Source organism: Streptomyces sp. NPDC047002, from assembly GCF_040704505.1.
Classification (GTDB): domain Bacteria; phylum Actinomycetota; class Actinomycetes; order Streptomycetales; family Streptomycetaceae; genus Streptomyces.
The window spans coordinates 1-56,161 of record NZ_JBEYWC010000039.1 but is presented as its reverse complement, the minus strand read 5'-3'; the positions used below and the strand labels follow the sequence as shown (position 1 = coordinate 56,161).

Sequence of the window (56,161 nt, the reverse complement as noted above, 5' to 3'; positions counted from 1 at the left end):
GCGCTGCACGGGGTGGGCACGGAGACGGTGCTCGCCGCGTTCGAGAGGGCGGGCTTCCCCGCGCCCGTCGTGGTGGCGGAACAGGCGGAGCCCGACCCTGCGTTCCCGACCGTCGCCTTCCCCAACCCGGAGGAGCCGGGCGCGATGGACCTGGCCTTCGCCACGGCCCGCGAGCACCGGCCCGACGTGGTCATCGCCAACGACCCCGACGCCGACCGCTGCGCGGTGGCCGTGCCCGACCCGGCGGCGGACGGCGGCTGGCGGATGCTGCGCGGCGACGAGGTGGGCGCGCTGCTCGCCGCGCACCTGGTGCGCGGCGGCGCGAAGGGCACGTTCGCCGAGTCGATCGTCTCGTCGTCGCTGCTCGGCCGGATCGCGGCGGCCGCGGGGCTGCCGTACGAGGAGACGCTGACCGGCTTCAAGTGGATCGCCCGCGTCCCCGGGCTGCGGTACGGGTACGAGGAGGCGCTCGGCTACTGCGTCGACCCGGACGGCGTGCGCGACAAGGACGGCATCACGGCGGCGCTGCTCGTGGCCGAGCTGGTCTCCGTGCTGGCGGCCGACGGCAGGACGCTCACCGGCCTGCTGGACGAACTGGCGCTCGCGCACGGCCTGCACGCCACGGACCAGCTGTCGGCCCGGGTCGCCGACCTGTCTCTGATCGCCGACGCGATGCGCCGCCTGCGCGAGCGGCCGCCGGCCCGCCTCGCGGGCCTGGCCGTCACGCGCGCCGAGGACCTGGCGGAGGGCCCGAACGGCCTGCCGCCCACCGACGGCCTGCGCTACACCCTGGCCGGCGCGCACGACGCCCGCGTCATCGTCCGCCCCAGCGGCACGGAACCCAAGATCAAGTGCTATCTGGAGGCCGTGATCCCGGTCCCCTCCCCCGCCGCCCTGCCCGCGGCCAGGGCAGCAGCCGCGGAGCTGCTCGCCGCCCTGAAGCACGACCTCGCCGAGGCAGCGGGCCTCTGAGGGCCCGGAGCCCCGGCGAGGCCCGCGGCGGAGCCCTCATGTGCGGGGATCGATCGGGACCGCCCCGAGCGTCCTGAAAGGGTTCCCTGAACGCTCCGTCCGTCCAGGGCGTCATGGGCGAGGGACTCGGACCAGAGCTCTCGCTCCAGGACCGGGAAGGCCGACAGGTCGGTGCGCCTTCGAGGCACGGCCCCGGGACATGCGCCTAGGGCGTGCCGGTCTCAGGCCAGTACGAGGAGGACGATCAGCAGGACCGCGCCGACGAGGGAGGGCGCGATGATCTCGTAGGACCAGCGGACCGCCGGGGCGCCCTTGGCGGCTTCCGCGCCGTTCTCCTCGGCGCGGTCCGCGAGTTCACGCATCTCGACCAGTGCCTGGTCGGCCTGGGCGAGCTTCGGCTCGGTGTCGGAGGAGGCGAAGGACAGCGCGGACTGGCGCGAGCCCGAGGACGCGGTCGCCGAGCGTTCGAGGCGGCTCAGCCTGCGGTCGGCGCGCTTGCGCTGGCGCAGGCTGACCGGGATCGCCCACATCTGGTACTTGGCGCCGTCCCGCGTGAACAGTTCCGTGCTGAAGCGCGCCTTCATGTGCTTCATCGCGCCCCACGGCACGGAGATCGTGCGGAACGGGTTCCTGATCCGCACGCCGTGGGGGCCCGCGAAGACCGCGGGCCGCACCGTGAAGGCCACCAGCAGGGGGACCACGAACAGCAGCGCGGCGAGCGACAGCCAGGGCACCCGTCCGCCGCCCGTGGCCACGGCGTCGATGCCGAGCCAGAGCACCAGGGCGAGCACCAGGGCACCGCCGGCGATGCCGCCGCCCGAGCGGTACACGCGGTCGGCGTACGCGGGCGCGTCCGCCGCCTGCGCCGGTGCGGCTGAGTCGGCCCGGCCGGCCTCGGGCTGGTGCTGTTCGGAACGTGCCATACCCCTGATTCTGCCGCACGCGGGAGCGAAGGGGCGAAGGGAGTTCGGGGTCGGTTCTGCATCGGTTCCTGCGTGGCCCCGGCCGACCGGGCCCGGCACGCGCGGGCCCGTACGCCCCCAGCCGCACCGCACGCACGGGCCCGTACGCCCCAGCCGCACCGCACGCGCGGCCCCGCGCAGCCGCCCGCGCGCACGCCCGCACGCCCTGTACATACCGCTACGCGCGTAGATATGCTGCGCTTGTGACCATGTCCACCAGCACCCCACCCCCGCTCGCCGACGTCGCCGCGTCGGACGCCACGCTGCGGCGCTTCCTGCACGGGCTGCCCGGCGTCGACCCGGTCGGCCTCGAAGCGCGCGCCGCCGCGCTCGGCACGCGGTCCGTCAAGACCACCGCCAAGGCGTACGCGATCGACCTCGCGATCTCGATGATCGACCTGACCACCCTGGAGGGCGCGGACACGCCGGGCAAGGTGCGCTCGCTCGCCGCGAAGGCGCTGCGGCCCGACCCTTCGGACCGGAGCACGCCCGCGACGGCCGCCGTCTGCGTCTATCCGGACCTGGCGGCGACCGCGCGCGCCGCGCTCGGCGACTCCCCCGTCAAGGTGGCGTCCGTCGCGACGGCGTTCCCCGCGGGCCGCGCCGTGCTCGACGTGAAGCTCGCCGACGTGCGCTCGGCGCTGGACGCGGGCGCGGACGAGGTCGACATGGTCATCGACCGCGGCGCGTTCCTCGCCGGGCGCTACCTCGCGGTGTTCGAGGAGATCCGCGCCGTCAGGGAGGCGTGCGGCGACCGGGCGCGGCTGAAGGTCATCTTCGAGACCGGCGAGCTGTCCACGTACGACAACATCCGCCGGGCCTCCTGGCTCGGCATGCTCGCGGGCGCCGACTTCATCAAGACGTCCACCGGCAAGGTCGGCACGAACGCGACGCCGGCCAACACCCTGCTGATGCTGGAGGCCGTGCGCGACTTCCGCGCGCAGACCGGCACGCAGGTCGGCGTGAAGCCGGCCGGCGGCATCCGCACCACCAAGGACGCCATCAAGTACCTCGTGCTGGTCGGCGAGACCGCGGGGCCCGACTGGCTGGACGGCCACTGGTTCCGCTTCGGTGCCTCGTCCCTCCTGGGCGACCTGCTGATGCAGCGTCAGAAGCTGCGCACCGGGCGCTACTCCGGTCCCGACTACGTGACGGTGGACTGATCACCATGGCATCGCAGAAACCCACCGCCCCCGCGGCATCGGGCGGCTCGCCTTTCGCGTACGCACCGGCGCCCGAGTCGCGCGCCGTGGTCGACATCGCGCCGTCGTACGGCCTGTTCATCGACGGCGCGTTCGACGCGGCCGCCGACGGCCGGGTCTTCAAGACGCTCGCGCCCGCCACCGAGGAGGTGCTCTCGGAGGTCGCGCACGCGGGCCCTGACGACGTGGAGCGCGCCGTGCGCGCCGCGCGCCGCGCCTTCGAGAAGTGGTCCGCGCTGCCCGGCGCCGCGCGCGCGAAGTACCTCTTCAGGATCGCCCGCATCCTCCAGGAGCGCTCGCGCGAACTGGCCGTGCTGGAGACCCTCGACAACGGCAAGCCCATCAAGGAGACCCGGGACTTCGACGTCCCGCAGGCCGCCGCGCACTTCTTCTACCACGCGGGCTGGGCCGACAAGCTGGCGCACGCGGGGTTCGGCCGCGAGCCGCGCCCGCTGGGCGTGGCCGCGCAGGTCATCCCGTGGAACTTCCCGCTGCTGATGCTGGCGTGGAAGATCGCCCCGGCGCTCGCCACCGGCAACACGGTGGTGCTCAAGCCCGCGGAGACGACGCCGCTCTCCGCGCTGTTCTTCGCGGACGTGTGCCGGCAGGCGGGGCTGCCGAGGGGCGTGGTCAACATCGTGACGGGCGACGGCGCGACGGGCGCGGCGCTGGTCGCCCACCCGGACGTGGACAAGGTCGCGTTCACCGGCTCCACGGAGGTCGGCAAGGCGATCGCCCGTGAGATCGCGGGCACCGGCAAGAGGGCCACGCTCGAACTCGGCGGCAAGGGCGCCAACATCGTCTTCGACGACGCGCCCGTCGACCAGGCGGTCGAGGGCATCGTCACCGGCATCTTCTTCAACCAGGGCCAGGTGTGCTGCGCGGGCTCGCGGCTGCTGGTGCAGGAGTCCGTCGCCGACGAGCTGGTGGAGTCGCTGAAGCGGCGCCTCGGCACGCTGCGCCTCGGCGACCCGCTGGACAAGAACACCGACATCGGCGCGATCAACTCGGCCCAGCAGCTGGCGAAGATCCGCGAGCTGACGGGGATCGGTGAGGCCGAGGGCGCGGAGCGCTGGTCGCCCGCGTGCGAACTGCCCACCTCCGGCTACTGGTTCCCGCCGACACTGTTCACCGGCGTGGCGCAGGCGCACACGGTGGCGCAGGACGAGATCTTCGGCCCCGTGCTCTCCGTGCTGACGTTCCGTACCCCCGACGAGGCCGTCGCGAAGGCCAACAACACGCCGTACGGCCTGTCGGCGGGCGTGTGGACGGAGAAGGGCTCGCGGATGCTCGCCGTCGCCGACCGGCTGCGGGCGGGCGTCGTCTGGGCCAACACGTTCAACAAGTTCGACCCGGCGTCGCCGTTCGGCGGCTACAAGGAGTCGGGTTACGGCCGCGAGGGCGGCCGCCACGGCCTGGAGGCGTACCTCGATGTCTGACAGCGGCGGCCAGGGCCGTCTCACGGTCCTGAAGACCTACAAGCTGTACGTGGGCGGCAAGTTCCCGCGGAGTGAGAGCGGCCGGGTGTACGAAGTGACGGATGCGAAGGGCCGGTGGCTCGCCAACGCCCCGCTCTCGTCCCGCAAGGACGCGCGCGACGCGGTCGTCGCCGCGCGCAAGGCGGTCGGCGGGTGGTCGGGCGCCACGGCGTACAACCGCGGGCAGGTGCTCTACCGGGTCGCCGAGCTGCTGGAGGGCCGCGCCGAGCAGTTCGCCCGTGAGGTCGCGGAGGCGGAGGGCCTTTCGCGGGCGAAGGCGGCGGCCGCCGTGGAGGCGGCGATCGACCGCTGGGTCTGGTACGCGGGGTGGACCGACAAGATCGCGCAGGTGCGGGGCGGCGCGAACCCGGTGGCAGGGCCGTACTTCAACCATTCGGTGCCCGAGCCCACGGGGGTGGTCGCGGTGCTCGCGCCGCGCGCCTCTTCGCTGCTCGGCCTGGTGTCGGTGGTGGCGCCGGTGGTCGCGACGGGCAACACGGCGGTGGTGGTGGCGAGCGAGGACCGGCCGCTGCCCGCGCTCTCGCTCGCCGAGGTCCTCGCGACCTCGGACGTGCCGGGCGGCGTGGTCAACGTGCTGTCGGGGCGTACGGCGGAGATCGCGGCGCCGCTCGCCGCCCACCAGGACGTCAACGGCATCGACCTGACGGGCGCCGACGCGGCGCTCGCGAAGGACCTGGAGGTCGCCGCGGCCGACAACCTCAAGCGGGTGCTGCGCCCTGCACGCGCCGCCGAGGACTGGGCCGCGGACCCGGGTACGCGCAGGATGGCGGCGTTCCTCGAGACCAAGACGGTCTGGCACCCGACGGGCGCGCTGGGCGTCGCGGGCTCGTCGTACTGAGTCCGCCGCGGCCGGCCCGGCCCCCTCGGCGCCAGGTCAGCCGCCCAGCAGGCTCGTGGCCTGCCCGGTCACCGGGAGGGTGGCGAGCGCGCCGCCGTGGGTGACCGGGTCGGTGAGCGCGGTGGTGGAGAGCGGCTTGAAGTCGGCGACCTGCGTGCCGACGCCGTTGTCCAGCGGGTCGACGCCGGTATTGGCGAGCGGGTCGATCTGGAGGTTGGTGACGGGCTTCGTGACGCCCTCGGTGACCGCGGTGCCGAGGCCGCCCGTCAGGGCCTGCGCCGTGGCCTGCGCACCCTGCTGGACGCCCGCGTCCTGGGCGTCCGCCGCCTGGGCCGCCGCGCCGCCGAGCCCGAGCGCGGCGCCCGCTGCGGTGACGGTCAGGCCCGCGCGCAGCAGCGCGCGGCGGGAGGAGGAGGGGGCTGCATGACGTGCCATGGGGTTCCGTTCCGCTGCGAGGTCTCTGGTGCGGTGTCTCTGTGCGTGGTGCTTCCGGTGCGTACAGTAATTGCCCGGGCCGGTGGGCCACCACCTCTTCCGCGGGTACGGGCCCGTACCGTCCCCGGGGGTCCCCTGCGCGGGTGCATGCCTCACACTGGTGTTCTGTGACGCATCCCCACCGCCGCCCGACGCCCGTACTCCTGCTCGCGGGCCCCTCGGGGTCGGGCAAGTCGTCCCTGGCCGCCCGCGCGGGCCTGCCGGTGCTGCGGCTCGACGACTTCTACAAGGAGGGCGACGACCCGACGCTGCCGCTGGTGCCTGGCAGCGCCGACATCGACTGGGACGCGCCGGGCTCATGGGACGCGGACGCGGCGGTGGCCGCCGTGTGCGAGCTGTACGCGACGGGCCGCACGGCCGTGCCGGTGTACGACATCGCGACAAGCTCCCGCACGGGCACCGAGGAACTCGCCGTCGGCGAGGCGCCGTTGTTCATCGCCGAGGGCATCTTCGCGGCGCAGATCATCGCGCGCTGCCGCGAACGGGGCGTGCTGGCCGACGCGTTGTGCCTGCGCGGCCGTCCCTCGACGACGTTCAGGCGGCGCCTGCTGCGGGATCTGCGGGAGGGCCGCAAGTCGGTGCCGTTCCTGCTGCGCAGGGGGTGGCGGCTGATGCGCGCCGAGCGGGGCATCGTGGCGGGGCAGGTGGCGCTCGGGGCCCACGCCTGCGCGAGGCCGCAGGCGCTGGCCAGGGTGGCCGCTGCGCTCGCCGCCGCATCGGCGCCCGAGGCGGCGCCGCCCGCCCCGCGCCGGTCCCCGGCCGCCGAGGCCGCGGACCGCACGGCGCGCTAGGGTCCGCCCGCTGTCACGCGGTCAGGTCAGCGTCTTGCCGAAGCCCGCGGCGAGCGGCATCCGCAGGCCCAGCGGCGGCGGCGCGGCGAGTGCGTCCTCCACCGGGCGCGAGTAGGGCCGGGAGAGCAGCGCGCCCAGCGCGAAGTCCTTGGCGAGGGCGGTGACTTCGCGGGAGTGGTGGCGCAGTGCGTGCCCGTCGGAGTGGACCTCGAAGCGGCAGGTGCCGCGGTTGGCCTTCTTGGCGCGCTCGGCCAGCCGGAACGACAACTCGGGGTCGGTGCGCCGGTCGTTGGTGCCGTGCACGATCAGCACCTGACGCCCGACCAGCTGCCGCACCGGCTCCTCGGGCGCCGCGATGTCGTCCTCGGGCAGCCAGGGGGCCACGGCAAGCGCGGAGTTGACGGCCTCGTGGCCCGCCGCGTGCAGCGCGGCCCGGCCGCCCATGCCGAAGCCCACGAGGCACACCGGCACGTCCCCGTACCGCCCCACCGCCTCGGATGCGGCCCAGGCGGCGTCGGCGGCGAGCGCGGCGTCGCGGCCGTTCCAGCCGCCGTAGCGGTAGCGCACCACGTGGACCAGCACGCCCTCGCGCGCTCCCGCCCTGGCGAGGGATCTGGCGAAGGGCGCGACGACGGCCCTGGAGAACGGCGAGGGACGGCGCGCCGAGGTCTGCGCGCCGTCCGGGAGTACCAGGACGACGCCGCCCGTCGGGACGCCCGCGGGGGGCGGGGCGACGGGCCGCCCCAGCCTGGGCAGTGGACCGGTCCCTTCGCCTTCTGGTTGCTGCAGGCGCTCCGTTGCGCCCTGGCCTGCCTGATGTCCCATGGCAGAACACTGTCAGAAGCGTGCGTCGACTCCACCCTTCCGCGCGGTCACTGTTACGTATCGACAGCCCCGCGCGGGCGCCCGCTCTACGCGCGTAGGCGTTAGATTGGACGGATGACGAGCCCTTCCGGTCAGACGCCTCCGCTGCCCAGCGCGGACCAGATCCGCCGCGCCCCCAAAGTGCTGCTGCACGACCACCTGGACGGCGGGCTGCGGCCCGGCACGGTGGTGGACCTCGCGCGGGACGCGGGCTACACCGGCCTGCCCGAGCAGGAGGCCGACCGGCTCGGCAGCTGGTTCCGCGAGGCGGCCGACTCCGGGTCGCTGGAGCGCTATCTGGAGACGTTCGCCCACACCTGCGCCGTCATGCAGTCGCGCGACGCGCTGTTCCGGGTGGCCGCCGAGTGCGCGGAGGACCTGGCGGAGGACGGCGTCGTCTACGCCGAGGTGCGGTACGCGCCGGAGCAGCACCTGGAGGGCGGCCTGACCCTCGGCGAGGTCGTCGAGGCGGTCGACGAGGGCTTCAGGGAGGGCGAGCGGCGCGCCAGGCGAAACGGCCACCGCATCAGGGTCGGCGCCCTGCTCACCGCGATGCGGCACGCGGCGCGCGCCCTGGAGATCGCCGAACTGGCCAACTCCTACCGGGACTCCGGCGTGGTCGGCTTCGACATCGCGGGCGCGGAGGCCGGCTACCCGCCCACCCGGCACCTGGACGCCTTCGAGTACCTGAAGCGCGAGAACAACCACTTCACGATCCACGCGGGCGAGGCGTTCGGACTGCCGTCGATCTGGCAGGCGCTCCAGTGGTGCGGCGCCGACCGCCTCGGCCACGGCGTGCGCATCATCGACGACATCGAGGTCGCCGGCGACGGCACGGTGAAGCTGGGCCGGCTCGCCGCGTACGTGCGCGACAAGCGCGTCCCGCTCGAACTGTGCCCGAGCTCCAATCTCCAGACGGGCGCCGCCGCCTCGTACGCCGAGCACCCGATCGGGCTGCTGCGCAGGCTGCACTTCCGCGCCACCGTCAACACGGACAACCGACTCATGTCGGGCACGAGCATGAGCCGTGAATTCGGCGCGCTGGTGGAGACCTTTGGCTACGGCCTCGACGACATGCAGTGGTTCACGGTCAATGCGATGAAATCAGCATTCATTCCTTTCGATGAACGACTGGCCATGATCAATGACGTCATCAAGCCCGGATACGCCGAACTGAAATCCGAATGGCTGTTCCGACAGACCGCCGTGACCAGCTAGTTCTTCACCGAGTACGTCCATCACACCTTTCCGTCCACCCGCTGGAACACGCATAAGGAAAGTCGCGGGATATTTGCGGGCGGCGAGCCGCGCTGGCTAGGTTGCAGAGCCGCTCGTTTTCCCACACCCCCCAAGGACGAAATCTCAGATGAACAGGTCAGCAGCCAAGACCCTCGGTGCCGCCGTGCTCGGTGCCGCCTTCGCCGCCGGCGCGGCGGGCACCGCATCCGCCGCCATCGGCCCCCTGCCCGACACCGGCAAGGCGCTCGACACCGTCAACAAGCTGCCGGTGGACCAGGTCGTCAAGGAGCTGCCGAACGCGGGCAACGACACGCTGACCGCGACCCGCTCCGCCTCGACCGCGGTCAACGAGGCCGCTCCCCCGGTCCTCCAGGCCGTCAAGGCGGCCAACCCGGTGGGCTCGCTGCTCGGCGGCCTGCCGGTCAACGGCCTCCAGAACGGCCTCCCGGTCAACGGCCTCGGCGGCTGACCGAGCCGGCACCAGGCGGCCCGACCGACCTCGGCGCCCGTGCCGACCGGCCCCCGGACGGCACGACGGGGCGCACCCCGGTACCCCCGGGGTGCGCCCCGCGCCGCGTTCCACGGACCCGTGTGGAGGCCCGCCCTCCGGGCCCCCGCGGGCTACCAGGCGGCCCGCGCGGACTTCTCGCCGGGCAGCAGCACCCACAGCGCCAGGTAGACCAGGAACTGCGGGCCAGGCAGCAGGCACGAGACCAGGAAGATCACGCGCATCGTCGTCGCGGAGGTGCCGAAGCGCCGTGCCAGCGCTGCGCACACTCCACCGATCATGCGTCCGTCGCGCGGGCGGACGAGTGCACCGGCCATGGTGGGGCTCCTTCACGAGAGCGTCGGGGGAACCGCCGTGCCGGTCGGTTCCCGATGTCTCCATGGTCGCCGGGTACCCCCTTTCCGCGCGTCGCCCTACGGAGCGAGCCCGACCCTGGGAATCGTCGGGGTGGGCCCCTCGGGGGCGTCCCCCTCAGGGACCGCGTCCGGGTCGTACACGTCGGCCCTCGGGTCGAGTACGCCGTACGCGTATCCGTTGACCTGGCCGGTGCGCCGGGCGTCCGAGCCGGGCCGGGGCGCCCGCGGCCCGGACTCCGCGGCCCGCGCCGCGGCAGAGGCCCGCAGGGCCCGCCGGAGCCTGGCCCGTCCGAGCGGTACGACGAGGGCGTGCGCGAGCGCCACGCCGAGCGTGTTGAGGATCAGCGAGTCGATGTCGAGCACCCGGCCCGGCACACCGGTCTGCAGGAGCTCGATGGCGAGCGAGACCAGCACGCCTGCGCCCGCGGTCCGAAGGAGCGAGGCCCACGGGGAGACCCAGAGCCTGCCGCTGACCACGGGCAGCAGCACCCCGACGGGCGCGAGCAGCGCGAGGCCCTCGACGAGGCTGCGCACGCCGTGCGCCGCACCGGCCGCGAAGTCGGTCCTGATCCCGGCGAGCGGCCGCAGGTTGGCCGCGGTCACCCAGGGCGCGTCGACGGGTCTCAGCGTCAGCCACCCCACGATCAGCAGATGCATGAGGAGGAGGAGGGCTCCCGCCGTTCGCAGGCGGATGGCGGCGCTGCCGCCCGTACCGTGACGCACGCATGTCTAGACGCCCGCGCGTGCGCGCCTGGTTCCCCGTGAGAGCAGCGTCACTCCCCCGCCGTACAACCCGTCCGGAATCACTCCGGAACCCGCCGGAGAGCGGGGCCTCAGGAGGCCGACGGGCTCGCGGCGGGCAGCGGGGCGTCGGGGTCGGCCTTCACCCCCGGGTCGCAGCCGTACGCGCGCGGCGGGTCCTGCGCCCCTGGCCCGGCGAGCAGGACGCGTCCCGTACCGTCCGCCGCTCTCCCGCCGACCGCGGCGTTCTCCACGAGGGTGCACACGACCTGGGCGAGCGCCGTGGGCGGCAGGCCGTCGGGCCCGGCGGAGAGCCGCAGCGTGCCCGCGGGGTCGCCCGCCCGGCCCGCCGCGACCCGCAGCGGCGCGTCCACGGACGTGCTGAACCCCGCCCTGCGCTCGTCCGCCGACGGCCTGGCCGCCAAGGCGCGGAGCAGGGCCTGCGCGAGCGGCACCCGCTCCCGCGCCGCGCCCGTGGAGCGGGCGGGCAGCGGCACCGAGCGCTCCACGGGGACGAGCCCCGACGCGCACACCAGATACACCCGCACCGGTACGCTGCCCGGCTCCGACCGGGTGACCACGCTCCTGCCGCCCGCCTCGCAGGGCAGCCTGGACGGCGCGGCGCCCGCGTCGACCGGCACGGACGTGGTGCGCACACCGCACGCCGCGAGCAGCGCCGCGCACAGGGCGGCGCAGGCGAGCGCCGCCGTGCGGCGCCCGCGGGGGCCTCGGGCGCCGCTCACCGCTCCCGGTCCCCGTCCGTACCGCCGTCGTCCTCGCCGTGCTCCTGCCGTCCCGCCCCGTCGCGGGCGTCTTCTCCCGGCTCCTCGGGCTCCTCCGGCTCGCGCGGGCCGCCGCGCGGCAGCCTGAGCACGAACATGGCGCCGTCGCCCCCACCCACGTTGGACGCGCTGATGGTGCCGCCGTGGATGTGCGCGTTCTCCATGGCGATGGAGAGGCCGAGGCCGCTGCCGTCCGAGCGCGGCCGGGAGGCGGACGCCTTGTAGAACCTGTCGAAGACGTGCGGCAGCACCTCGTCGGGGATGCCGGGGCCGTGGTCACGCACGGCGATGACCAGGTCCTCGCCGCCCTCCGCCGCCTGCTCGGTGCGCACCGAGACGCGCACGCCCGCGCCGCCGTGCTTGAGCGCGTTGCCGATGAGGTTCGCCAGGATCACGTCGAGCCTGCGCGGGTCGAGGCGGGCCACGATGCCGCGCTCCGCGTCGAGTTCGACGGCGTCGAGCCAGGCGCGCGCGTCGAGGCAGGCGGTGACCTGGTCGGCGACGTCCACCTCGTCCAGCACGAGCCGTGCGGTGCCCGCGTCGAAGCGGGTCACCTCCATCAGGTTCTCCACCAGGTCGCCGAGCCTGCGGGTCTCGCTGACCACCAGCGTCACGGCGGGCGCGATCATCGGGTCGAGGTTGTCCGCCTCCTCTTCGAGCACCTCGGTCACGGCGGTCAACGCGGTGAGCGGCGTGCGCAGTTCGTGGGACATGTCGGCGACGAAGCGGCGGCTCGACTCCTCCCGCGCGCTCATGTCCTCGACCTTCTTCTGGAGCGAGGCGGCCGCGTTGTTGAACGTCCTGGACAGGTCGGCGAGTTCGTCGGTCCCGGTGACGCGCAGCCGCGTCTCGAACCTGCCCTCGCCGAGTCTGCGCGCCGCCTCGCCGAGCCGCTGCACGGGCTTGAGGACCGTACGGGCCGCGACCTGCGCGATCAGCGCGGCGCCCACCAGCGCGATCACCGCGGCGATCCCCAGCGACCAGGCGAGCGAGTCGAGGTCGGCGCGTTCCTGCGCGAGCGACTTGAACAGGTAGCCGGTCAGGTCGCCGCCGTCGATGTGCGCGCCGCCGACCAGGTAGGGCGTCCCGTCGCGGTCGACGCGCTGCCAGAACAGGTGGTACGGGTACTTGTTGGCGGCCGAGACCCGCTGCTTCTCCCCCACCGCCGAACGCAGCGAGGCCGGCACGTCGGAGAGGGTGAACGCGCCCGGGTCCGAGGCGCCGTCGACCGGGCGGCCGTCCTTGCCCGTGGCCGTGAGCAGCACGTCGTACGCGGTGCCGTCGGCCGCCATCTGCCGTGCGGTGTCGCGCAGTTCGCTCGCGCTCGGCCGGACGGGCAGGTCGGCGGCGCGGCTCTGCATCTGCTGGCGGAAGTCGCCCAGCGTGGCGTCCTGCGTGCGGGTCAGCACCGCCTCGCGGTTGATCCAGTACGCGATGCCGGACGCGGAGACCGCCGCGGTCAGCGCGACCGCGCCGAAGACCAGCGCAAGGCGCAGCCGCAGGCTGCCCCAGCGCAGTCCGAGATGGCCGAAGGGGCGCCGCCCCGCCGGTGCTCCCGCGGCCTGCCGCTCCGTGTTCCCGCGCGCCGTGCGCTGTGCGCCCTCGCGGGCGTCGTCGTCCCTCACCTGCCGTGCCCGGGCCTCACGCGGGGGCGTCCAGCCGGTATCCGACACCGCGCACGGTGCGGATCAGGGTCGGCGACCCCGGTACGTCCTCGACCTTGGCGCGCAGCCGCTGCACGCAGGCGTCCACGAGCCGCGAGTCGCCGAGGTAGTCGTGCTCCCACACCAGCCGGAGCAACTGCTGCCTCGACAGGGCCTGTCCCGGCCGCCTGCTCAGTTCGAGCAGCAGCCGCAGCTCGGTCGGGGTGAGCTGGAGGTCCTCGCCGTTCTTGGTGACGGTCATCGCCGAGCGGTCGATGACGAGGCTGCCGAACGTCGCGGAGTCGGTGGCCTCGCGCTCGCCGCGGCGCAGCACGGCGCGGATGCGGGCGTCGAGCACCCGGCCCTGCACCGGCTTGACGACGTAGTCGTCGGCGCCCGACTCCAGGCCGACCACCACGTCGATGTCGTCGCTGCGCGCGGTGAGCAGGATGATCGGCAGCTGGTCCGTGCGCCGGATGCGCCTGCACACCTCGAAACCGTCGATGCCGGGCAGCATCACGTCCAGCACGATCAGGTCGGGCCGCTGCTCCTTGAGCAGTTTCAGGCCGTCCTCTCCCGTCGCCGCGGTGGCCACCCGGTGGCCCTGGCGTGACAGCGAGAGTTCGAGAGCCGTGCGGATGGCGTCGTCGTCCTCGATCAGCAACAGGAAAGGCACGAGGGCCATTCTGAACCATGCGGGCGTCCCAGTTCGACCGTCCCGCGTGCCGAGCTCCGGGGACCCGCGGCTTACGGCCGGTTCGGCACGTTTCCGCCGCTGTGCGCCGCACGCCACGAGGGCGCGTCGTCCCCTGTGACAGCTCTGTGACACTCGCAGGACAGCGCGATGAAGTGGGTTCGGCAAGCTCGTCGGCGCAAGGGAAAACGAGGCTCCGGCCGAGGGAGGCGCGCGATGGACACACTGCACGAGACGGCTGCGGGCGCGGTCGTCACGCGTCTGCACGACCTGGGGGCCGCGGAGAAGCCGGGCGGTGTGGGCGGACGGGGGTGCGTTCGCGCCGCCGGGCGTCCGCACAAGCAGGCGTACCGGACGGCGGTGGGCCACGACGCCGACTCCGTCTCCGTGTTCACGGGGGGCACGGGGACGGTTCCCGCGCAGTACGGGCGGCCGGCGGAGGCCGGGGGGCGTCCGCGGGAGTCCGCCGTACGGGCGGAGGCGGGCCGTGCCCAGGCCGTCTCCGTGCCGGCGGGCGCCACGGACCGGGGGGACCTGAGGCGCAAGGACACGACGGGCGCAGGCGGCACGGACGAGGCGGCGTTCACCGCGTACGTCAAGGAGCGGCGCGCCTCCCTGTACGCGGCGGCCTACCACCTGACCGGCGACCGGCACGAGGCGGAGGACCTGCTCCAGAGCGCGCTGTTCTCCACGTACCGCGCCTGGGACCGGATCAGCGACAAGGCCGCGCTCGGCGGCTATCTGCGCAGGACGATGACCAATCTGCACATCAGCGCGTGGCGCAGGCGCAAGCTCAGCGAGTACCCGACGGAGGAGCTGCCGGAGACGGCGGCGGGCACGGACGCGATGAGCGGCACCGAACTGCGCGCGGTGCTCTGGCAGGCGCTGGCGCGGCTGCCTGAGACCCAGCGCACCATGCTGGTGCTGCGGTACTACGAGGGCCGCACCGACCCGGAGATCGCCGACATCCTCGGCATCAGCGTCGGCACGGTGAAGTCGAGCATCTGGCGCTCCCTGCGCCGCCTGCGCGACGACGAGGCCCTCAGCCGCGGCCGCGACCACGAGGAGTCCTTCGGCGAGCTGGTCGCCTGACCGGGGCGCCCGGAGGAACGGGGGGGCCGGGGGAAGCAGGGGGGACGGGGGCTGCGGGGGCCCGCAGGGAAGGAAACACGGAGCCGGACAGGCCGGGGGGACCTGTCCGGCTCCGCCGTGCGCGCAGCCGGTTCAGGGCCCGGACCCGGCCTCGGTCCGGGTCCGGGCCCGGGGGCTCAGGGGGCGGTGAGGAGGTTCCTGCGGGAGAGGAGGAAGCGCTTGAAGGCGGCCACGGGCGGTGTGTCGTGGTGGCCTTCGAGCCAGGCGACGCCGATCTCGCGGGCCGCGCGCGGTGCGGTGACCGTCAGCTCCACGACGCCCGGCCTGGCGAAGGCGGGCGGGGGCAGCAGGGCGACGCCGAGGCCCGCGGCGACCAGGCCGCGCAGCGTCTCGGCCTCCTCCCCCTCGAAGGCGACGCGCGGCCTGAAGCCGGCCTGTGCGCACAGGTCGTCGGTGATGCGGCGCAGCCCGAAGCCGGGCTCCAGGGTCACGAACTCCTCGTCGGCGGCCTCCGCGAGCCGCACGCGCCTGCGGCGGGCGAGCCGGTGGTCCTCGGGCACGACGAGGCGCAGCCGCTGCTCGTCGAGCCTGCGGGCGACAAGGCCGGGCTCGTCGGGCACGGGCGAGGTGAGGCAGAGGTCGAGTTCGCCCGCGCGCAGCCGCTCCAGCATCGCCTCGCCGTAGGTCTGCACGAGCTGGAACCTGATGCGCGGGTGGTCGGCGCGGAACGCGCGCAGCAGGCCGGGCACGGTCTCCGAGCCCATGGTGTGCAGGAAGCCGAAGGCCACCTTGCCGGACGCGGGGTCGGCGTCGGCCCTCACGGCATCGGCCGCGCGCTCGACGTCGGCGAGCGCGGCCTCCACCGCGGTGAGGAACGAGCGGCCCGCGCGGGTCAGCGCGACGGTGCGGCCCCTGCGGTCGAAGAGGGGCACGCCCAGGTCGCGTTCGAGCCGTACGACGGCACGGGACAGGGTGGACTGCGGGACGCCGGCGTCGAGGGCCGCCCGCGTGACGTGCTCGTGCCGGGCGACCAGGGCGAAGTGGGCGAGCCGCGGGGCGAGGACACGCGCCAGGTCGGGGGCGTACGGCGCGGGGGCGGTGCGCGGGCCGGTGCGGTTCTCGTCACTTCCGGGTGCGGTCCGGTCCTCGGACCTCGGTTCATGCTCCACAGGAACGATTGTCGCCGACTGATGCATTGGACGCATCAGGCGGGTGTTCGTACGGTCGTGGCATGGCCACCGTCAGTACGGCGGCGCCCTCGGCGCCCGCACTCCTGTCCCCCGGCCGCCCCGGTTACCGGCGGCTGAGCCTGGCGCTGTTCGTCGCGGGGATCGCGACGTTCGCGCTGCTGTACTCGACGCAGGCCCTGCTGCCCGCGATCTCCGACGGGCTGCGCGTCTCCCCCGCCGACGCGAGCTGGACGGTCGCCGCGGCGACCGGCGGGCTCGCCGTGGCGGTGGTGCCGCTGAGCGCGCTCTCCGAGCGGTTCGGGCGGCGCTCGATGATGACCGCTTCGCTCGTGGTGGCGGTCGCCGTGGGGCTCGCGGTGCCCTTCGCGCCGAACCTCGCGCTCCTCGTCGTGCTGCGCGCCGTGCAGGGCGCGGCGCTCGCGGGGCTGCCCGCGTCCGCGATGGCGTTCCTCGCCGAGGAGGTGGAGGGGCGTGCGCTGGTGTCGGCGATCGGCCTGTTCGTCGCGGGCAACAGCATCGGCGGCATGAGCGGCCGGATCTTCACCGGCTGGATCTCCCAGGCCTGGGGGTGGCGTGCGGCGCTGCTCGCCGTCGGGGTCGCCGCCGTGGCCTGCGCGCTGGTCTTCCGGGCGATGGTGCCGACTCCCCACCGCTTCACCCCGCGTCCGCTGTCGCCGCGCGGCTTCGCCCGCACCGTGGGCGGGCACCTCGCCGACCCGCTGCTGCTGCGCCTCTACGGGATCGGCGCGCTGTTCATGGTGGTGTTCGGCGGCGTCTACACGGTGATCGGCTACCGGCTGACGGGTGCGCCGTTCGGCCTGCCGCAGGGCATCGCGGGGTCGGTGTTCGTGGTGTACCTGGTCGGCACGTTCGCCTCGGCGTCCTCAGGCCGGGTGGTGGCGGCGCTCGGCCGGCGCGGCGCGCTGTACGCGGCGCTGTCCACCACGGCGGCGGGGCTGCTGGTGACGCTGGTGGACTCGCTCGCCGCGGTCGTCGTCGGGCTCGTGCTCATCACGGCCGGGTTCTTCACGGGGCACGCGGTGGCGTCCTCCTCGGTGAGCCGTACGGCGACGCACGGGCGGGCGCAGGCGTCGGCGCTGTACCAGGCGGCGTACTACCTGGGCAGCAGCGCGGGCGGCGCGATCGGTGCCGCCGCCTTCCACTCGGCCGGGTGGGCGGCAACGGTCGCCATGGGCCTGGCCGCGATGGCGGGCGTCGCGGGCCTCACGCTGTACGGCACCGCCGCGGCCCGGCGCGCCGCCCGCCGCGCGGGGGCGGCGGAGGCCGCCGGGGCGCCGGGCCGCTGAGGCCGCTCCCCCGCTCGCGGGGGCCCGCACTTCCGGCGTGCCCGCCCGTGGGGCCCGCGCTCCCGGCACGGTGCGCGATTGTCAGTGGGCTGCGGTAGCTTCCGAAGGCAGAGGCACCGACCGGGTGCCGCGGGGGCCAGCGGGGTGACCCATGCCGGAGACGGTGACGACGCAGGACCTGGACGAGCGGCTGGAGCGGCACCGCAGGGAGCTGACCGGCTACTGCTACCGCATGCTCGGCTCGCCGTTCGAGGCCGAGGACGCGGTGCAGAACACGATGGTGCGGGCCTGGCGCGGCGTCGGGCGCTTCGAGGGCAGGTCGTCGCTGCGCTCGTGGCTGTACCGCATCGCGACCAACGTGTGCCTCGACATGCTCGGCGCGAGCGGCCGCAGGGCCCGCCCCGCGGACCTCTCGGACCCGACGCCTGTCGCGCTCGCGCGGCTCTCGGCGCGGCCCGGCGAGACCTGGCTCGAACCCGTGCCGGACGGGCGGGTGCTGCGCCCGGTGGCCGACCCCGCGGAGGCGGCGGTGGAGCGCGAGTCCGTGCGGCTCGCTTTCGTGGCCGCGCTCCAGCACCTGCCGCCGAAGCAGCGTGCCGTGCTGATCCTGCGCGAGGTGCTCGCCTGGCGGGCGAGCGAGGTGGCCGAGCTGCTGGAGACCACGGTCGCCTCGGTCAACAGCGCGCTCCAGCGGGCCCGTGCGACGCTCGCCGAGGCCGCGCCCGCCGAGACGGACACGGCCGACGAGCTGGACCCGTGCCAGCGTGCGCTGCTCGACCGCTATGTGCGGGCCTTCGAGGCGTACGACATGGAGGCGCTGACGGCGCTGCTGCGCGAGGACGCCACGCTCTCCATGCCCCCGTACGACCTCTGGCTGCGCGGCCACGCGGACATCGTGGGCTGGCTCCAGGGCGTGGGCTCGGTCTGCCGCGCCTCCCGCCTGCTCCCCCTCACGGCGAACGGCACCCCCGCCTTCGCCCACTACCACGCGGCCGATGACGGCGCGGGTCACACCGCGTGGGCCCTGATGGTCCTGGAGATCGAGTCGGGCCGCATCACCGCCATCAACTCCTTCCTCGACACACTCCGCCTCTTCCCCCTCTTCGACCTCCCCCTGCGCCTGCCCGCCACCTGACCGCACGGCCCGTCAGGGGACGGGAAAGGCGGAGGTGTCGATGTCGCAGCCGAACGGCTCGGGCAGCGTCAGCTTCTCCCCGAACTCACCGGTGAGGAGAGCGCGGTACGTGCCGTCCGCGGGCTCCCCGTAGAGCGTGAAGGTCGGCCGCGCCGAGTGCCAGGAGTCGAGCAGCAGGTAGAGCGGCACCCCTGCGGCCGCGTAGCCGCGCACCTTCGCGACGCGGTCGTGGTTGGCGTTGGCCTCGGAGGTGATCTCCACGACGAGTTCGGCGCGGTCGGCGGGGATGGAGTGGCCGGGGGCGGCGAGCTCGGCCTGGCGCGTGACGAGCAGGTCGGGGATGTAGAGCCCCTTCTTCTTCGGGATGCTGAGCCCCTGCGTCTGATAGACATCCCAGTCCGCGGGGATGACGGAGTAAAGACTGCGCTGAACGATCCCCGCGATCAGGTTGTGGTCGTTGGACGGCGGTCGTGCCACGGTGACGATCCCCTCGATGATCTCCACCTTGCAGCCCTCAGGTGCGTCCGTGCTCTCCCAGAGCCGGACGGTGTTGCCCCAGCCCTGCCCGGTCAGGGCGTAGGGCTCGGCAGCGAGTGCGCTCATGGCGGTCTCAGCCTCTCTTCAGTCCGTCATCACCCATCCCAGCATGCCGAAGAGTACCGGCACAGGTCTACCGACACCGTTCACCCATACGTGTCACAGGAATATGCCAGGGGCCGAGCTTCGCAGTTCCGCGCCGGTCAGGCGATGCGCTCCAGGACGACCGGGCCCCGCTCGTACGGGGTGCCGGGGGCGGCCACGTCGTACGCGGTTTCCAGGGCCTCGACGGCATAGGCGAAGCGGTCGGGGGTGTCGGTGTGGAGGGTGAGGAGGGGGTGGCCCGCGGTGACGTGGTCGCCTGGCTTGGCGTGGAGTTCGACGCCCGCGCCCGCCTGGACGGGGTCCTCCTTGCGCGCGCGGCCCGCACCGAGGCGCCAGGCGGCGACACCGACGTCGTACGCGTCGAGGCGGGTGAGGACGCCGGTGGCGGGCGCGGTGACGACGTGCCGCTCGCGGGCGACGGGCAGCGGCGCCTCCGGGTCGCCGCCCTGCGCGGCGATCATGCGGCGCCACACGTCCATCGCGGCGCCGCTCGCCAGCGCCTTCTCCGGGTCGGCGGCCGGCAGGCCCGCCGCGTCGAGCATCTCGCGGGCGAGTGCGAGCGTCAGCTCCACCACGTCGGCGGGGCCGCCGCCCGCGAGGACCTCGTAGGACTCGCGCACTTCGAGCGCGTTGCCCGCGGTCAGGCCGAGCGGGGTGGCCATGTCGGTGAGCAGGGCGACGGTCTTCACCCCGTGGTCGGTGCCGAGGCCGACCATGGTCGACGCCAGCTCGCGGGCGTCCTCGACGGTCTTCATGAAGGCGCCCGAGCCCGCCTTCACGTCGAGGACGAGGGAGCCCGTGCCCTCGGCGATCTTCTTGGACATGATCGAGGACGCGATCAGCGGGATCGCCTCGACGGTGCCGGTGACGTCGCGCAGCGCGTAGAGCTTCTTGTCGGCGGGGGCGAGCCCGTCGCCCGCGGCGCAGATGACCGCGCCCGTGGTGTCGAGGACGCGCAGCATCTCCTCGGTGCTGAGGGAGGCGCGCCAGCCGGGCACGGACTCCAGCTTGTCGAGGGTGCCGCCGGTGTGGCCGAGGCCCCGGCCGCTGAGCTGCGGGACGGCCGCGCCGCAGGCGGCGACGAGCGGCGCGAGCGGCAGGGTGATCTTGTCGCCGACGCCGCCCGTGGAGTGCTTGTCCGCGGTGGGGCGGCTGAGCCCGGAGAAGTCCATGCGCTCGCCCGAGGCGATCATCGCGGCCGTCCAGCGCGCGATCTCGGCCCGGTTCATGCCGTTGAGCAGGATCGCCATCGCCAGCGCGGACATCTGCTCGTCCGCGACCGCGCCGCGCGTGTACGCGTCGATCACCCAGTCGATCTGTTCCGGGGTCAGCTCGCCCTTGTCGCGCTTGGTGCGGATCACGGAGATGACGTCCATGTCACTCATTTCTGGTTCTGGTTCTTCGGGTTCTTCGCAACGTCGCGTGGGCCGCCGTCCGGCGCGGCGAGGTGCCCGGGGCCGAACGCCTGCGGCAGCATCGCGTCGAGGGTGCGCAGCCCGTCCGGGGTGTCGAGGACGAGTGCGGGCCCGCCGAACTCGTACAGCAGCTGGCGGCACCTGCCGCACGGCACCAGCACGCCGCCGGTGCCGTCGACGCAGGTGAAGTGGGTGAGGCGGCCGCCGCCCGAGAGCTGGAGCGCGGAGACGAGGCCGCACTCGGCGCACAGCCCGACGCCGTACGAGGCGTTCTCGACGTTGCAGCCGGTGACCGTGCGGCCGTCGTCCACCAGCGCCGCCGCGCCGACCGGGTAGCGCGAGTAGGGGGCATACGCGTGCGACATCGCCGCGCGCGCGGCCGCCCGCAGCGCCGCCCAGTCGGGCGCGGCGGGCGGCGTCACGACCCCTGGCCCTTGCGGTACCTGAGGCCGTCCGCCTTCGGCATCCGCAGGCGCTGCGCCGACAGGGAGAGCACCAGCAGGGTCACCACGTACGGCGTCGCGCCGACGAAGTCGTCCGGCACCGAGTCCGTCAGGAGGTACCACACCAGGATCAGCGCGGCCGTCGCCCCGCTCGCGATCGCCTGGACCTTCGCCTTCTTGTACGCCTTCCATGCGCCCAGCAGTACCAGCAGCACCACCAGCAGCAGAAGCAGCGCGTGTACGGTGTCGCCGCCGTTGCGCAGCTGGAGCGCGTCGGAGAAGCCGAACAGGCCGGCGCCCATCGCGAGTCCGCCGGGCCGCCAGTTGCCGAAGATCATCGCCGCGAGGCCGATGTAGCCGCGCCCGCCGGTCTGGCCCTCCAGGTAGAAGTGCGAGGAGACCATGGCGAGGAACGCGCCGCCGAACCCGGCGAGCCCGCCGGAGATCGCCACGCCGATGTACTTGTACGAGTAGACGTTGACGCCGAGCGACTCGGCGGCGACCGGGTTCTCGCCCACGGACCGCAGCCGCAGGCCGAAGGAGGTGCGCCAGAGCACCAGCCAGGTCGCGACGAACAGCGCGGCGGCGAGGACCGTCAGCACCGACAGGTTGGTGAAGATCCCCCCGACGATGCCGGCGAGGTCGGAGACGAGGAACCAGTGGTGGTTCGCCACCGAGTCGAGGCCGCTGGAGACGCCGGGCACGGTGAACTGCGGCAGCGCGTCCACCGGCGGCGACTGCTTGGGGTTGCCGCCCTTGTCGAGCGCGCTGCCGTGGTTGAAGAACAGCTTCGCGAGGTACTGCGTGACGCCCTGCGCGAGCAGGGTGATGGCGACACCGGAGACGATGTGGTCGACGCCGAAGGTGACGGTGACGACGGCGTGCAGCAGCCCGCCGAGCACGCCGAACGCGACGCCCGCGAGCAGCCCGAGCCAGGGGCTCGACTGCCAGCCGATCCAGCCGGCGCCGAAGGTGCCGAGGATCATCATGCCTTCGAGGCCGATGTTGACGATGCCCGCGCGCTCGGACCACAGGCCCGCGAGTCCCGCCATGCCGATGGGCACGGCGAGGCCGAGTGCCGCGGCGATCTGGCCCTCGGAGTCCAGCTGCTCGGCGCCGGTGAGGATGCGCACGGCCGAGACGAGGACGAGCGCGCACACGACGATCAGCAGGGTCTTTCCCGGGGAGAGCCTGCCGCGGCCCGCCTGCCGGCCGCCCGGCGCCTCGGGCGCGGCGGGCGGCGGGGTGGTGGCGGTGGTCGTGGCGGTCATCGCGCCACCTCCAGCTTCTCGTCGGTGGCTGCGGCCGCCTGGGCGGCGAGTTCGGCTCCGACGCGCTGCTGCTGGCGGCGCAGGCCGAAGCGGCGTACGAGTTCGTAGGCGATGACGACGCACAGGACGATCACGCCCTGGATGACGCCGAGGATCTCCTTGTCGTAGCCGATGAGTTCGAGGTGTCCCGTGGTGCGCTCCAGGTAGCCCCACAGCAGGGAGGCGACGGCGATGCCGACGGGGTTGTTGCGGCCGAGCAGGGCGATGGCGATGCCGGTGAAGCCGACGCCGAGCGGGAAGTCGTTGCTGAAGGCGTGGCTGTCGTTGAGCAGGGTCGGCATGCCGACGAGGCCCGCGACGGCGCCAGAGATCACCATGCTGGTGACGACCATCTTCTTGACGCCGACGCCGCCGGCCTCGGCGGCGCTCTCGGACTGGCCGACCGTGCGCAGGTCGAAGCCGAAGCGGGTGCGGCCGAGCACGAACCAGTAGGCGACGCCGACCAGCGCCGCGACCACGATGAAGCCCCACAGGTCGCCGGCGGGGCCCGCGTGGAAGGTGAAGAACCACGCGGCCTTCGGCAGGTTCTTGGTGGACACGAGCGTGCCCGCGTCGTCCAGCTGCCCGAGCTTGCCGGGTTGCAGGAGGTACGCGATGACGGCGGTCGCGATCGAGTTGAGCATGATCGTGGAGATGACCTCGCTGACCCCGCGCGAGGTCTTGAGGATGCCGGCGATGCCCGACCACATGGCGCCGACGACCATCGCGACCAGGATGACCACGATGATCTGGAGGGGTCCCGGCAGGTGCAGGGCGCCGCCGACGACCGCGGCGAAGAAGGCCGCGATGCGGTACTGGCCGTCGACGCCGATGTTGAAGAGGTTCATCCGGAAGCCGATGGCGACGGCCACGCCCGCGAGGTAGTAGGTGGTCGCCTTGTTCAGGATGTAGATCTGGCTGTCGCTCGCCGAGCCGTACGACAGCATGTCGTTGAAGGCTTCGAACGGGCTCTTGCCGGTGGCGAGGATGACCAGCGCGGTCACCACGAGCGCCGCGACGACGGCGAGCACGGGGGCCGCGAGCGCGAGGAGCAGCCGCTCCTTGTCGATACGGGCGGTCAGCTTGTTCATGCGTCCTCGCCGCCTTCCGGCGCAGCCTCGGCCGCCGTGCCGTGCGTATCGGTGCCGTGCGTATCGGTGCCGGGGGCGGGGGTGCCGGGGGCCGCCCGGTGCGCGGGGTCCTCGTGGTCCTCGTGGTCGAGGTGGCCGCGTGCGGCGCCGGTCATCGCGGAGCCCAGCTCCTCCGGGGTGATGGTGGCCGGGTCGGCGTCGGCGACCAGCCGGCCGCGGTACATCACCCGGAGTGTGTCGGAAAGGCCGATCAGCTCGTCGAGGTCGGCGGAGATCAGCAGCACGGCGAGTCCCTCGCGGCGCGCCTGTCTGATCTGGTCCCAGATCTGGGCCTGCGCGCCGACGTCGACGCCCCGGGTGGGGTGCGCGGCGATCAGCAGCTTGGGGTGGTGGCTCATCTCGCGGCCGACGATCAGCTTCTGCTGGTTGCCGCCGGACAGGGACGCCGCGGTGACGTCGATGCCGGGCGTGCGCACGTCGTACTCCTGGACGATCCGCTCGGTGTCGAGCCTGGCGGCGCGGCCGTCGAGCAGGCCGCGGCGGGAGTTGGGGGTCTCGGTGACATGGCCGAGGATGCGGTTCTCCCACAGCGGCGCTTCGAGCAGCAGCCCGTGCCGGTGGCGGTCCTCGGGGATGTAGCCGATGCCGCTCTCGCGGCGCCTGCGGGTCGGGGCCGCGGAGATGTCCTCGTCGGCGAGGACGACCGTGCCGGAGTCGGGGGTGCGCATCCCCATGACGGCCTCGACCAGTTCGGCCTGGCCGTTGCCCTCGACGCCCGCTATGCCGAGCACCTCGCCCTGGTGGATCGTGAAGTCGATGCCGCCGAGCACCTCGCGCACCACGCCGTCGGAGTCGGTCGCGGTCAGCCGCAGCCCGCTGACGCGCAGGGCGGGCACGTCGGTGACGGTGGACTCGCGGGTCTCGGGCGAGGGCAGTTCGCTGCCGACCATCAGCTCGGCGAGCTGCCGCGAGGTGGTCGTACGGGGGTCGGCCGTGCCGACGGTGGTGCCGCGGCGGATCACGGTGATCTCGTCGGCGACGGAGAGCACCTCGCCGAGCTTGTGCGAGATGAAGATGACGGTGAGGCCCTCGGAGGTGAGCCCGCGCAGGTTGTCGAAGAGCGCGTCGACCTCCTGCGGCACGAGGACGGCGGTGGGCTCGTCCAGGATGAGCGTGCGGGCGCCGCGGTAGAGGACCTTGAGGATCTCGACGCGCTGCCGGTCGGCGACGCCGAGCTCCTCGACGAGGGCGTCGGGGCGCACGCCGAGGCCGTACGCGTCGGAGATCTCCCTGATCCGGGCGCGGGCGCGGCCGCCGATGCCGTACAGCTTCTCGCTGCCGAGGGCGACGTTCTCCAGCACGGTGAGGTTGTCGGCGAGCATGAAGTGCTGGTGGACCATGCCGATGCCGCGGGCGATGGCGTCGGCGGGGCTCGCGAAGGAGACGTCGGTGCCGTCGAGGGTGATGGTGCCCTCGTCCGGCTTCTGCATGCCGTAGAGGATCTTCATCAGGGTGGACTTGCCCGCGCCGTTCTCGCCGCAGAGGGCGTGGACGGTGCCTCTGCGGACGGTGATGTCGATGTCGCTGTTGGCGACGACGCCGGGGAACCGCTTGGTGATGCCGCGCAGGCGGACCGCGGGGGTCGCGGCCTCGTCCCGGGTGCCGGGCGGGCCTTGGGGAGGGGGAGGGCTTGACGCGTTGATGGCGCACTCTCCTCGGAGGTAAGGAGGGGTGGGGCGTGGGTGCGTTTCTGTGACGCCCTCAGCCTACGGCCGGGGGTGTCCGCAGGGCGCCAACTCCCCACTACGCGCGTAGAGTTGACACTTCGTCATGACTGCGGCTCACGGCCCGGCGGCGGTCCGGCGGGCATGGCGCGGGCCCGGTGAGGGGGTACGTGACGCCCTCTCCGGGCCCGCGGTGGCGCGGGCCGCCGCGGGGGCGGGGCCGCGCGCCGGGCTCAACGGGTCACGGGGTGGTCTTGACCTTGACCTTGCCGTCGACGATCTTCTGCTTGGCGGCGTCGATCTTCGCCTGGATGTCCTTGATGTAGCCGCCGCTGGTGGTCAGCGAGACGCCGTTCTCGGCGAGCGAGTACGTGTTGGTGCCGGTCAGCGGCTTCTTGTCGTGGACCGACTTGACCAGGTCGTAGACGCCGACGTCGACGTTCTTCACGACGGAGGTCATGATCGACGTCTTGTACTGCGCGAGCGAGGGCTGCTGGTACTGGTCGGAGTCGACGCCGATCGCCCAGGCGCCCTTCTTGCCGTGCACGGCCTCGATCGAGCCGGAGCCGGAGGAGCCGGCCGCGGCGAAGATGACGTCCGCGCCCTTGTCGAGCATGCCCTGCGCCGCCGCCTGGCCCTTGTCGGGGCTGGCGAACCCTGAGGTGTCGGAGCCGTGCGACAGGTACTGCACGTCCACCTTGATCTTCGGGTCGGTGTCGCGCACGCCCTGCTCGTAGCCGGCCTGGAACTTCTTGATCAGCGGGACGTCCACACCGCCGATGAAGCCGACCTGGTCCGTCTTGGTCTTGAGGGCCGCCGCGACGCCGCCGAGGTAGGAGCTCTGCTCCTCGGTGAAGACGATGCTGTCGACGTTCTTCGCGTCGACGGAGGAGTCGACGATGCCGAAGGTGGTGCCCGGGTACTTCTGGGCCGCCTGCTTCATCGAGTTGGCGTAGGCGTAGCCGATGCCGACGACCGGGTTGTAGCCGGCCTCGGCGAGCTGCGAGAGGCGGTCGAGGCGGTCGGCCTCGGTGTCCGTCGTCTTCGCGGTCAGCTCCTTGACGGAACCGCCGAGCTCCTTCTTCGCCTTGTCGATGCCGCGCGCCGCCGAGTCGTTGAAGGAGTGGTCGCCGCGCCCGCCCACGTCGTACGCCACGCCGACCTTGACGCCGCCGGCCGCGCCCGCGCCGGACGACGAGGAGTCCTCCTGGGCCTTCTGTTCCGAGGTGCTGCCGCAGGCGGCGAGAGACAGCGCGAGCGCGGCGGATGCTATCCCCGACGCGGCGACTTTGGTTACCCGGCGCAAGAGGGTGGTCCCTTCAAACTGACCGAAGCGCCTCTTCCGGCGCTGGTTTCGCGGCGATCGTAACGCGCGTAGATGTCAGATAAAGCCCCCTGTGGAAGCCGTTATCGGATCGTCGCGAACGCCGGGTGTCGCACCCGGTCACAGCCGGTTGCCGTCGATCAACGCGGCGGCGGTGAAAAGCTCCACGCCGACGGCGATGGCCCGCTCGTCCACGTCGAAGTCGCCGCGGTGCAGGTCGTAGCGCGCACCGTCGCCCGGCGGGCGGACCCCGAGGCGGGCCATGGCGCCGGGTACCTGCTCCAGGTACCAGGAGAAGTCCTCGCCGCCGAGGCTCTGCTCGGTTCCCTCCACGGCGTCGGCGCCCCGGCGCGCGCTGTGCGCGGCGCGCAGCAGCTCCACCGCCGCGGCGTCGTTGACCACGGGCGGGACGCCGCGCACATAGGTGACCTCGGTCTTCGCGTGGTGCAGCGCGGCGACCTCGTCGACCGCCGCGTGCACCAGGTCGGGCGCGTCGTGCCAGGCGGCGAGGTCGAGGCAGCGGACCGTGCCGGAGAGCTCGGCGTGCTGCGGAATGACGTTGGCCGTGTGGCCGGAGGCGATGCGGCCCCAGGTCACGGCGAGCCCGGCGCGCGCGTCGACGCGGCGGGCGAGCAGCGCGGGCACCTCGGCCGCGACCTTGGCGACCGCGGTGACCAGGTCGGTGGTCAGGTGCGGGCGCGCGGTGTGGCCGCCCGGGCCGTCGAGCGCGATCTCCAGCCGGTCGCAGGCGGAGGTGATCGGGCCGACGCGCAGCCCGATGCGGCCCGCGTCGACCTTCGGGTCGCAGTGGACGGCGAGGATCCGGCCGACGCCGTCGAGCACGCCCGACTCGATCGCCTCGGGGGCGCCGCCCGGCAGCACCTCCTCGGCGGGCTGGAAGATCAGCCGCACCGCGCCGGGCAGCAGGCCCCTGCGGTCCAGGTCGGCGAGGACGAGGCCGGCGCCGAGCACGGCGGTGGTGTGCACGTCGTGCCCGCAGGCGTGCGCCCGGTCGGGCACGGTCGAGCGGTACGGGACCCCGGTCTTGGTGTCGGGGATCGGGAGCGCGTCGATGTCGGCGCGCAGGGCGAGCATGGGGCGCGCGGGGTCGGGGGTGCCGATGTCGCAGAGGAGGCCCGTCCCCATGGAGAGGACGCGGGGGCGCAGACCGGCGGCTTCAAGACGCCGTCTGATCGCGGCCGTCGCCCGCACCTCCTGGTGCCCGAGCTCGGGGTGCATGTGCATGTCCCGGCGGAAGGCGATCAGCTCAGCGCGCAGCGCCTCGGGCAGCCCGCCAGGAAGTGCGACTTCGCCGGGGAGTTCGGCGTCGGGCTCGTGCGGCATCGTCTGGCTCACCTGTTGAAGGGTAGGGCCCCCACACGATCAACCATGCCCGCTTGGGCAAAATTTCAGCCACAGGAGCGAACCGGGGGCGCGCCGGGGCGCATGACCGGGGCCCGGGGTGGGTATGCCGTCGGATTTGCCGCCGGGCGCGTGCGCGCGGGGCCGCGCGCCGCCCGAGGTGCCCGTACGGGCGGCTTCCGCGCCGGAGCCGTACGGGCGCGGCGCCCGGGCCCGTACGGTGCGGGCGGCGGCGCCCCCGCCGGAGCCGTACGCCCCCCTGGCCGCTCACGCCCCCGGCCGCTCACGCCGCCCGGAGGCCGGCGGGCCGGCCGGTCACGCCGACGCGGCCGAGCCAGGTCAGCAGGCCCTCCGTGTCCTCGCCCGCCCAGCCGACGTAGCCGTCGGGCCTGACGAGGAAGAGGCCCGCGCCGTAGGGCGCGTACGGCACCGGGTGGTCGACGACGCGCACCGCGGCGGGCAGCTCCGCGGGCAGCGGCGCGTCCGTGGCCATGCGCAGCAGGGTGAAGTGGGGGCCGCGCAGGGCGTCGAAGAGGGTGGTGCCGTCGGCGAGCAGCCCGTCGGGCGCGCGGTCGCCGGCGGCCAGCGCGCCCGCCGCGCCCGAGGCGAGGGGGCCGCCCCGGTAGTGCAGGCCGAGCTGGCGGGTGGCGGCGCCGCGCCGCTGCTCGCCGCGGTGGATGCGGGTGGACAGGCCGAGCATCTCGGCGGCGAGCGGCCTGCGCTCCTGCTCGTACGTGTCGAGCAGCGCGTCGGGCGCGCCGTGGCGGAGGACCTGGCCGAGCTTCCAGCCGAGGTTGTAGGCGTCCTGGATGCTGGTGTTGAGGCCCTGGCCGCCCGCGGGCGAGTGCACATGGGCGGCGTCGCCCGCGAGGAGGACGCGGCCCGCGCGGAAGCGGTCGGCGAGCGCGGCGCGCACCCGGAAGTCGGAGGCCCAGAGCACGTCGGTGACGTCGTCCGCGTCCAGGTGGGTGCGCTCGGCGATGAGGGCGCGCACGCCCTCGGGCGAGGTGTCGGGCGCGGCGCCCGGCTCGTACGCGGCGGCGAGCTGGAAGTCGTCGGTGTGCGGGAGCGGGCAGAGCGCGGCGTACCTGCCGTCCTCCTCGCGGAAGACGTGCCAGTTGCGGCGGTCGAGGGAGCGCACGCGCACGTCCGCGACGATCATCGGCGCGGGGTCCACGCTCTCGCCGCGCAGTGCGACGCCGAGCAGGGCGCGCACGGTGCTGCGGCCGCCGTCCGCGGCGACCGCGTACGCGGCGGTGATCCGCTCGCCGGTGGCGAGGGTGCAGGTGACGCGGTCCGCGTCCTGGTCGAGGCCGGTGAGCGCGGCACCGAAGGCGACGCGGCCGCCGAGCGCGGTGAACCGGTCGTGCAGGATCCGCGTGGTGCGGTACTGCGGGACGATCCACGGGATCGCGTACGGGGCGTCCTCGGTGGGCTCGACCTCGTCGAACATGCGGTACTCGCCCTGCCGCTCGCCGCCCGCCCAGACCATGTTGACCGGCGCGGGGCCGCCGGCGGCGAACATCCGGGAGACGACGCCGAGGTCGTCGAGGACTTCGAGGGTGCGCGGCTGCATGCCCTTGCCGCGGGAGCCGGGGAAGAGGCCGTCCGTGCGCTCCACGATCCGCACGGAGACGCCGCGGCGCAGCAGGTCGCAGCCGAGGGTGAGGCCGGTCGGGCCCGCGCCGACCACCAGGACGTCCACCGCGGGACTCTCCTTGACGGGGTTCTCCTTCACTCGGTTCTCCTTCGCCACGAGACTCTCCTTAACGTCGTTAAGTTTCCCGTCCGCGAGGATGCGCTTAACGGCGTTAAGGTGTCAAGCGCTCCGGATAGATTGGGGGCGTGGCTGCTTCCCGACTCGACCGCGCGCTGGTCGCCCGCACCGCCCTCGGGCTCCTCAACGACGTGGGCCTCGAAGGGCTGACCCTGCGGGCCATCGCGGCGGAGCTCGGCGTCAAGGCGCCCGCGCTGTACTGGCACTTCAAGGACAAGCAGGCGCTGCTCGACGAGATGGCGACCGAGATGATGCGCCGCATGTTCGACACGCCCGACGGGGGGTTCCCGCCGGCCGGGGCCGACTGGCGGGAGCGCGTCACGCTGATGATGCACGGCCTGCGCGCGCACCTGCTGCGCTACCGCGACGGCGCGAAGGTCTACAGCGGCAGCCGCTTCACCGACACCGCGTACGCGGGCGGCATGGACGCCGCGCTCTCGATGCTCGTCGCCGCGGGCTTCACGCCGCCGCGCGCCGCCCGCGCCTGGGCGACCGCGTACCACTACACGATCGGTTTCGTGATCGAGGAGCAGTCGACGGCGGCCGCGCCCGACCGCGAGGCGATCGACCTGGCGGCACGCGCCGACCGCCTCGCCGACTACCCGCTGGCCGCGCAGGCGGGCTACGAGCTCTTCGGCCCCCAGGACGAGGGCTTCGAGACCGGCCTCGCCGCGGTGGTCGCCGGCATCGCGGCGACCCTGCTGCCCCGGGAGGCATAGCGGCGGGGCGCGCGCCGGGACCGCCCCGGAGGAGGCCCCGGCGGGCTGTGCCGCGCCGTCAGGCGTCGTGCCGTCAGGCCCTGGGCCGTCAGATCCTGGCGAGTCCCACCCAGACGGGGACGTCGCCGTCGCCGGGGCCCGCGCCGGGGGCGCCCACCTCGACGGGCGGGGTGTCGGGGCGCCAGCGCTGCGGCACGACGATGCCGGGCTCGACGAGCGCCATCCCCTCGAAGAACCGGGCGACCTCCGCGCGGTTGCGGGGGTTCATCTGGCCCCCGCTGTCCCTGAAGTCCCTGGCGACCGCGCCGACCTGCTCGGTCGGGAAGATGTCGTCGGCCACGTGCGCGATCATCAGGTAGCTGCCCGGCGCGAGCGCGCCCACGAGCGTGCGGACGATCCCGTACGCGTCCGCGTCGTCGGGCAGCCAGTGCAGCAGCAGGCTGAGGATCAGCGCGGTGGGCCGCGCGAGGTCGAGCGTCTCCCGCAGCAGCGGATCGCCGAGGATGCCCTCCGGGTCCGTCGCGTCGGCCTGTATGTACGCCGTGCGCCCCTCGGGCGTCCCGGTGTGCAGCGCGCGCGAGTGGGCGAGCACGATCGCGTCGTTGTCCGTGTAGACGACGCGGCTCTCCGGGGCGATGCCCTGGGCGATCTCGTGGAGGTTGGGCGAGGTCGGGATGCCCGTACCGATGTCGAGGAACTGCCGCACCCCCGCCTCGGCCGCGAGGTGGCGGACGCTGCGGTGCATGAACGCGCGCCCCTCCCTGGCGGTGACGGCCGCCGTCGGGACGTTCGCGAGCGTGCGCTCCCCCGCCTCCCGGTCCGCCGGGTAATGGGTCTTGCCCCCGAGCAGGAAGTCGTAGACCCGCGCGGGATGCGGCTGATGGGCCTTCAGGTCGACCCGCTCCCGCGCCCCGTCCGCCCGCATCCAGTCCGCCGTGCCCGACATGCCCTCTCCTCGCCCGGAGCGTCAAGTAGCCCCCACAGGCTACTGGTTGCCGAGGAGCCGCCGGCAGCCGGCCGGACGCACGGGTGCCTGCCGCTGCCGCGCCGTCAGGGGGCCAGGCGGTCCAGGAGGAGGAGGGCGCCGATGGCGATCATCGCGGCACCCGAGGTGCGGGTGACCGCGCGGGCGGCGGCGGGGCGTGTGCGCAGTACGGTGCGGGCCAGGGCGCCCACGGCCAGGTAGACCAGGGTGCAGGACACCATGTGGACCACGCCGAGCAGGGCGGTCTGGGCGGCGACGGGCCAGCCGTGCGCGGGGTCGACGAACTGCGGGAACAGCGCGAAGTAGAACAGCAGCGCCTTGGGGTTGAGGCCGCTGACGCCGACGCCCCTCAGCAGGGTGCGGCCCGGCGGCGCGGCGGGCGCCTCGGCGCCTGCGGCCGGGACGGCGGGGCGGCGCAGGACGCCCCCGCCGAGCCACATCAGATAGGCGGCGCCCGCCGCGGTCAGCGCGGTGAGCACGCCGGGCGAGCGCGCCACGATCAGCACGAGGCCGCCCACGGCGAGCAGCGTGTAGCCCGCGTATCCGGCGATCAGCCCGGCGACCGCGGGCACGATCGACCGGTCGCGCAGCCCGGCCGCGATGGCGTAGGCCCAGTCCGCGCCGGGGGTGAGGACGAGCAGCAGGTCCAGCGCGAGGAAGGCCGCGAGTGTGGTGGTGTGCATGGGGCGTCGTTCCCTCGTGTGCGGGGGGCGTGGCTCACTACGGGAGGGAACGTTAGGCGGGAAAGGCCCGAAGGTGTTTCTGTCTTTGCTCCATGATCGCGGGTTTTGGGGGAGAATCTTCTTCATGGACGCCCTGGACCGGAAGATTCTGACCGAGCTGCAACTGGACGGCCGGCTGACGGTGACGGAGCTGGCCGGCCGGGTGGGGCTGAGCGTCTCGCCGTGCCACCGGCGCCTGCGCGACCTGGAGCGCGCGAGGGTGATCAGCGGCTACCGGGCGGTGGTGGACCCGGGCGCCGTGGGCCTCGACTTCGAGGCGCTGGTCTTCGTGACGATGCGCTCGGCGGACCGCGCCACGGTCGCCGCCTTCGAGGAGGCCGTGGCGGCCGTGCCCCATGTGCTCCAGGCCCAGCGGCTGTTCGGCGAGCCCGACTATCTGCTGCGCGTCGCCACCGCCGACCTGCCTGCCTTCCAGCGCCTCTACGACGAGCGGCTCGCCGAGCTGCCGGGCGTGCAGCGGCTGGTCTCGACACTGGTCATGAAGAACGTCGTGCACGACCGGCCGCTGCCTCAGTAGCCGCGGTCGGCCGGCCGCCGGGGGCCGGCCGCCCGCCGGGGTCAGCCCCCCGTACGCCCCGCCCCGCCGCGCCGCTCCCCCGCCCCGGGGGTCATCCCGCGTGCGCGCCGCGCGGCGGGCCCGCGGGTCTGGCGGCCGCGCGGGCGAGCCGGGTGCGCAGCCAGGGGGTCAGGGGGCGTTCCGCGAGCCGGTGGAGCAGCCAGGCGAGCAGCAGCATGGCGAGCACGGTCAGCGGGAGCGTGGCCGCCGCGGGCAGGCCGAGGGTGCGGTGCAGGCCCCCTATGACCACCCAGCCGAGGTGCTCGTGGACCAGGTAGAAGGGGTAGGTGAGGGCGCCGGCCGTGGTGAGCCACCCCCAGTGCGCCCAGCGCAGCCGGTCGAGGGCGACGGCCGCGACCGCGGCGAAGCCGAGCGCGACGATCGCGATGATGACGGTGGTGTGCCGGTAGCCGAAGTGGCTGGCGGGGTGCCAGAGGCCGGCGACGGCGTAGTGCTGGCCGAGCAGGAAGCCGGCGCCCGCGAGGCCCCAGCCGAGCGGGTCGCGGTGGTTCCTGTGCACCAGGTACAGGCCCATGCCGCCCACGAAGAACGGCGCGTACTCCGGCATCAGGACCTGTTCGAGCAGGGCGGAGTCGGCGGCGTCCGCGAGGACGGCGCCCAGGGTCCACAGCGCGCCGAACAGCACGACGCGGCGCCGGGTCACGCCGGGCAGCACCACGCACACCGCGAACAGGGCGTAGAACCGTATCTCCGCCCACAGCGTCCAGTCGACGCCGATGACCCGCTGCCCGCCCGCGGGCATCTGGAGCAGGGTCAGGTTGAGCAGCGCGTCGCTCGCCGAGACCGTCTTGTACACGACGCCGGGCAGCGCGAAGACGACGGTGATCAGGACGACGGCACACCAGTAGGCGGGCATCAGCCGGGCGGCCCTGGAGGCGAAGAACACCGCGAGCGAGCGGCCCCAGCCGCTCATGCAGATCACGAACCCGCTGATCACGAAGAAGATCTGCACCCCGAGCGGCCCGTAGGCGAACCACTGGTGCAGCGAGGGGAACTGGGTCGCGGGCGAGCTGCCCCACGCGGTGCTCACATCGCCGTCGCGGCCCCCGTAGTGGTAGAGCGCCACCATCAGCGCGGCGACCAGCCGCAGCCCGTCGAGGGCGCGCAGCCTGCCCCCGCGCGCCGGGCGCGGCGCGCCGCCCGCGGGTGCCGCGGCGGGCGCGGCCCCGTCGCGCGCCGCCACCGCCGCCGGGGCCGCCGCGCCCGGCCTGGTTCTCGGCTCCACGCCCACCGCGGTGCCGCCCACCGGCCCCGCGCCGTTGTCCGTCCGCACTTCCGGAGCAGTCGCCACCGGATTCCCCCCTCGTCTCGGGTCCCGCGGCGGGCCGCGCGGCCCCCGGCCCTGGGCCGGTGCGGGCCCGGCGCCGCCGCTCTCCCGGCCACCGTAGGGCGGCGTGCCACCGGGGTCGGACGGGGAAGTCCGAGTTGCGCAGTGCCGTCACGACACGTTCATCCGCCCGTTCACCGCCGCTGGGGTGCCGTCCGCGTGGGAGCGGCGCGGGGCGCGCACCGGGGCGCACGCCCGGCCGGGCACGGGCGCCCCCACGGGGCCCCGGCGTGCCCCCGTGCGCCGTTGCCCGGCCGCGGCCGCGACCCGAACCATGGACCCGGCGATCTTCGCCGGGCCCGGCGGGGCGAGGGAGGGAGTCCGCGGTGGACACTGCGGCTGAGCGGTACGGCGACCGGCTGTTCTCACACACCCACGACGACGAGGCCGAGCGCCTCGGGGCGCTCGCGCGGGCGCTCGACCCGGTGACCTTCCGGCGCCTTGAGCGCTTCGGACTGCCGGAGGACGCGCGCTGCCTCGACATCGGCTCGGGCGCGGGCACGGTCGCCGCGTGGCTCGCGCTGCGGTGCCCGAAGGGCGAGGTCGTCGCCACGGACGTGGACACCCGGCACTTCCCGCCGCAGGAGCGGCGGCGCGGCTGGCGCGCCGTCGAGCACGACGTGACCGCCGACTCCTTCCCCGAGGGGTCCTTCGACCTGGTCCACGCGCGCTGGGTCTTCTCGCACCACCGCGACCGGGACGCCGTCCTCGCCCGGGTGGTGCGCTGGCTGGCCCCCGGCGGCCTGCTGTTCATCGAGGACATGGCGGGCTTCCCGCTGGAGTCCTCGCCCCACCCGCTCTACCGCAGGGTGGGGCTCGGCATGTGCGAGACGGTGGAGCGGCGGCTCGGCACGGACTGCGCGTGGGCGCGCACGTTCCCCGCGCCGCTGCGCGGCCTGGGGCTCGTCCAGGTGGGCGCGGAGGCCACGCTGCCCACCGTCGGACCAGGGCCCATGGGCAGGTTCTGGCGGCTGACGGCCGAGCAGATGGCGCAGGACCTGCACGCCGTGCACGGGCTGACCCACGGCGAACTCGCCGCGTTCTCCGCGCTGGTGGAGAGCCCCGACTTCAGCGACCTGTGCCTGGCGGACGTCGCCGCCTGGGGGCGCCGCCCCCTGCACTGACCGGCGGGCGCCGTACGCCTGCGGGCGCCCCGTACGCCGGCGGGCGCCCGCTCGCCCGCCACGGACCGTGCGTCTCAGCCGCGGTTCTCGCCCGCCGCCATCCGCTTGAGCGACCTGACGCGCCGTACCACGCCCCGTACGCGCGCGTTGCGCGGGATGAAGGCCATGCGGGCGGGCAGGCCGCCCGGCAGGTCGAGCACGGTGAGCCTGCGGCGCTTGAAGTACCGCATCGTACGCGCGTCCTGATGGGCCGTCAGGTAGCGCGCGGCGCGCTCCCGCAGGTCCGGGTTGACCTTCGGCTGCATCGCGAAGCCGACCGCGGCGAGCAGTTCCGTCAGCTCCGCCGTGCGGCCGCCGATGCGCTGCGCCTCGACCGCCGCGCGGTCCGTGACGTCGGGCAGCAGCTCGTGGCAGATCGTCACGGGCACGCGGTTGCTGTTCTCGTACGGGGTGAGCCGTTCGAGCAGCAGCTCCGTGCCGACGCGCGCGACGCGCAGCCCGTAGAAGGACGCGGCGGTGAACAGCGCGGTGGAGAAGCAGCCGACGACGAGCCCCGGCCGCAGCCGCTGGTAGAGCACCTCGGCGACGACCGGCGCCTCGACGGTCGTCAGCTCCACGCCCAGCCGCGCCGCCTCCTCTTCGAGGCGCTGGGAAAAACGGGCGGGCGCGGTGGGGTGCGGCTTGAAGACGACGCGGCGGTGGCCGAGCGCGTGCGCGCCCCGCACCATCTTCACGTGCAGGTCCTCCTCCTCGTCCGCCGTGAGGATGGAGAGCGCCGAGAGGTACTGGCCGAGGAGGAGCGCGGGCCGCCGGGCCGCGGCCACCCCGGCGTCCGCGGTGCCGTCGGCCGGGGCGGCCGCGGGGATGCCGGGCAGCTCCGGCGCCTCGGCGCCGATCTCGGCGAGGACCTTCAGGAACACCTCGGTGGGCACGACGACCGGCTCGGAGCCGAACTCCCGCAGCAGCATGGGCCGCAGGCCCGGTACGAGGTCGAGGTGGAGCACCCGGCCGATGCGGGTGCCGATCAGCGGGGTGATCCTGTTGCGGGTGGGGCCGTAGCTCATCAGGCCGTCCGCGTAGAGGTCGATCGGCGCGCCGGTGAAGATGTCGGTGACCGCGAGCGCGGGCACCACCTGGATGGACTCGGCGACGAGGTGCACCGGGTCGTCGCCGAGCTGCCACAGCAGCCGCAGGTGGCGCTCCCACAGGGGCACGTCGTCGGGGCGCGGCGTCCAGGAGCCCGGGTGGAAGGGGTGGATGGCCTCGTTCCAGGAGCGCACCTCGTCGAACCGGTCGCGCAGCCGCTCGAAGCCGGACATCTCGTCGAGGCCCGGCGTGGTCTCGGGGTTGGCCGCGTTGTTCGACACCAGCAGGATGGTGCGGGATGCGGGCTCGAAGCACCCGGCGTCCAGCGCGGCGGCCAGGGTCGCCGCGCCGTAGAGCGTGGACGCGAGGAGGATTCGGGTGGTCATGCGGCAGCCTCCGCGGGGGCCGTGCGGCGCCGCAGCTTGGCGAGTTGGCCGGCGCGCCGGTGGTCGAGAGAGGACAGGGTGTCGTCGAGCACGTCCTGCGGCATCCTGCGCAGGGCCGCCGCGCTCATCGCCTTGAGCTGCCGTGCGACGCCGGGTTCGAACCGCTCGATCTGGCCCAGGTGGTGGGTGATGATCGCGCAGTAGGTCCGTACGGCCTTCGGCATCAGCCGGTCGGCCTCCGGGTCCTGCGCGGTCTCCCGCAGCAGCTGGTCGAAGGCGGCGACGAAGTCGAGCTGGCGGGTGTCGCCGATCTGCGTCAGCGAGGACTGGACGCCGCGCCGGTAGTAGTAGCCCAGGTGGTTGACCGCGGCGCAGGACTCGGCCTCCCGGTGCAGCTTCCAGATCCACGGCCGGTCCTCGGCGGTGTGCAGGCCCTCGGGGAAGGCCATCAGCCCCGCGTCGTACAGGCGGCGGTGGAAGAGGCCGGCCCACGAGTAGGGGTAGTCGACCGAGGTGGAGCGGGTGTCGGGCAGGATCAGGTCGCGGGGCTTGAGCACGGTGCCGCGCGGGCCGATCGGGGCGCGGTAGACGGTGCGGGCGCGTGCCGTGCAGCGGACCTGGTCGGTGCGGATGAAGTCGACGCCGAGCCGCTCGATCTCCGTCACCAGCGCGGGCAGGTAGTCGCGCGCCAGCCAGTCGTCGCCGTCGAGGAACGTCAGATACTCCCCCGTCGCCGCTCTGAGGCCGGTGTTGCGTGCCGTGCCGATGCTGCTGTTCCGCTCGTGTCTGATCTGGCGGACCTCGCAGCGCAGTTGGGGCGCGAAGGCTTCGACCACGTCCGGCGTGCCGTCCGTTGAGCAGTCGTCCACGAAGACGACCTCGTCGTCGGCGCCGAGATTCGCCCGCAGACTGCGCAGGGCTTCGGTGATGAAGGGCCGCACGTTGTAGTACGGCACGATGACGGAGAGCTTGACCACACCGGTGACGCTAGGCGCTGGTCCGGGTCCGTTCCCTACGAGGCGGAGTACGACGGGTGAACGGCGCATGACGGAACTCTTAACCACCTCCTGAAGTGCGCACTTTCCCCATTCGTAGGCGGGCTGTTAACCCTTTGTTGCCATGGAGTTGGGCCGTTGACCGAAGTGGCTTCCTAACGTCCGGGACGTGCCATCACGTACCAGTCACGCGGTCCGGGTCGCCGTGCTCGCCGACTCCGACACCCGGTGGAAGTGGGGCGCGCTGACCGCGCGCCGCATCGCTCCCGCCGGCCGCGAGGTCGAGCTCAGCGGCTTCCTGCTGCGCGGCCGCGCCACGCCCACCGCCCGCCAGCTCGCGGAGGTGGGGGCCGAGGCCGCCGAGGTCCGCGAGATCACGGGCACCGCCTTCCTCGCCGCGCTCGCGGCCGACCCCGAGGCGTACGACCTGGTCGTGCTCGCCCTCGTCGGCGGCGGTGTGCAGGCGATGCTGCACGGCATCGCCGCGCTCGGCCTCGCGCACCGGCCCGTCGTCGTCACCGGCTATGTCGGCGTGGTCTACGAGAAGCTCGCCGACGGGCTGCTGCTGCGGCACGGCGCCGATGTCGTCCTCGCCAACTCCCGCCACGACGCACACCGTTTCCGCGGTGTGTACGAGGGCGTGGGGGCGGACGCCGCGTGCGTCACCGAGGCGGCGCTGCCGTTCCTCGGCGGTGCGCGCTACGCGCCGCAGGAGGGCCGCGACACGGTGGTCTTCGCGGCACAGCCCTCCGTGCCGGTGACCCGCGCCGACCGCGCGTACGTGCTGCGGCGGCTGATCGAGCACGCCAGGCTGCACCCGCGCCGGGAGGTGCTGCTGAAGCTGCGCAGCCGCGTCGGCGAGCAGACGACGCACGTCGAGGAGTTCCCCTACCAGCGGCTCGCTGAGCGCACGCCCGGCGGTCTGCCGTCCAACCTCCGCCTGGTGCACGGGAACATGGGCGAGGTCCTGGACCGGGCGGACCTGCTGGTCACGGTCTCCTCGACCGCCGCGCTCGAAGCGCTGCACCGGCGCATCCCGACGGCGATCCTCACCGACCTCGGCATCCGCGAGCCCCTCGGCAACCACCACTTCATCGGCTCCGGCTGCCTCGCCTCCTTCGACCAGCTCGACGGCGGCCTCAAGCCGCGCGCCGACGCCGTGTGGGCCGACCGGCAGGGCGTCGCCGCCGGGGGCGCCTCCTCCGGCGAAGGCTCGTACGCCGCCGCCTTCGACCAGGCGCGCGACCGTGTCGCGAAGCTGCTCGACGGACCAGGACTCCCGCCCATCTCCCCCTACTACACCCGCACCACGGCCCCCGGCTACCTGCCGCAGCTGCTCGCGAGGCACCGCCTCGACCCGGACGGCAGGCCGCTGCCCGCCGGCGCCACCGCACGCGACGCGTCCGGCATGCGCCGGGCCGTGCGGCAGGCCGTGCGCGGCGCGGCACGCGGCGCGTACCGCCACGGCGTGCAGCGCGTCGCGCCCGTCATCCGCCGGATGGGCGAGCTGTGAACCGGCCCGTGCACCAAGGAGCACCCATGAACGTCCTCGCCGTGATCCCCGCCCGCGGCGGGTCCAAGGGCGTGCCGGCGAAGAACCTCGCCCAGGTCGGCGGCGTGCCGCTGGTGGTGCGCGCCGTACGGGCCTGCCGCGCCGCCCGCGAGGTCACCGACGTGGTCGTCTCCACGGACGACGCGGCCATCGCCGAGGCGGCGCGCGCCGCAGGCGCCGGGGTCGTGCTGCGGCCCGCGGCGATCGCCGGGGACACGGCGACCAGCGAGGCGGCCGTGCTGCACGCGATGGACGCCTTCGAGGCGGAGCGCGGCACGACCGTCGACGTGGTGCTGCTCGTCCAGTGCACCAGCCCGTTCATCACCGCGCAGGACATGGACGGCGTCGCGGGCGCGATCACGGCGGGCGGCGCCGACACCGCGCTGACCGTCGCGCCGTCGCACGGCTTCCTCTGGCGCGAGAGCGGGCCCGAGGGCGCCGAGGACGGCTTCGGCGTCAACCACGACAAGTCCAACAGGCCGCGCCGCCAGGACCGGCCCGCCGAGTACCTGGAGACGGGCGCCGCGTACGCGATGCGCGCCGACGGCTTCCGGGCCGCCGGGCACCGCTTCTTCGGCCGCACGAAGCTGGTCGCCACGGACGCGGCGCGCGTCCTGGAGATCGACGACCCGCACGACCTGGACCGGGCGCGGGCGCTCGCGCCGCTGCTCGACCCCGCGGTGCTGCCGGCGCACGGCGACGTCGACGCGGTCGTCCTCGACTTCGACGGCACGCAGACCGACGACCGCGTGTACATCGACTCCGAGGGCCGCGAGATGGTCTCCGTGCACCGCGGCGACGGCCTCGGCGTCGCCGCGCTGCGCAAAGCCGGGCTCGCACTGCTGGTGCTCTCCACCGAGCAGAACCCGGTCGTCGCGGCCCGCGCGAAAAAGCTCAAGGTGCCGGTGCTGCACGGCATCGAGCGCAAGGACCTCGCACTGAAGCAGTGGTGCGACGAGCACGGGGTCACGCCTGAGCGCGTGCTCTACGTCGGCAACGACGTGAACGACCTCCCGTGCTTCGGCCTCGTCGGCTGGCCCGTGGCCGTCGCGAGCGCCCACGACGCCGTACGCGCTGCCGCGCGCGCCGTCACGACCACGCCGGGCGGCGAAGGAGCGATCCGCGAGATCGCCGGCTGGCTGCTGGGACCGGGGCTGCACGTCCCCACCCCCCACCTCACCCCGATCGATCCGAGCACCCCGATCACCCCGAGCACCCCGATCAACACCGACAGTTAAGGACAGTCCCATGAGCACCGACGCCTCTTCCCGCCTGCGCACGCTGGGTTCGCGCACGGCAGGACCCGGTCGTCCCGTCTATGTCACGGGTGAGATCGGCATCAACCACAACGGTGAGCTCGACAACGCGATCGCGCTGATCGACGTCGCCGCCGAGGCCGGCTGCGACGCGGTCAAGTTCCAGAAGCGCACCCCGGAGATCTGCACCCCGCGCGACCAGTGGGACATCGAGCGCGACACCCCCTGGGGCCGGATGAAGTACATCGACTACCGCCACCGCGTGGAGTTCGGCGAGGACGAGTACCGCGCCATCGACGAGCACTGCAAGGAGAAGGGCATCGCCTGGTTCGCGTCCCCGTGGGACACCGAGGCGGTCGCGTTCCTCGAGAAGTTCGACTCGATCCCCGCGCACAAGGTCGCGTCCGCCTCGCTCACCGACGACGAGCTGCTGCGCACGCTGCGCGCCACCGGCCGTACGGTCATCCTGTCGACGGGCATGTCGACGCCGAAGCAGATCCGCCACGCCGTGGAGGTGCTCGGCAGCGAGAACATCCTGCTGTGCCACGCCACGTCGACGTACCCGGCGAAGGCGGAGGAGCTGAACCTGCGGGTCATCAACACCCTCCAGGGCGAGTACCCGAACGTGCCGATCGGCTACAGCGGCCACGAGACGGGCCTCCAGACGACGCTGGCCGCCGTCGCGCTCGGTGCCGTGTTCGTGGAGCGTCACATCACTCTCGACCGCGCGATGTGGGGCTCCGACCAGGCGGCGTCCGTCGAGCCGCAGGGCCTCCAGCGCCTGGTGCGCGACATCCGCACCATCGAGGCGTCCCTCGGTGACGGCGTGAAGAAGGTCTACGAGTCCGAGCTCGGCCCGATGAAGAAGCTCCGCCGCGTGCCGGGCGTCGTCGCCGAGGCCGAAGCGACGCGGGCCTGACGGCGCGGGCCGTGCCGAGTACGAGCGGGGAACGAGCCCCGCGCCGCCGCGACCTCCGCGACCAGCGGGCCATCGCGTTCGTGGAGAGCCCGGTCCAGCTGCTGAACGTACTGGAGTGGGCGGGCACGGGGGCGAGGGCCGACGACCTGACCGTCGTGGTCCTCTCCCCCACCGACCCGATGTCGCGTGGCCAGCTGCGCCGGATGGCGGAGCTCGCCCGCGACCAGGGCTGCACGGTGCGCTGGCAGGAGGCGCGGGGCGGCGCGGGGGCCCCGCTCAGGACGGTGCGCCAGCTGGCGCCGCTGCTGCACAGGGCGGGCCGGATCGTGATCGGCGACCCGTTCTCCCGCTATGTGCAGCTGCTGCTGACGATGGCGGGCGGCAAGCGGCTGACCGTCGTGGACGACGGCACGGCGACGATGGAGTTCATCGGCCAGCTCGCGCGCGGCGAGCGCCTGGTGCGGTGGCACCGGCGCGGCGGCGCGCGCGGGCCGCGTGAACTCGTCCTCGCCCCCGTCACCGCGGCGGCCCGCCGCCGCCTCACCCCCACGGCCGCAAGGTCGGTGGAGGTGTTCACGTCCATGCCGGTGCGGGAGGCGCCCGCCGGCATAGACGTGACGGAGAACAGCTTCGCGTGGACCCGGGCCACCTTCGGGCCGCCGAAGCTCCTCGACGGCGCCGACCTGGTCGGCACGTCACTGGTGGAGACGGGCGTCGTGGACGAGGCCCGCTACACCGAGGCCGTGCAGGCGCTGGCGCGCGAGCACCGCGCCATCCGCTACTTCGCGCACCGCCGCGAGCACGTCGACAAGCTGCACGCGCTGCACGCGGCGACCGGCCTCGAGATCGTCCGCCCCGACCTGCCCCTGGAACTCATCGCCCGCAGGGGCCCCACGAGCCGCACGATCCTCAGCTTCCCCTCGACGGTCGTCCACACCCTGCCCCTGGCCCTCGCCGGCACCGGCGTCAAGGTCGCGGTCTGCGACATCGCCCCCGAGTGGCTCAGGGCCGGCGCGTCCCCCCGCGCCCAGGGCTTCCTCACCGGCGTCACCGACGCGGCCAAGGACGTCCACCGCCTGGCCAGCCCGGCCTGACGGCCCCGCCCGGCCCCGAAGGGCCCCGCGAGGCACGTCAGTGCGTGGCGTGGTCGAGGGTGGTGAGGATCGCGGGCCGGGGGAAGGCGACGACCGGGACTTCGGGGATGCCGAGGGCCTCGGCGAGCTGGGTCAGGGCCTGGTTGTCGGCGATGCCGAGTGCGAGCTTGGCGAGGGTGTTGGCGGTGGCCGGGGCGACGACGTAGCAGTCCGCGTCCGGGTGCGGGCGTGGCTCGCCCGGCAGCCGCGGCGTGTCGCGCACGGGCAGGCCGGTCAGCCGTTCGAGCAGGGCCGCCTCGCCGTTGGCGCGCAGCCGGCGTCCCGCGGTGGGCGTGAGGGTCACGGCGACCCGCCGGCCGCGGGCGAGGGCCGGCTCCACGAGCCCCGTCCGCAGCGCCTCGACCCCGTCGGCCCCCGTGCCCACGACCCCGAGGACCCCGCGCTGCCGCGCACTCACCGCGCCGGCGCTTCCCGGCTCAGAAGACGTCCGCGGGGACATACGTGCCCCAGACCTCGCGGAGGGCGTCGCAGACCTCGCCGACCGTGGCGCGGGCCGCGAGCGCCTTCTTCATCGGGTAGAGGACGTTGTCCTCGCCCTTGGCGGCCTGCTGGAGCTCGGCGAGCGCCGCCCCCACGGCGCCCTGGTCGCGCTCCGCGCGCAGCGCCGCGAGGCGGGCCGCCTGCCGGGCCTCGATCGCGGGGTCGACGCGCAGCGGCTCGTACGGCTCCTCCTCGTCGAGCTGGTAGCGGTTGACGCCGACGACGACGCGCTCGCCGCTGTCGGTCTCCTGCGCGATCGTGTAGGCGCTGCGCTCGATCTCGTTCTTCTGGAAGCCGCGTTCGATGGCGTCGACCGCGCCGCCGAGGTCCTCGACCCGCTCCATGAGCAGGGCCGCCGCAGCCTCCACCTCGTCGGTGAGCTTCTCCACGACGTAACTCCCCGCGAACGGGTCGACGGTGGCGGTCACGTCCGTCTCGTACGCCAGTACCTGCTGCGTGCGCAGCGCGAGGCGCGCGGACTTGTCCGTGGGCAGGGCGATCGCCTCGTCGAAGGAGTTGGTGTGCAGCGACTGGGTGCCGCCGAGCACCGCGGCGAGGCCCTGCACCGCGACCCGTACGAGGTTCACCTCGGGCTGCTGGGCGGTGAGTTGGACGCCCGCGGTCTGCGTATGGAAGCGCAGCATCAGCGACTTGGGGTTCTTCGCGCCGAACTCCTCACGCATCACGCGGGCCCAGATCCTGCGCGCGGCACGGAACTTGGCGACCTCTTCGAGGATCGTCGTGCGGGCCACGAAGAAGAACGAGAGGCGCGGCGCGAAGTCGTCCACGTCCATGCCGGCCGCGACGGCGGTGCGCACGTACTCGATGCCGTCGGCGAGCGTGAACGCGATCTCCTGCGCGGGCGAGGCGCCCGCCTCCGCCATGTGGTAGCCGGAGATGGAGATGGTGTTCCAGCGCGGGATCTCGGCCCTGCAGTACTTGAAGATGTCGGCGATCAGCCGCAGCGACGGCTTCGGCGGGAAGATGTACGTGCCGCGCGCGATGTACTCCTTCAGCACGTCGTTCTGGATCGTGCCGGTGAGCTGACCTGGCGCCACGCCCTGCTCCTCGGCGACCAGTTGGTACATGAGCAGCAGCAGCGCGGCGGGCGCGTTGATCGTCATCGACGTGGAGACCTTGTCCAGCGGGATCCCGCCGAACAGCACCCGCATGTCGTCGATCGAGTCGATCGCGACGCCGACCTTGCCGACCTCGCCCGCCGCGATCGCCGCGTCGCTGTCGTGGCCCATCTGTGTGGGCAGGTCGAAGGCGACGGACAGGCCCATCGTGCCGTTGGCGATGAGCTGCTTGTAGCGGGCGTTGGACTCGGTGGCCGTGCCGAACCCGGCGTACTGCCGCATCGTCCACGGCCTGCCGGTGTACATGCTCGGGTAGACACCGCGGGTGTACGGGTACGCGCCGGGCTCGCCCAGCTTCTCCGCCGGGTCCCAGCCGGCCAGGTCGCCCGGGCCGTAGACGGGCTGCACGGGGAATCCGCTCTCGGTCACTCGTCCGCTGCCGGGCTCGCGCGCCATGGTCCGTGCCTTCCTCGGAAACTCGCGTGGACCTCGGTGTCCACCTGTCGCCCACCTGGTATCGCCCACCTGGGTGCCGGACGACTGTAGTGGGGCGGCCGCGGCGGGTGGAGGGCCACACGCTGGGAGGTTGCTCACAGCGTCCACAGCGCCGTCGGCGCGCGTCTGCGGGAGCGGCTGCCCGGCGGGGCGGCCCGCCCTGCGGCGGCGGCTCGTCCGGCGGGGCCGGGTAAGGGGCGCGGACGGGACCGGGGGAACGTGCCCCGTCCGCGCCTGTGCGCTGAGCCGAAGGTACGGGGGGAACCCCGGCTCGTTGCGCGGCCGATGACCAGTCGGCTCACTTTCTACTGCGCCGTAGCACGGAAAAACGTCACACCCTGCGGGGCCGGGGGTGAAACCGCAGGTCGCGGGCGCCTCGGGTCGGCGGGGGCGCGCGTCCGGGGCCGTATCCGGGCCGCCGTCCCGGGCTGCGGCTCCGTCGCTGCCCCTGGCCGGCGCTCGGTCGCCGTTCCGGCTCGGTCGCCGTTCCTGGCCGCGGCTCAGTCGCCGTTCCTGGCCGCCGCGGGTACGGCGGAGGGCCGTGCGCCGCGTGGCGGCGCGGGCTTCGTTCCTGCGGGAGGTGTGGGGGCTGTGGGGGCTGCGGAGTTCGTGGGGCCCGCAGGAGCGCCCGGGCCGGCCGGGGCGCTCGGGCTCGACGAGGTGCCCGGGTCCGACGGGGGCGGTGGGGCCGCGGGCGCCGACGGCGGGGGGCCTGACGGGGCCGACGAGGCCGGCGGCTCGGGCGAGGGGGTCGCGCTGCCGGGGCCCGCGGAGGCGCTGGAGCCGCCGGGCGGCGGGGAGTCGGGGCTGCCGCTGCCGCCGGGGTCGTACACGCCGAAGCCGCCGCCGCGGCTCGGCGAAGGATCGCCCGCGCTCGCCGCCGAGCCGCCGCTGTCGCGGTTGCGGCCGTCGAGGAGGCGGTCGCAGAAGGACGCGGCGGCGCCCGCGCCCCGCGCGGCGCGGAACAGCTGCGCCTTGCTGCGGGCGTCGAGGGTGCCGTTCCTGAGGCGCTCGCAGGCGCCGAAGGCCGCCGCGTACCAGGCGGACGGGGTGCCGCCTGCCTGCGGGGTCGACCAGATCCCGGCCGCGGGCGCCCGGGAGGTCGGGGTGCCGATGACGGCGGCCTGGGCGCCGCCGAGCGCGAGCAGCTGTCTGCCCACGGTCTGCCAGGGGCCGAGCCCGGCGCTCTCCGCGCCCCCCGGCAGGGCGCCGGGCGAGAGGCCGGGGACGGGTTCGGCGCCGCCGCCCGCGTGCCCGGTGGCGGAGGGGAGCGGTTCACCGGTCACGGCGGCGGGCGAGCGCGGCAGTTGGTCGCTGCCTGCGGGTGCGGGCACCACGAGCACGCCGGAGCCCACGGCGAGGGCCGCGCTGCCGACGAAGCACCCGACGAGCAGCGCGGCGAACCCCACCCGCGGCCGCGCGCCACGGACCTGGGCGCCGTCGCGCGCCAGGTCCCGTGACCCGCCCGAGCCCGAGCCCGCGGGCGCGGACCGGCCGCCGCGGCCCCGCGGCCTGCCGCCCGGGCCGCACGCCGCCGGGGCGTGCCGCACGGTGCCCGTTCCCCTGCGGGGCCCTGCGCCCCGCGCACCGGGCATGTCGGTGTCGCGTGCGGCCACGCCGCCTGCGGCCGGGGCGCCCTCCGCGGCGGGCAGTCCCGTACGGCCTGGCGCCCGGGCGCCGCGGGCCGTGTCGCCGCCCCGCGCGCGGGAGCCGCGTACGCCGATGTCGCCGAAGGCAGGCCCCGCGCCCTCGGCTCCGGAGGACGTGAGGTCCCCCGGAACCGTGTCGTGCGGCGGGCGGCGCGTGGTGTTCCGGAACGCCGCGAGGGCGGCCGCCTCGCCGCGGGTCTCGCCGGGTGCGGCGGCGGCGCGGGCCGGGGCGCCTGAGCTGTTTGCTGGTGCGACGCGGGCGAGGGCACGCAGGGCCGAGACGGCGCGCGCCGCGGCGGCCGCGTGTGCGCCGGTGGTCCCGACGAGGTCACCGCGCAGGAGTCTCTCCGCCGTGTCCTGGTCGAGCCACGGGTCACGCTCGTCGCCCATCACATGTCCTTCTGCGTCCGCAGGCGCGAATGCGTCACACCCACGGGTTCCGACACCCCCGGCACCGGGGTGCGCTGCACCGGCACGCCGCCCAGCGGCCCGTAGCGGCCGGTCAGGCCGAGCGGGTCCTCCGGTTCCGCGGCCGTGCCGGGGCCGCGGCCCGCACGCCCCGCGGCCTCGAAGGACCCCGCGTCCATCAGCTCGGCGAGCCGTTTCAGGCCGCGGTGCGCGGCCGTGCGGACGGCACCCGGCCGCTTGCCGAGGGTCTCCGCCGCCGTCTTCGCGTCGAGCCCGACCACGACGCGCAGCACCACGGCCTCCGCCTGGTCCTGCGGCAGTTGGGCGATGAACGCGAGGGTGCGGCCGGTGGACAGGGCCTCCATGGCCTCGTCCGCGGTGTCCGAGTCGGCGGCCCACCCGGTCAGTTCGCTGTCGTCGCCGCCCACGGCGGGCCGCCTGCCGCGCATCCGGATGTGGTCGAGTGCGCGGTTGCGGGCTATCCGGGCGGCCCAGCCCCTGAAGCGGTCGGCGTCGCCCTCGAAGGAGCCGAGGTCACGGGCGATCTGGAGCCACCCCTCCGAGGTGACGTCCTCGGCGTCGAAGTCGCCGACGAGTGTCCTGACATAGCCGAGCAGCCGAGGGTGCACGGCCCGGTAGACGGTACGGAAGGCGTCCTCGTCCCCGTCACGAGCCGCGTGCACTGCGGCGGTCAACTCCGCGTCATCCCCCAGCACAACCCACAACCCGTCCTGATCCGCAGCTGGTCATTGCCGCGCCACCCCACGCGATTTGCACGCTACGGCCTTTTCGTGCCCCGCGTCCATGACTCGTACAAGCCGCAACAATTTACTGCGCCCAGGTGTGACAGAAACGGCACGGGCGGCGCTGTCTTGAATGACGGGGTCGCAACGCGGCACCGCACGGCGACGGCCGGGGTCTCTCCTGTGGGGGGTGGCGGCCCCGGCCGTCGCTTCGGTTTCAGGGATCTGGCCTGCGGCGATACACAGGCTCCGTGACCAGCGTGGCCAGCACGTGACCAACCGGCCGGCCGCCTGGCCCCATCCGGGTGGCTCGATATCCTCGATCAGGGTCGTCACACCGATCTCCTCGTACGGCGTGGCCTCGTGCCGGCGTGCCGCGGAGGGTGACGGCGGTGCCGTACCGCGAACCCGAGCCGGCCGGCAGGCCGGCAACGGCCAGGGCGACCGAGACCCCCTGTATGCAGATCCACGTCGTGGGTTTCACACGTCTGGTAGCCCTGTCGGTACAGTCAGTCGCCCCCGATGACTGACTGTGCGCCCGCCCAGGCTCAGCGATCCTCAGCAGGAGCGTTGGCCGGCCGGGTCAACTGCCGTAGAGAGCGGGCAGATCGACCAGAAGGAGGTCGTCACGACGATTGGCCAGGTCGACCAGGTCGGGGTAGAAGCCGTGCAGGGAGTACAGGGCCAGAGTGGTGGCCGCGGTGTCGTGCCCCTGCTCTGCGAGCAGGCCGCGGATGCGTTCCAGTCGTTCCAGGTCGCCGGTCCCGCGGCGAGCGGTGGTCGCCTTGGCTTCGCCCAGCAGCGCGATCCTCGCTCGGGGTGCCTGCGGGCGCTCGCCCGCTGCCAACGCGATCACATCGATCTCATGCCTGGTCCGGGCGGCCTGGTCGGCAACCTCGGTGGTGCCGACCGGCCCGGGAAGCCCACCGGGAAGCACGGTGTGCGCGTAGCGTCGAGTGAAATCTCGGGCCAAATCCTCGAAGTGCGGCCCGAGGATTTTGGAGTTGAAGGTCGGGGCGGCCTGCTGCCAGACCTGCTCGGCGAAGCCTTGTTCCACGGCGGCGGCCTGGGGAAGGGTGATGAGCTGGTTGAAGCGGATGACGGGGTCGGCAAGGGTGATCACGGGGTGTTTGGAGCGGAGGATGTCCTGTTCCCGGCGGATGTAGCCGGTGGACTCCAGCACGCCCAGGGGGTGAGCGACGGCATTGCGCGGCCGCTCCAGGGCGGCACCGATCTTGCTGGGCGTGGTGGCGCCGTTCGCGATCGCGGTGAGGATGTCGTAGTACAGGGTGTGCTGCGTGATCCTTGGGTCCTCGCGCAGCAGATACTCGGTCTCGGTACGCGAATACACCGCTCGACCCGGATCGAGGAGTGTTCGGGTGAGCCACATGCCGAAGCCGTCGTCCGGATGCGGACGGCCGGCCACCGGTCGGTAGCCGGGTGCCCCCCCGAGGACCGCGTGCACCTTCAGCGCGGTCAGCGGATCGGCGATCTGCCAGAAGTCCCGGCTGTCACGGTAGTCGAAGGGGCCCAGTCGCAGATCGATCACGGCGCGTCCCCGCAGCGGCTTGGTTCCCGAGAGCAGTTCGTGCATGACGCTCATCGCCGAGCCGCACAGGATCAGCCGCGGCCCCGGCCCGGCACCGCGCCGGGCGCCGCGCTGGCGTTCGTCGTAGAGCTGCTGAAGCAGTCCCGGGATCTCGGGCGAGTGCTGGAGGAGATAGGGCAACTCGTCGATCACCAGGAGCGGATGTTCCGAGCGTGACGTCACATCAAGTGCATTGGACAACACGTCACGCCAGTCGGTCAGGCGCAGACTGCCCGGCCTCAGAGCGGCATGCGCGGCAACCGCGTCACTGAATCGCTGGATCGCGGGCAGCCGCCCTTCTTCCCGGACCGCCGTGACGTAAAGACCGCCGACCTGCTCGGACAGAGCTTGCAGAAGGTACGACTTCCCGTGCCGCCGCCGCCCCGACACAATGCCGAGCCGCATCGCCGGGTCCGCATCATGGAGGAACTCCGCGAGCAGACCCCACTCCCGGTCCCGGTCGACCACATCGTCCGGCTTGGCCGGCAGCCCCTTCTCCACTCACCCTCCGCAGCTCAAGTACGACACTTCCCGTCTAAGTCTACTTCGACGAAAGGCGTCGTACTGGGAATCATCCTGGTGATCAGGCTGCGGACCCGAGAATGCCTGGTGCTGCAGGCAGAACCGTCGGACCAGGGGTGGCGGTCCCGGTCGTCGTCGTCCCTTGCCCGACCGGGTCCCTGCGGGAGCTCGTGGGTGCGTGGGCCGGTCCGGGCCCCGGTGGCGGCCCGCCCGGCCACGTCTCACGTGTCGGTGTTCATGGCGACGAAGGACGCCAGCAGGGGGATGTCGAGGCCCGCGCCGTTCATCTGGTCGGACGTGTCCGCGTAGGCGTTGAGGATGGCGATCGTCGTCGCGAGGGAGCCGTTGTCGCGGCGCCTGAGCATCGGTCGGAGCCACCGCTCGACCTGGGTGTCGAGCGCCCCCTCCTCGTCGGGCACGACCGCGTGGACGACGCCGAGCCGCTGCGCCTCGTCCGCGGGGACGACCCGCGAGGTCAGGACGAGTTCGGTGGCGGCGGAGTGGCCGATGACCGTGATGAGACGGCCGAGTATGCCGCCCCAGGCGGGCGGCACGCCGAGGCCGGCCTCAGGGAGCCGGAAGGTCGCCGTCCGTGTGGCGACGCGCAGATTGCACAGCAGCGGCACGACGAAGCCCGCGCCCACCGCCTTGCCGTGCACCTTGGCGATCTTCACCTTGTCGCTCTGCGCGAGGACGCTGCACATCCGCCGGGCCTTCCTGCCCAGCGTCCACATGTCGTCGCCGCCGCCGGACGCGTTCAGCCCCTCGAACTCCGACCGCTGGCCGCCGAGGCCGAAGTTCTCGCCCGCGCCCGACAGCACCATCGCCCTCACGCTGCGGTCGTCCTGCATCGACCCGAACACATCGGTGAGCTCCTCGATCATCGCGAGCGAGAAGGCGTTCCCGGTCTCCGGGCTGTCGAGTGTGACCTCAAGCACGTCCCCGTTGTGCGTGCGCTCGACTCCGACCAGCTCGTACGTGCTCACTCCGCTCCTCGTTTCCTGCTCGGCCTGACGGTCTCATGACGTGTGGGTGGCGGTCACCCGCAGGGAGGTCATGCGCCGCAGCACCACACGCGGGGCCCAGACGGCGGAGTGCTGGAACCCGGTGGCACGCACCCTGCCTGCCAGTGCGGAGAGTACGGCCCTCGCTTCGAGCCGGGCGAGGGAGGCCCCCAGACAGTGGTGGATCCCGCGGCCGAAGGAGAGCAGGTTCGTCTTGCGGGCCGGGTCGAACCTCTCGGGGTCCGGGTGCTCCGTCTCGTCGTGGTGCGCGGCCCCGATCATCAGCTGGACCATCTCGCCCTGTCTGACGGGCACTCCGCCCAACTCGACGTCGCCCGGCGCGATCCTGCTGATCATGTGGATGGGCGGATCGAAACGCAATGCCTCCTCCACCGTGCCCGGTATGGCATCCGGGTGTGCGCGCAGGAGCTCGAAGTGCTCCGGGTGCTCCAGGAGGAGCCGCATCACGCTGGAGAGGAGGTGCGTCGTCGTCTCCATGGAGGCCAGGAGGACGAAGAAGGCCAGCGCGTGCACGGTGGCGTTGCTCGCGTCCGGGTCGCCCCCGGTCCGGTCCCAGGTGGCCAGCCAGTGGGAGACCGGGTCGGCGCCGGGGTTCTCGCGCCGGTCGAGGACGAGGCGCCAGAAGTAGTCGCGCAGCTCACGGGTCGCGGTGTCGGCGTCGGCGAGCTGGCTCGGCGTCGGGAAGAGTTCCTGGGTGCTCGACTGGATGTGGGTGAGCTCGCGCAGCCGGCCGAAGTCCCCCGGATCGAGTTCGAGCCAGGCGCCGACCGTCCTGATGGGAAGCTCGTCGCTGACCATGGACACGTAGTCGGCCGTGCCCCGGTGCGCCGCGTCGAGGAACGCGTCGACCAGCTCCGTGGCGGTCCGCTCGATGGAGGCGGTCATGCCCTGGAGGGTGGAGCGGTTGAACATGGGCGCGACCGACCGCCTGACGGCGGTGTGCCGGGGCGGGTCAAGCATGGGCAGCATGCGCCCCATGTCGGTCGAGGAGTCGGATCTCCACCGCTGATTCGGCCGGCCCGCGCGCCAGTCGGCGGTGGGGACGCCCCAGGAGGAGTCGGCCAGGATCTGGGAGCACAGGCGAAAGGAGGTGACCAGCACGCCACCCCAGGGCGCGGGTATCGCGTCACCCCCTGTGCGGAGGTCCGCATAGAGGGGCAGCGGGTCTGCTTGTCCTTCGGCCTTCCTGAGACGGGAGAAGAGTCTGGTGACTGTGCGGCGTTCCAGCTGCGGTGTAGCCACGGAGCGGCGCCCCCTTCTTGACGGCCAACGCGCTCCGTGTCTACCCGCAACTCAGGGTGAAGCATTCACCTAAACTTGTCCGTCATGCGTGACATGGGTCACTTCCCTTGCAACCAGTCGGCCAGCGCGCCCCACAGGCCCTTGCGGCGCTGGGGCTGCGCGGGTGCCCGCGGGGGCTCGGCGGGGCGGCCGACGAGCGGAGTGCTCTGCGGGAGCGGGCTACTTGAGGGCGCCGCCGCGGCGGGCCTCGCGTCGACGGGCGGGACCGGGGTGAACCGGGTCGGCAGCTCGGCCAGGGCGCGCTGGAAGGCGCCGGGCCGCCAGTAGAGGCCCGAGGCGGGCACCGCGAGCTCGATGTCCGGCAGGCGCTTGAGGAGGCGCTCGATGCCCGCCTCGTAGATGACGTGCGCCCAGTCCTTGGCCGGGCAGGCGTGCGGTCCCGCCCCCCACGCCAGGTGGGCACGCTTGGCGGAGGACTGCGCCTCGGCCAGGGCGGGGTCCGCGTTGGCCGCGGCGAAGCTGATCATCACCGGCGCGTTCGCCTTGAGCCGCGAGCCCTCCACGTCCACGTCGGTGACGGGGTAGTGGATGGCGTAGTTCGCGATCGGCGGATCGTTCCACAGGACGGCGTTGACGGCCTCGTCCACCCGGACGGACCGGTCGTCGAGCAGCCGGCACAAGGCGCTCGACATGAGGTTCTGGATGGGCTCGGTGCCGCCGCCGACGAGGAGGACGAGCTGCTGCACCATCTCCGCGTCGGTGAGGCCGTTCGGGTGCCCGATCAGCCAGGAGACGAGGTCGTCACCGGGAGAGCGCCGCTTGAGGGCGACCAGGTCCATGAGCGCGCCCACCAGCATGTTGTTGGCGTTGTGCGCGTCCCGCCCGTCGAACAGGTCGGAGATCCCGGTGATCAGCCGGTCGCCGACCTCCTGAGGGCAGTCGAAGAGGTACGCGAAGACGAGGAGCGGCAGCTTCCGCGCGTATTCGGGTATCAGGTCGACCTTGCCGTCCTGGCAGAAGCGGTTGATCAGGTACTCGCCGATCTGGTCGACGCGCTTGCGCAGGGCGTACGTGTCGATCTGGTTCAGGCTGTCGGTGAGCGCCTGACGGAGCCTCACATGCTCCTGTCCGTCCGCGAACATGGCGTTCTGCCGCTTCAGGATCAGCTGGAGGACGGGAGAGTCGTGGGGGATGCCGCCGCTGTGGTACGCCTCCCAGCGGTCGGAGTCGCGGACGAACCTCCGGGGGTCCTGGAGCACGCTGCGCGCGGCCTTGTAGCCGGTGACGAGCGTGACCGGCACCCCGGGGGCCACCTCGACGGCGGCCGCGGCACCCATGGACCGCAGGTGGCTGTAGATCTGGTGCGGGTCGGCCGCGAACTCCGGCCCCCACAGCGGGACCGGGCCGGACGCCGCGTGCGCCGGGCACCCCGGCGGCGGGGTCTGGCCTTCTGCCTCAAAGCCCATCACTGACTCCTCACATCAAGGTCGAGCAGGTACTTCACGAGGTCGATCAGGGCGCCTGAGGCCGATCCCTCGTCGCGCGGGTCGCACGGCACGATGGGCGTGTCCGACGTCAGGTCGAGCGCCTGCCTGACCTCTTCCGGGTCGTAGCGCTGCCCGCCGTCGAAGTGGTTGACTCCCACGCCGTAGGGCAGCCCGGAGTCCTCGACGAGGTTGAGCACGGGGAACGACTCGCTGAGGCGGGTCGGGTCGACGAGCACCAGGGCGCCGAGGGCCCCCTGGCTGATGTCCCTGAACAGGCTCACGAACCGGTCCTGGCCCGGCGTACCGAACAGGTAGAGGACCAACTGGTCGCTGACCGTGATGCGCCCGAAGTCCATGGCCACCGTCGTGGTGACCTTTCCCGGGGTGCCCGCCAGGTTGTCCACGGACACGGACGCCTCGGTCATGACCTCTTCGGTCCGCAGCGGACGGATCTCCGACAAGGTGCCGACGAACGTCGTCTTGCCCACAGCGAAGTGCCCCACGACCAGGATCTTGACCGTCTGCTGAACCGAGTCGGGCAGATAACTGGGCTCAGCCACGCGCGAATTTTCTTTCAAGTCCATCGAGTACATCCTGGAGGAGTTGCCGATCCGGACGCTGCGCTTTCGCTATGGGAGCTCTGGTGAGCAGATGACCCGACTCGGCCAGGTCGGCCAGCAGCAACTTCACTACCGCCACCGGGAGTTGCGTGTGTGCGACGACCTCGGCCACGGACAGCAGGCCGCCGGAGCAGATGTCGAGCAGCCGGCTCTTCTCCCGGGCCAGGGGCAGCTTCCCCCTGGCACCCCGGGTCGTCATGACGAGCAGGGTCAGATCGAACTCGTTGTCCGACGGCAGCGGTCGCCCGCCGGTCAGGACGTAGGGCCGCACGAGGGGCGGCGTCAGGGCATCGGCCTCAGCGGGCTCCACCGAGGAGGTCTCCGTCTGGTCCGAACCCTCCGAGTCCACACCGTCGGAGGGGCTCATGACGGCAGACCCACGTCCTCGCGGGGGGCCGCGGACAGGTACGAGTTGATGCTCTGCACCAACTGCTGCACCTTGAACGTCAGCCTCTCCAGGTCGACGTCGCGGCCGGTCTGCACGCCGAGGTACGCGCCCTCGCCGGCCGCGACGAGCAGGACGTACCCGTCCGTCGTCTCGACGACCGTCTGAAGCCACGCCGCCGCCTCGTTGGCCGCCGTCCCCACGCTCCGGCTGAGGGCCTGGAGGCCCGTCGCGCCCGCGGCGAACCGGTCGGCGTCGTCGCGGTCGACGTTCTCCGTCTTGCCCATGAGCAGGCCGTCCGCGGAGAAGACGCAGGCGAAGTCCGTGTGCTGGACGTCCAGGAGGGGTTGCAGCACCCAGGATTCGATTCGCTTGTTCACCGGTCCTCCTGCCTTTCGCCAATGGGGGTGGCACGCCCTGCCGCTGTCCCGCGCTGCAGCCCGCCCAGGTTCCGCGCGGCGGCGGGGTTGGGGAGCACGGGCGTCTCCTGCGCCTCGGTGGCGGCAGCGGCCGCCGCCGGCTCTCTGCGCCGCCGGCGCGGCAGGTTGTTCTTGGTGAACCCGATGACGTTGTCCTCGGGGAGCTCCGCCGCGGGAGGGGTTTCCCGGTCGGGGGAGTCGTGGGATGAGGGCACCGTCGTCTCCTCCGGGAGTTCCGTGGCAGGCCGCTTGGGAACCTCGGTCAGGATGGTGCGCTGCAGCAGCAGCACCGCCTCGACACCGCCGTAGGGCGAGCTCTTGAGGGAGACGGAGAAGCCGCTCTGCCGTGAGGCGAGGGCACCGATCAGCCGGAAGCCGATCTGCGGCGGGTTGCCGAGGTCGGTGATGTCGTGGGAGCGCGACAGCAGACTCGTCGCGTTCTGCCGCTGCTCCTCCGTCATACCGAGGCCCTGGTCGTAGACGCTGACGCAGATGCCGTTGGGGACGTCCCGGATCTCGATCTCGACCGGGGTGGTCGGGGCCGAGTACTCGGCGGCGTTCTCGAGGAGTTCCGCGATCGCCAGCGCGACCGGCTCCACCGCGGGCGCGACGACGGCCACGTCCGTGCACGTCATGCGGATCTCGACCCGCTCGAAGTGCTTGATGCGGCCGGCGGCGCTCTGCGCGACGTCGTAGATGGAGGCCGGCTCGCTGCGGCCGCGCAGCGTGCCGCCGGAGAGGACTTCGAGGGCCTGGGCGAGGCGTCCGAAGCGGGCGTTCTCGTGGTCGACGTCGAGCCAGGCGCGCAGATGGTCGCCCTCATGACCGAATTTGGTCTGGTACGTCGCGATCGAATGGGCCTGCTCGTCGGAGGCGCCCTGCAGGGTGCGGACCAGCGAGACGACGGTGCGCCGCAGGGTGTCGGCCGCACGGTCACGTGCGTCCTGCGCGCCTTCCTCCATCCGCGCTTCGTGCTCTCTGACGAACTCTTCCTGGGTGCGTTCCAGCTGCTGGTGTCTGGCCGCCAGGGCCTCGTACTCGCCGGCGCGTGAGCGCAGTTCGTCCTGGGCCTGCCGCAGGCGGCGCTGCAGGTTGCGCGAACGCCACGCGAAGAAGATCACGACCAGGATCGCCACGACGACGACGGCCAGCAATGCCGGAAGGGGTATGTTTGCGCTCATAAGACTCTCTGGTCGGGCACCGATTGGGGCATCGCCGGAGGGGCCGGGCGACCGCCCTCTACAGCGGCGGGTCACCATCGATCGTTCTACGGCCCCCCAACCGACTCACAAGCGGTGGCGATCGTAGCAGCAAGCTCAGCAGCCACTGACGTGCCATCACGTATCTCCCACATGGCGGCCGATGGGTGTGGTAAAGCAACACGGCTTCTGCTCGCGGGCGTGGGGGACATGCGCCGTGGACACCCGTTCGACCCGCGGCCGGAGCTCTGCGGCCCCGGCCGCCCGGCCCCGGCCGACACGCGCCGCACCCGCCGCGGGCAGGCCCGTGGCGGGTGCGGTCCGATGCGGCCTCAGGACTCCGGCGGGGTGGTGGGGCGGGCGGGGGACGGGGAGCCGCCGGCCGTCGCGGACGCGCTGGGCGCGGGGGTCACGGCCGAGCCCGCCGAGCCGTCGACCCGGTCGGCGAGCGCCGTGAAGGCGCTCCAGCTCAGGGTCGGCCTGCCGGGCACCCACAGCCGCTGGGCCAGCGCGTTGAGCGGCATCCTGATGCCCGCCGCGACCTGCGCCGTCGTCTGCGCGTCCGGCACGTCGCCCCAGACCGCGAAGCGCGCGCCGCG

52 protein-coding genes and 1 pseudogene (1 of these 53 cut by a window edge) are annotated in these 56,161 nt (G+C 73.4%); 17 read left to right on the top strand and 36 right to left on the bottom strand.

Annotated elements, in window-relative coordinates; translation table 11 throughout:
- Positions 1-972, top strand: the 3' portion of a protein-coding gene (locus AB0910_RS27655; protein WP_366747380.1) for a phospho-sugar mutase. The gene continues 681 nt to the left of window position 1, outside the view; only the last 972 of its 1,653 coding nucleotides appear in the window; the start codon falls outside the window, past its left edge; it ends in the stop codon at positions 970-972.
- Positions 973-1,193: 221 nt separating this feature from the next.
- Here the strand turns inward: AB0910_RS27655 and AB0910_RS27650 are convergent, their stop codons facing one another.
- Positions 1,194-1,895 (bottom strand): PH domain-containing protein, encoded by a 702-nt coding sequence (locus tag AB0910_RS27650; RefSeq protein ID WP_366747379.1) that lies wholly within the window; start codon positions 1,893-1,895, stop codon positions 1,194-1,196.
- Between the two features lie 248 nt (positions 1,896-2,143).
- On the opposite strand from AB0910_RS27650, the gene deoC reads away from it, so the two are divergent.
- Genes deoC through AB0910_RS27635 form a run of 3 tightly spaced genes read left to right on the top strand, consistent with a single transcriptional unit; the run spans position 2,144 to position 5,473 of the window.
- Complete coding sequence (gene deoC, locus AB0910_RS27645; RefSeq protein ID WP_366747378.1) at positions 2,144-3,097, top strand: deoxyribose-phosphate aldolase; 954 nt, start codon at positions 2,144-2,146, stop codon at positions 3,095-3,097.
- Positions 3,098-3,102: 5 nt separating this feature from the next.
- Complete coding sequence (locus AB0910_RS27640; protein WP_366747377.1) at positions 3,103-4,575, top strand: aldehyde dehydrogenase family protein; 1,473 nt, start codon at positions 3,103-3,105, stop codon at positions 4,573-4,575.
- A complete protein-coding gene (locus AB0910_RS27635; protein WP_366747376.1) occupies positions 4,568-5,473 on the top strand; it encodes an aldehyde dehydrogenase family protein in 906 nt (301 codons plus the stop codon). The genes AB0910_RS27640 and AB0910_RS27635 overlap by 8 nt, the downstream gene beginning before the upstream one ends.
- Positions 5,474-5,509: 36 nt before the next feature.
- On the opposite strand, the gene AB0910_RS27630 is transcribed toward AB0910_RS27635, so the two are convergent.
- Entirely contained in the window at positions 5,510-5,908 is a 399-nt protein-coding gene (locus tag AB0910_RS27630) for a hypothetical protein (RefSeq protein WP_366747375.1), read from the bottom strand.
- Between the two features lie 167 nt (positions 5,909-6,075).
- On the opposite strand from AB0910_RS27630, the gene AB0910_RS27625 reads away from it, so the two are divergent.
- Entirely contained in the window at positions 6,076-6,759 is a 684-nt protein-coding gene (locus tag AB0910_RS27625) for an ATP-binding protein (RefSeq protein ID WP_366747374.1), read from the top strand.
- A 21-nt stretch (positions 6,760-6,780) separates the two neighbouring features.
- On the opposite strand, the gene AB0910_RS27620 is transcribed toward AB0910_RS27625, so the two are convergent.
- Positions 6,781-7,584, bottom strand: a complete 804-nt coding sequence (locus AB0910_RS27620; RefSeq protein ID WP_366747373.1) for a dienelactone hydrolase family protein — start codon at positions 7,582-7,584, stop codon at positions 6,781-6,783.
- Positions 7,585-7,698: 114 nt separating this feature from the next.
- On the opposite strand from AB0910_RS27620, the gene AB0910_RS27615 reads away from it, so the two are divergent.
- Positions 7,699-8,841 (top strand): adenosine deaminase, encoded by a 1,143-nt coding sequence (locus AB0910_RS27615; RefSeq protein WP_366747372.1) that lies wholly within the window; start codon positions 7,699-7,701, stop codon positions 8,839-8,841.
- 148 nt (positions 8,842-8,989) lie between these two features.
- Positions 8,990-9,331, top strand: a complete 342-nt coding sequence (locus AB0910_RS27610; RefSeq protein WP_366747371.1) for an ATP-binding protein — start codon at positions 8,990-8,992, stop codon at positions 9,329-9,331.
- 152 nt (positions 9,332-9,483) lie between these two features.
- On the opposite strand, the gene AB0910_RS27605 is transcribed toward AB0910_RS27610, so the two are convergent.
- The 5 genes from AB0910_RS27605 to afsQ1 all read right to left on the bottom strand — a co-directional run bounded on the left by AB0910_RS27605 (position 9,484) and on the right by afsQ1 (position 13,568).
- Positions 9,484-9,687, bottom strand: a complete 204-nt coding sequence (locus AB0910_RS27605) for a PspC domain-containing protein (RefSeq protein ID WP_345646771.1) — start codon at positions 9,685-9,687, stop codon at positions 9,484-9,486.
- Between the two features lie 96 nt (positions 9,688-9,783).
- Positions 9,784-10,383, bottom strand: a complete 600-nt coding sequence (locus AB0910_RS27600) for a VanZ family protein (RefSeq protein ID WP_366747370.1) — start codon at positions 10,381-10,383, stop codon at positions 9,784-9,786.
- Between the two features lie 176 nt (positions 10,384-10,559).
- Complete coding sequence (locus AB0910_RS27595) at positions 10,560-11,210, bottom strand: hypothetical protein (protein WP_366747369.1); 651 nt, start codon at positions 11,208-11,210, stop codon at positions 10,560-10,562.
- Entirely contained in the window at positions 11,207-12,766 is a 1,560-nt protein-coding gene (locus AB0910_RS27590) for a HAMP domain-containing sensor histidine kinase (RefSeq protein WP_366747396.1), read from the bottom strand. The genes AB0910_RS27595 and AB0910_RS27590 overlap by 4 nt, the downstream gene beginning before the upstream one ends.
- A gap of 124 nt (positions 12,767-12,890) precedes the next feature.
- On the bottom strand, positions 12,891-13,568 hold the full coding sequence (gene afsQ1, locus AB0910_RS27585; RefSeq protein WP_345646763.1) for a two-component system response regulator AfsQ1: 678 nt from the start codon (positions 13,566-13,568) through the stop codon (positions 12,891-12,893).
- A 234-nt stretch (positions 13,569-13,802) separates the two neighbouring features.
- Here afsQ1 and AB0910_RS27580 point away from each other — a divergent pair, with 234 nt between their 5' ends.
- The gene (locus tag AB0910_RS27580; RefSeq protein WP_366747368.1) at positions 13,803-14,678 is read left to right on the top strand and encodes a SigE family RNA polymerase sigma factor; all 876 of its coding nucleotides are present in this window, start codon (positions 13,803-13,805) and stop codon (positions 14,676-14,678) included.
- A 176-nt stretch (positions 14,679-14,854) separates the two neighbouring features.
- Here the strand turns inward: AB0910_RS27580 and AB0910_RS27575 are convergent, their stop codons facing one another.
- A complete protein-coding gene (locus tag AB0910_RS27575; RefSeq protein WP_366747367.1) occupies positions 14,855-15,847 on the bottom strand; it encodes a LysR family transcriptional regulator in 993 nt (330 codons plus the stop codon).
- A gap of 62 nt (positions 15,848-15,909) precedes the next feature.
- Between AB0910_RS27575 and AB0910_RS27570 the strand changes: the two genes are divergently transcribed.
- Both AB0910_RS27570 and AB0910_RS27565 read left to right on the top strand, forming a co-directional pair.
- On the top strand, positions 15,910-17,175 hold the full coding sequence (locus AB0910_RS27570; protein WP_366747366.1) for an MFS transporter: 1,266 nt from the start codon (positions 15,910-15,912) through the stop codon (positions 17,173-17,175).
- Positions 17,176-17,326: 151 nt separating this feature from the next.
- Positions 17,327-18,310: a sigma-70 family RNA polymerase sigma factor gene (locus AB0910_RS27565; RefSeq protein WP_366747365.1), complete on the top strand. Its 984-nt coding sequence runs from the start codon at positions 17,327-17,329 to the stop codon at positions 18,308-18,310.
- A 12-nt stretch (positions 18,311-18,322) separates the two neighbouring features.
- Here the strand turns inward: AB0910_RS27565 and AB0910_RS27560 are convergent, their stop codons facing one another.
- The 9 genes from AB0910_RS27560 to AB0910_RS27520 form a co-directional block, all read right to left on the bottom strand.
- Positions 18,323-18,913 carry a Uma2 family endonuclease gene (locus AB0910_RS27560; protein ID WP_366747364.1) on the bottom strand — a complete coding sequence of 197 codons (591 nt, stop codon included), beginning with the start codon at positions 18,911-18,913 and terminating at the stop codon, positions 18,323-18,325.
- Positions 18,914-19,050: 137 nt separating this feature from the next.
- Positions 19,051-20,328 carry a thymidine phosphorylase gene (locus tag AB0910_RS27555; protein WP_366747395.1) on the bottom strand — a complete coding sequence of 426 codons (1,278 nt, stop codon included), beginning with the start codon at positions 20,326-20,328 and terminating at the stop codon, positions 19,051-19,053.
- A gap of 5 nt (positions 20,329-20,333) precedes the next feature.
- The gene (locus tag AB0910_RS27550; RefSeq protein WP_366747363.1) at positions 20,334-20,789 is read right to left on the bottom strand and encodes a cytidine deaminase; all 456 of its coding nucleotides are present in this window, start codon (positions 20,787-20,789) and stop codon (positions 20,334-20,336) included.
- Positions 20,786-22,081 (bottom strand): ABC transporter permease, encoded by a 1,296-nt coding sequence (locus AB0910_RS27545; RefSeq protein WP_366747362.1) that lies wholly within the window; start codon positions 22,079-22,081, stop codon positions 20,786-20,788. The genes AB0910_RS27550 and AB0910_RS27545 overlap by 4 nt, the downstream gene beginning before the upstream one ends.
- On the bottom strand, positions 22,078-23,211 hold the full coding sequence (locus AB0910_RS27540; protein ID WP_366747361.1) for an ABC transporter permease: 1,134 nt from the start codon (positions 23,209-23,211) through the stop codon (positions 22,078-22,080). Before AB0910_RS27540 ends, AB0910_RS27545 begins: the two co-directional genes overlap by 4 nt.
- Complete coding sequence (locus AB0910_RS27535; protein ID WP_366747394.1) at positions 23,208-24,839, bottom strand: ABC transporter ATP-binding protein; 1,632 nt, start codon at positions 24,837-24,839, stop codon at positions 23,208-23,210. Before AB0910_RS27535 ends, AB0910_RS27540 begins: the two co-directional genes overlap by 4 nt.
- Positions 24,840-25,176: 337 nt before the next feature.
- Positions 25,177-26,241, bottom strand: a complete 1,065-nt coding sequence (locus AB0910_RS27530; RefSeq protein ID WP_366747360.1) for a BMP family ABC transporter substrate-binding protein — start codon at positions 26,239-26,241, stop codon at positions 25,177-25,179.
- A gap of 138 nt (positions 26,242-26,379) precedes the next feature.
- Entirely contained in the window at positions 26,380-27,603 is a 1,224-nt protein-coding gene (locus tag AB0910_RS27525; RefSeq protein ID WP_366747393.1) for an amidohydrolase, read from the bottom strand.
- A 301-nt stretch (positions 27,604-27,904) separates the two neighbouring features.
- Complete coding sequence (locus tag AB0910_RS27520) at positions 27,905-29,359, bottom strand: FAD-dependent monooxygenase (protein ID WP_366747359.1); 1,455 nt, start codon at positions 29,357-29,359, stop codon at positions 27,905-27,907.
- 107 nt (positions 29,360-29,466) lie between these two features.
- Between AB0910_RS27520 and AB0910_RS27515 the strand changes: the two genes are divergently transcribed.
- Positions 29,467-30,117 carry a TetR/AcrR family transcriptional regulator C-terminal domain-containing protein gene (locus AB0910_RS27515; RefSeq protein WP_366747358.1) on the top strand — a complete coding sequence of 217 codons (651 nt, stop codon included), beginning with the start codon at positions 29,467-29,469 and terminating at the stop codon, positions 30,115-30,117.
- A gap of 88 nt (positions 30,118-30,205) precedes the next feature.
- Here the strand turns inward: AB0910_RS27515 and AB0910_RS27510 are convergent, their stop codons facing one another.
- Positions 30,206-31,063 (bottom strand): SAM-dependent methyltransferase, encoded by an 858-nt coding sequence (locus tag AB0910_RS27510; protein WP_366747357.1) that lies wholly within the window; start codon positions 31,061-31,063, stop codon positions 30,206-30,208.
- 104 nt (positions 31,064-31,167) lie between these two features.
- Positions 31,168-31,785 (bottom strand): LysE family translocator, encoded by a 618-nt coding sequence (locus AB0910_RS27505; protein ID WP_366747356.1) that lies wholly within the window; start codon positions 31,783-31,785, stop codon positions 31,168-31,170.
- Between the two features lie 124 nt (positions 31,786-31,909).
- Between AB0910_RS27505 and AB0910_RS27500 the strand changes: the two genes are divergently transcribed.
- Positions 31,910-32,362 carry an Lrp/AsnC family transcriptional regulator gene (locus AB0910_RS27500; RefSeq protein WP_366747355.1) on the top strand — a complete coding sequence of 151 codons (453 nt, stop codon included), beginning with the start codon at positions 31,910-31,912 and terminating at the stop codon, positions 32,360-32,362.
- A 91-nt stretch (positions 32,363-32,453) separates the two neighbouring features.
- On the opposite strand, the gene AB0910_RS27495 is transcribed toward AB0910_RS27500, so the two are convergent.
- The gene (locus AB0910_RS27495; protein ID WP_366747354.1) at positions 32,454-33,713 is read right to left on the bottom strand and encodes an acyltransferase; all 1,260 of its coding nucleotides are present in this window, start codon (positions 33,711-33,713) and stop codon (positions 32,454-32,456) included.
- Between the two features lie 362 nt (positions 33,714-34,075).
- Here AB0910_RS27495 and AB0910_RS27490 point away from each other — a divergent pair, with 362 nt between their 5' ends.
- Positions 34,076-34,873 carry a class I SAM-dependent methyltransferase gene (locus AB0910_RS27490; protein WP_366747353.1) on the top strand — a complete coding sequence of 266 codons (798 nt, stop codon included), beginning with the start codon at positions 34,076-34,078 and terminating at the stop codon, positions 34,871-34,873.
- A gap of 74 nt (positions 34,874-34,947) precedes the next feature.
- On the opposite strand, the gene AB0910_RS27485 is transcribed toward AB0910_RS27490, so the two are convergent.
- Both AB0910_RS27485 and AB0910_RS27480 read right to left on the bottom strand, forming a co-directional pair.
- Positions 34,948-36,345, bottom strand: coding sequence for a polysialyltransferase family glycosyltransferase (locus AB0910_RS27485; protein ID WP_366747352.1), 1,398 nt, complete (start codon positions 36,343-36,345; stop codon positions 34,948-34,950).
- Positions 36,342-37,322 (bottom strand): glycosyltransferase family 2 protein, encoded by a 981-nt coding sequence (locus AB0910_RS27480; RefSeq protein ID WP_366747351.1) that lies wholly within the window; start codon positions 37,320-37,322, stop codon positions 36,342-36,344. Before AB0910_RS27480 ends, AB0910_RS27485 begins: the two co-directional genes overlap by 4 nt.
- Before the next feature lie 187 nt (positions 37,323-37,509).
- Here AB0910_RS27480 and AB0910_RS27475 point away from each other — a divergent pair, with 187 nt between their 5' ends.
- The 4 genes from AB0910_RS27475 to AB0910_RS27460 are packed head-to-tail and all read left to right on the top strand — an operon-like array spanning position 37,510 to position 42,161.
- Positions 37,510-38,853: a DUF6716 putative glycosyltransferase gene (locus AB0910_RS27475; RefSeq protein ID WP_366747350.1), complete on the top strand. Its 1,344-nt coding sequence runs from the start codon at positions 37,510-37,512 to the stop codon at positions 38,851-38,853.
- A 26-nt stretch (positions 38,854-38,879) separates the two neighbouring features.
- Complete coding sequence (locus tag AB0910_RS27470) at positions 38,880-40,130, top strand: acylneuraminate cytidylyltransferase (protein WP_366747349.1); 1,251 nt, start codon at positions 38,880-38,882, stop codon at positions 40,128-40,130.
- A 10-nt stretch (positions 40,131-40,140) separates the two neighbouring features.
- Positions 40,141-41,067 carry an N-acetylneuraminate synthase family protein gene (locus AB0910_RS27465; RefSeq protein WP_366747348.1) on the top strand — a complete coding sequence of 309 codons (927 nt, stop codon included), beginning with the start codon at positions 40,141-40,143 and terminating at the stop codon, positions 41,065-41,067.
- Positions 41,068-41,078: 11 nt separating this feature from the next.
- Entirely contained in the window at positions 41,079-42,161 is a 1,083-nt protein-coding gene (locus AB0910_RS27460) for a hypothetical protein (protein WP_366747347.1), read from the top strand.
- A 37-nt stretch (positions 42,162-42,198) separates the two neighbouring features.
- Here the strand turns inward: AB0910_RS27460 and AB0910_RS27455 are convergent, their stop codons facing one another.
- From AB0910_RS27455 to AB0910_RS27395, 13 genes and pseudogenes are all read right to left on the bottom strand, one after another.
- Positions 42,199-42,618 carry a flavoprotein gene (locus tag AB0910_RS27455; protein ID WP_366747346.1) on the bottom strand — a complete coding sequence of 140 codons (420 nt, stop codon included), beginning with the start codon at positions 42,616-42,618 and terminating at the stop codon, positions 42,199-42,201.
- Between the two features lie 19 nt (positions 42,619-42,637).
- Entirely contained in the window at positions 42,638-44,236 is a 1,599-nt protein-coding gene (locus AB0910_RS27450; protein ID WP_366747345.1) for a methylmalonyl-CoA mutase family protein, read from the bottom strand.
- Positions 44,237-44,775: 539 nt separating this feature from the next.
- Positions 44,776-46,314 carry a hypothetical protein gene (locus tag AB0910_RS27445; protein WP_366747344.1) on the bottom strand — a complete coding sequence of 513 codons (1,539 nt, stop codon included), beginning with the start codon at positions 46,312-46,314 and terminating at the stop codon, positions 44,776-44,778.
- Positions 46,314-47,048, bottom strand: coding sequence for an RNA polymerase sigma factor (locus AB0910_RS27440; RefSeq protein ID WP_366747343.1), 735 nt, complete (start codon positions 47,046-47,048; stop codon positions 46,314-46,316). The genes AB0910_RS27445 and AB0910_RS27440 overlap by 1 nt, the downstream gene beginning before the upstream one ends.
- 610 nt (positions 47,049-47,658) lie before the next feature.
- Positions 47,659-49,164, bottom strand: coding sequence for an ATP-binding protein (locus AB0910_RS27435; protein ID WP_366747342.1), 1,506 nt, complete (start codon positions 49,162-49,164; stop codon positions 47,659-47,661).
- Between the two features lie 242 nt (positions 49,165-49,406).
- Positions 49,407-50,171 (bottom strand): enoyl-CoA hydratase/isomerase family protein, encoded by a 765-nt coding sequence (locus AB0910_RS27430; RefSeq protein WP_366747341.1) that lies wholly within the window; start codon positions 50,169-50,171, stop codon positions 49,407-49,409.
- A 33-nt stretch (positions 50,172-50,204) separates the two neighbouring features.
- Positions 50,205-51,452: a cytochrome P450 gene (locus AB0910_RS27425; RefSeq protein ID WP_366747340.1), complete on the bottom strand. Its 1,248-nt coding sequence runs from the start codon at positions 51,450-51,452 to the stop codon at positions 50,205-50,207.
- A 98-nt stretch (positions 51,453-51,550) separates the two neighbouring features.
- Positions 51,551-52,918, bottom strand: coding sequence for a cytochrome P450 (locus AB0910_RS27420; RefSeq protein ID WP_366747339.1), 1,368 nt, complete (start codon positions 52,916-52,918; stop codon positions 51,551-51,553).
- On the bottom strand, positions 52,918-53,523 hold the full coding sequence (locus AB0910_RS27415; RefSeq protein WP_366747338.1) for an ATP/GTP-binding protein: 606 nt from the start codon (positions 53,521-53,523) through the stop codon (positions 52,918-52,920). The genes AB0910_RS27420 and AB0910_RS27415 overlap by 1 nt, the downstream gene beginning before the upstream one ends.
- Positions 53,492-53,926: a DUF742 domain-containing protein gene (locus AB0910_RS27410; protein WP_366747337.1), complete on the bottom strand. Its 435-nt coding sequence runs from the start codon at positions 53,924-53,926 to the stop codon at positions 53,492-53,494. The genes AB0910_RS27415 and AB0910_RS27410 overlap by 32 nt, the downstream gene beginning before the upstream one ends.
- Complete coding sequence (locus AB0910_RS27405; protein ID WP_366747336.1) at positions 53,923-54,324, bottom strand: roadblock/LC7 domain-containing protein; 402 nt, start codon at positions 54,322-54,324, stop codon at positions 53,923-53,925. The genes AB0910_RS27410 and AB0910_RS27405 overlap by 4 nt, the downstream gene beginning before the upstream one ends.
- Positions 54,321-55,544: an ATP-binding protein gene (locus AB0910_RS27400; protein ID WP_366747335.1), complete on the bottom strand. Its 1,224-nt coding sequence runs from the start codon at positions 55,542-55,544 to the stop codon at positions 54,321-54,323. Before AB0910_RS27400 ends, AB0910_RS27405 begins: the two co-directional genes overlap by 4 nt.
- Positions 55,545-55,894: 350 nt before the next feature.
- Positions 55,895-56,161: pseudogene (locus AB0910_RS27395) on the bottom strand (hypothetical protein); the annotation flags it as partial.

What these genes read in the sequence shown, in the direction of transcription:
- AB0910_RS27640 (WP_366747377.1), top strand. Translation starts at nt 3,103, where the DNA reads ATGGCATCGCAGAAACCCACCGCCCCCGCGGCATCGGGCGGCTCGCCT.
- AB0910_RS27400 (WP_366747335.1), bottom strand. Translation starts at nt 55,544, where the DNA reads ATGAGCGCAAACATACCCCTTCCGGCATTGCTGGCCGTCGTCGTCGTG.
- AB0910_RS27560 (WP_366747364.1), bottom strand. Translation starts at nt 18,913, where the DNA reads ATGAGCGCACTCGCTGCCGAGCCCTACGCCCTGACCGGGCAGGGCTGG.
- AB0910_RS27410 (WP_366747337.1), bottom strand. Translation starts at nt 53,926, where the DNA reads ATGAGCCCCTCCGACGGTGTGGACTCGGAGGGTTCGGACCAGACGGAG.
- AB0910_RS27615 (WP_366747372.1), top strand. Translation starts at nt 7,699, where the DNA reads ATGACGAGCCCTTCCGGTCAGACGCCTCCGCTGCCCAGCGCGGACCAG.
- AB0910_RS27580 (WP_366747368.1), top strand. Translation starts at nt 13,803, where the DNA reads ATGGACACACTGCACGAGACGGCTGCGGGCGCGGTCGTCACGCGTCTG.
- AB0910_RS27545 (WP_366747362.1), bottom strand. Translation starts at nt 22,081, where the DNA reads ATGACCGCCACGACCACCGCCACCACCCCGCCGCCCGCCGCGCCCGAG.
- AB0910_RS27650 (WP_366747379.1), bottom strand. Translation starts at nt 1,895, where the DNA reads ATGGCACGTTCCGAACAGCACCAGCCCGAGGCCGGCCGGGCCGACTCA.
- AB0910_RS27485 (WP_366747352.1), bottom strand. Translation starts at nt 36,345, where the DNA reads ATGACCACCCGAATCCTCCTCGCGTCCACGCTCTACGGCGCGGCGACC.
- AB0910_RS27415 (WP_366747338.1), bottom strand. Translation starts at nt 53,523, where the DNA reads ATGGACTTGAAAGAAAATTCGCGCGTGGCTGAGCCCAGTTATCTGCCC.
- AB0910_RS27445 (WP_366747344.1), bottom strand. Translation starts at nt 46,314, where the DNA reads ATGGGCGACGAGCGTGACCCGTGGCTCGACCAGGACACGGCGGAGAGA.
- AB0910_RS27525 (WP_366747393.1), bottom strand. Translation starts at nt 27,603, where the DNA reads ATGCCGCACGAGCCCGACGCCGAACTCCCCGGCGAAGTCGCACTTCCT.
- AB0910_RS27470 (WP_366747349.1), top strand. Translation starts at nt 38,880, where the DNA reads ATGAACGTCCTCGCCGTGATCCCCGCCCGCGGCGGGTCCAAGGGCGTG.
- AB0910_RS27540 (WP_366747361.1), bottom strand. Translation starts at nt 23,211, where the DNA reads ATGAACAAGCTGACCGCCCGTATCGACAAGGAGCGGCTGCTCCTCGCG.
- AB0910_RS27510 (WP_366747357.1), bottom strand. Translation starts at nt 31,063, where the DNA reads ATGTCGGGCACGGCGGACTGGATGCGGGCGGACGGGGCGCGGGAGCGG.
- AB0910_RS27610 (WP_366747371.1), top strand. Translation starts at nt 8,990, where the DNA reads ATGAACAGGTCAGCAGCCAAGACCCTCGGTGCCGCCGTGCTCGGTGCC.
- deoC (WP_366747378.1), top strand. Translation starts at nt 2,144, where the DNA reads ATGTCCACCAGCACCCCACCCCCGCTCGCCGACGTCGCCGCGTCGGAC.
- AB0910_RS27465 (WP_366747348.1), top strand. Translation starts at nt 40,141, where the DNA reads ATGAGCACCGACGCCTCTTCCCGCCTGCGCACGCTGGGTTCGCGCACG.
- AB0910_RS27605 (WP_345646771.1), bottom strand. Translation starts at nt 9,687, where the DNA reads ATGGCCGGTGCACTCGTCCGCCCGCGCGACGGACGCATGATCGGTGGA.
- AB0910_RS27565 (WP_366747365.1), top strand. Translation starts at nt 17,327, where the DNA reads ATGCCGGAGACGGTGACGACGCAGGACCTGGACGAGCGGCTGGAGCGG.
- AB0910_RS27505 (WP_366747356.1), bottom strand. Translation starts at nt 31,785, where the DNA reads ATGCACACCACCACACTCGCGGCCTTCCTCGCGCTGGACCTGCTGCTC.
- AB0910_RS27635 (WP_366747376.1), top strand. Translation starts at nt 4,568, where the DNA reads ATGTCTGACAGCGGCGGCCAGGGCCGTCTCACGGTCCTGAAGACCTAC.
- AB0910_RS27630 (WP_366747375.1), bottom strand. Translation starts at nt 5,908, where the DNA reads ATGGCACGTCATGCAGCCCCCTCCTCCTCCCGCCGCGCGCTGCTGCGC.
- AB0910_RS27500 (WP_366747355.1), top strand. Translation starts at nt 31,910, where the DNA reads ATGGACGCCCTGGACCGGAAGATTCTGACCGAGCTGCAACTGGACGGC.
- AB0910_RS27620 (WP_366747373.1), bottom strand. Translation starts at nt 7,584, where the DNA reads ATGGGACATCAGGCAGGCCAGGGCGCAACGGAGCGCCTGCAGCAACCA.
- AB0910_RS27570 (WP_366747366.1), top strand. Translation starts at nt 15,910, where the DNA reads ATGGCCACCGTCAGTACGGCGGCGCCCTCGGCGCCCGCACTCCTGTCC.
- AB0910_RS27450 (WP_366747345.1), bottom strand. Translation starts at nt 44,236, where the DNA reads ATGGCGCGCGAGCCCGGCAGCGGACGAGTGACCGAGAGCGGATTCCCC.
- AB0910_RS27555 (WP_366747395.1), bottom strand. Translation starts at nt 20,328, where the DNA reads ATGGACGTCATCTCCGTGATCCGCACCAAGCGCGACAAGGGCGAGCTG.
- AB0910_RS27420 (WP_366747339.1), bottom strand. Translation starts at nt 52,918, where the DNA reads ATGGGCTTTGAGGCAGAAGGCCAGACCCCGCCGCCGGGGTGCCCGGCG.
- AB0910_RS27600 (WP_366747370.1), bottom strand. Translation starts at nt 10,383, where the DNA reads ATGCATCTGCTGATCGTGGGGTGGCTGACGCTGAGACCCGTCGACGCG.